The sequence below is a fragment of the Pseudocitrobacter cyperus genome (assembly GCF_039889165.1).
GTDB classification, from domain to species: Bacteria; Pseudomonadota; Gammaproteobacteria; order Enterobacterales; family Enterobacteriaceae; genus Pseudocitrobacter; species Pseudocitrobacter cyperus.
Genome location: NZ_JAYMYY010000003.1, coordinates 345,600 through 403,270, shown reverse-complemented (window position 1 = coordinate 403,270; position 57,671 = coordinate 345,600). Strand labels below are relative to the sequence as shown.

The 57,671-nt window shown below is 49.9% G+C and carries 44 protein-coding genes and 1 pseudogene (2 of these 45 cut by a window edge); 28 read left to right on the top strand and 17 right to left on the bottom strand.

Features of this window, described 5'->3' with window-relative positions; translation table 11 throughout:
- Together VSR74_RS13435 and VSR74_RS13430 are read left to right on the top strand one after the other, a co-directional pair.
- Nucleotides 1-609, top strand: a pseudogene (locus VSR74_RS13435) (recombinase family protein); its annotated part reaches 9 nt to the left of the window's first position; the annotation flags it as partial.
- Nucleotides 610-881: 272 nt separating this feature from the next.
- A complete protein-coding gene (locus VSR74_RS13430) occupies nt 882-1,508 on the top strand; it encodes a YagK/YfjJ domain-containing protein (RefSeq protein ID WP_099433356.1) in 627 nt (208 codons plus the stop codon).
- A gap of 40 nt (nt 1,509-1,548) precedes the next feature.
- Here VSR74_RS13430 and VSR74_RS13425 read toward each other — a convergent pair whose 3' ends face one another.
- The 5 genes from VSR74_RS13425 to VSR74_RS13405 all read right to left on the bottom strand — a co-directional run bounded on the left by VSR74_RS13425 (nt 1,549) and on the right by VSR74_RS13405 (nt 10,799).
- Entirely contained in the window at nt 1,549-2,463 is a 915-nt protein-coding gene (locus VSR74_RS13425) for a hypothetical protein (RefSeq protein ID WP_099433357.1), read from the bottom strand.
- Between the two features lie 43 nt (nt 2,464-2,506).
- On the bottom strand, nt 2,507-6,358 hold the full coding sequence (locus VSR74_RS13420; protein ID WP_347795186.1) for a hypothetical protein: 3,852 nt from the start codon (nt 6,356-6,358) through the stop codon (nt 2,507-2,509).
- Between the two features lie 170 nt (nt 6,359-6,528).
- A complete protein-coding gene (locus tag VSR74_RS13415) occupies nt 6,529-7,593 on the bottom strand; it encodes a DUF5677 domain-containing protein (RefSeq protein ID WP_099433359.1) in 1,065 nt (354 codons plus the stop codon).
- A gap of 61 nt (nt 7,594-7,654) precedes the next feature.
- On the bottom strand, nt 7,655-9,073 hold the full coding sequence (locus VSR74_RS13410) for a UvrD-helicase domain-containing protein (RefSeq protein WP_099433360.1): 1,419 nt from the start codon (nt 9,071-9,073) through the stop codon (nt 7,655-7,657).
- The gene (locus tag VSR74_RS13405) at nt 9,063-10,799 is read right to left on the bottom strand and encodes an AAA family ATPase (protein WP_099433361.1); all 1,737 of its coding nucleotides are present in this window, start codon (nt 10,797-10,799) and stop codon (nt 9,063-9,065) included. The genes VSR74_RS13410 and VSR74_RS13405 overlap by 11 nt, the downstream gene beginning before the upstream one ends.
- A gap of 389 nt (nt 10,800-11,188) precedes the next feature.
- On the opposite strand from VSR74_RS13405, the gene VSR74_RS13400 reads away from it, so the two are divergent.
- The 15 genes from VSR74_RS13400 to VSR74_RS13330 all read left to right on the top strand — a co-directional run bounded on the left by VSR74_RS13400 (nt 11,189) and on the right by VSR74_RS13330 (nt 23,541).
- Nucleotides 11,189-12,160 carry a radical SAM protein gene (locus tag VSR74_RS13400; RefSeq protein WP_347795185.1) on the top strand — a complete coding sequence of 324 codons (972 nt, stop codon included), beginning with the start codon at nt 11,189-11,191 and terminating at the stop codon, nt 12,158-12,160.
- The gene (locus VSR74_RS13395; RefSeq protein WP_042928425.1) at nt 12,157-12,564 is read left to right on the top strand and encodes a DUF6375 family protein; all 408 of its coding nucleotides are present in this window, start codon (nt 12,157-12,159) and stop codon (nt 12,562-12,564) included. The genes VSR74_RS13400 and VSR74_RS13395 overlap by 4 nt, the downstream gene beginning before the upstream one ends.
- A gap of 14 nt (nt 12,565-12,578) precedes the next feature.
- Complete coding sequence (locus tag VSR74_RS13390; protein ID WP_099433362.1) at nt 12,579-16,637, top strand: NACHT domain-containing protein; 4,059 nt, start codon at nt 12,579-12,581, stop codon at nt 16,635-16,637.
- Between the two features lie 411 nt (nt 16,638-17,048).
- A complete protein-coding gene (locus VSR74_RS13385; RefSeq protein ID WP_099433363.1) occupies nt 17,049-17,924 on the top strand; it encodes a GTPase family protein in 876 nt (291 codons plus the stop codon).
- A gap of 200 nt (nt 17,925-18,124) precedes the next feature.
- Nucleotides 18,125-18,829 carry a helix-turn-helix transcriptional regulator gene (locus VSR74_RS13380; protein WP_347795184.1) on the top strand — a complete coding sequence of 235 codons (705 nt, stop codon included), beginning with the start codon at nt 18,125-18,127 and terminating at the stop codon, nt 18,827-18,829.
- Nucleotides 18,829-19,398: a hypothetical protein gene (locus VSR74_RS13375; RefSeq protein ID WP_062729749.1), complete on the top strand. Its 570-nt coding sequence runs from the start codon at nt 18,829-18,831 to the stop codon at nt 19,396-19,398. Before VSR74_RS13380 ends, VSR74_RS13375 begins: the two co-directional genes overlap by 1 nt.
- 14 nt (nt 19,399-19,412) lie before the next feature.
- Entirely contained in the window at nt 19,413-19,865 is a 453-nt protein-coding gene (locus VSR74_RS13370) for a YfjS/YafY family lipoprotein (RefSeq protein ID WP_099433365.1), read from the top strand.
- Entirely contained in the window at nt 19,862-20,311 is a 450-nt protein-coding gene (locus VSR74_RS13365) for an IrmA family protein (RefSeq protein WP_347795183.1), read from the top strand. Before VSR74_RS13370 ends, VSR74_RS13365 begins: the two co-directional genes overlap by 4 nt.
- Before the next feature lie 71 nt (nt 20,312-20,382).
- On the top strand, nt 20,383-20,613 hold the full coding sequence (locus tag VSR74_RS13360; RefSeq protein ID WP_347795182.1) for a DUF905 domain-containing protein: 231 nt from the start codon (nt 20,383-20,385) through the stop codon (nt 20,611-20,613).
- A gap of 100 nt (nt 20,614-20,713) precedes the next feature.
- On the top strand, nt 20,714-21,535 hold the full coding sequence (locus VSR74_RS13355; protein WP_347795181.1) for a DUF932 domain-containing protein: 822 nt from the start codon (nt 20,714-20,716) through the stop codon (nt 21,533-21,535).
- 30 nt (nt 21,536-21,565) lie between these two features.
- The gene (locus VSR74_RS13350) at nt 21,566-22,009 is read left to right on the top strand and encodes an antirestriction protein (protein ID WP_347795180.1); all 444 of its coding nucleotides are present in this window, start codon (nt 21,566-21,568) and stop codon (nt 22,007-22,009) included.
- A 12-nt stretch (nt 22,010-22,021) separates the two neighbouring features.
- Entirely contained in the window at nt 22,022-22,564 is a 543-nt protein-coding gene (gene radC, locus VSR74_RS13345) for a RadC family protein (protein ID WP_347795179.1), read from the top strand.
- Nucleotides 22,561-22,782, top strand: coding sequence for a DUF987 domain-containing protein (locus VSR74_RS13340; RefSeq protein WP_014226747.1), 222 nt, complete (start codon nt 22,561-22,563; stop codon nt 22,780-22,782). The genes radC and VSR74_RS13340 overlap by 4 nt, the downstream gene beginning before the upstream one ends.
- 25 nt (nt 22,783-22,807) lie before the next feature.
- Nucleotides 22,808-23,173 carry a type IV toxin-antitoxin system YeeU family antitoxin gene (locus tag VSR74_RS13335; protein WP_099433369.1) on the top strand — a complete coding sequence of 122 codons (366 nt, stop codon included), beginning with the start codon at nt 22,808-22,810 and terminating at the stop codon, nt 23,171-23,173.
- A gap of 38 nt (nt 23,174-23,211) precedes the next feature.
- Complete coding sequence (locus tag VSR74_RS13330; protein WP_099433370.1) at nt 23,212-23,541, top strand: TA system toxin CbtA family protein; 330 nt, start codon at nt 23,212-23,214, stop codon at nt 23,539-23,541.
- A gap of 321 nt (nt 23,542-23,862) precedes the next feature.
- Here VSR74_RS13330 and VSR74_RS13325 read toward each other — a convergent pair whose 3' ends face one another.
- Nucleotides 23,863-24,249 (bottom strand): CHC2 zinc finger domain-containing protein, encoded by a 387-nt coding sequence (locus VSR74_RS13325; RefSeq protein ID WP_347795178.1) that lies wholly within the window; start codon nt 24,247-24,249, stop codon nt 23,863-23,865.
- 153 nt (nt 24,250-24,402) lie between these two features.
- On the opposite strand from VSR74_RS13325, the gene VSR74_RS13320 reads away from it, so the two are divergent.
- Both VSR74_RS13320 and VSR74_RS13315 read left to right on the top strand, forming a co-directional pair.
- The gene (locus tag VSR74_RS13320) at nt 24,403-24,789 is read left to right on the top strand and encodes a helix-turn-helix transcriptional regulator (protein ID WP_347795177.1); all 387 of its coding nucleotides are present in this window, start codon (nt 24,403-24,405) and stop codon (nt 24,787-24,789) included.
- A gap of 270 nt (nt 24,790-25,059) precedes the next feature.
- Nucleotides 25,060-25,608, top strand: coding sequence for an RNA 2'-phosphotransferase (locus VSR74_RS13315; RefSeq protein ID WP_347795176.1), 549 nt, complete (start codon nt 25,060-25,062; stop codon nt 25,606-25,608).
- Here VSR74_RS13315 and VSR74_RS13310 read toward each other — a convergent pair.
- Genes VSR74_RS13310 through VSR74_RS13300 form a run of 3 tightly spaced genes read right to left on the bottom strand, consistent with a single transcriptional unit; the run spans nt 25,592 to nt 38,960 of the window.
- Nucleotides 25,592-26,020 (bottom strand): hypothetical protein, encoded by a 429-nt coding sequence (locus VSR74_RS13310; protein ID WP_347795175.1) that lies wholly within the window; start codon nt 26,018-26,020, stop codon nt 25,592-25,594. The two genes, VSR74_RS13315 and VSR74_RS13310, sit on opposite strands and share 17 nt — an antisense overlap.
- A complete protein-coding gene (locus tag VSR74_RS13305) occupies nt 26,020-37,269 on the bottom strand; it encodes a hemagglutinin repeat-containing protein (RefSeq protein WP_347795174.1) in 11,250 nt (3,749 codons plus the stop codon). Before VSR74_RS13305 ends, VSR74_RS13310 begins: the two co-directional genes overlap by 1 nt.
- Before the next feature lie 11 nt (nt 37,270-37,280).
- A complete protein-coding gene (locus tag VSR74_RS13300; protein ID WP_347795173.1) occupies nt 37,281-38,960 on the bottom strand; it encodes a ShlB/FhaC/HecB family hemolysin secretion/activation protein in 1,680 nt (559 codons plus the stop codon).
- A 651-nt stretch (nt 38,961-39,611) separates the two neighbouring features.
- On the opposite strand from VSR74_RS13300, the gene VSR74_RS13295 reads away from it, so the two are divergent.
- From VSR74_RS13295 to VSR74_RS13270, 6 genes are read left to right on the top strand one after another with little or no spacing between them, the layout of a single operon-like run.
- Nucleotides 39,612-41,144 (top strand): amino acid adenylation domain-containing protein, encoded by a 1,533-nt coding sequence (locus VSR74_RS13295; protein WP_347795172.1) that lies wholly within the window; start codon nt 39,612-39,614, stop codon nt 41,142-41,144.
- Between the two features lie 3 nt (nt 41,145-41,147).
- Complete coding sequence (locus VSR74_RS13290) at nt 41,148-41,399, top strand: acyl carrier protein (RefSeq protein WP_347795171.1); 252 nt, start codon at nt 41,148-41,150, stop codon at nt 41,397-41,399.
- 25 nt (nt 41,400-41,424) lie between these two features.
- A complete protein-coding gene (locus VSR74_RS13285; protein ID WP_347795170.1) occupies nt 41,425-42,366 on the top strand; it encodes a chlorinating enzyme in 942 nt (313 codons plus the stop codon).
- Nucleotides 42,367-42,382: 16 nt separating this feature from the next.
- Nucleotides 42,383-43,063, top strand: coding sequence for a hypothetical protein (locus tag VSR74_RS13280; protein ID WP_347795169.1), 681 nt, complete (start codon nt 42,383-42,385; stop codon nt 43,061-43,063).
- A complete protein-coding gene (locus VSR74_RS13275; RefSeq protein WP_347795168.1) occupies nt 43,056-43,973 on the top strand; it encodes a DMT family transporter in 918 nt (305 codons plus the stop codon). The genes VSR74_RS13280 and VSR74_RS13275 overlap by 8 nt, the downstream gene beginning before the upstream one ends.
- Nucleotides 43,966-44,682, top strand: coding sequence for a thioesterase II family protein (locus tag VSR74_RS13270; RefSeq protein ID WP_347795167.1), 717 nt, complete (start codon nt 43,966-43,968; stop codon nt 44,680-44,682). Before VSR74_RS13275 ends, VSR74_RS13270 begins: the two co-directional genes overlap by 8 nt.
- 50 nt (nt 44,683-44,732) lie before the next feature.
- Here the strand turns inward: VSR74_RS13270 and VSR74_RS13265 are convergent, their stop codons facing one another.
- Complete coding sequence (locus VSR74_RS13265) at nt 44,733-45,305, bottom strand: helix-turn-helix domain-containing protein (protein ID WP_347795166.1); 573 nt, start codon at nt 45,303-45,305, stop codon at nt 44,733-44,735.
- A gap of 138 nt (nt 45,306-45,443) precedes the next feature.
- Here VSR74_RS13265 and VSR74_RS13260 point away from each other — a divergent pair, with 138 nt between their 5' ends.
- Together VSR74_RS13260 and VSR74_RS13255 are read left to right on the top strand one after the other, a co-directional pair.
- Nucleotides 45,444-46,040, top strand: coding sequence for a LysE family translocator (locus tag VSR74_RS13260; protein WP_347795165.1), 597 nt, complete (start codon nt 45,444-45,446; stop codon nt 46,038-46,040).
- A 22-nt stretch (nt 46,041-46,062) separates the two neighbouring features.
- Nucleotides 46,063-46,761: a 4'-phosphopantetheinyl transferase family protein gene (locus tag VSR74_RS13255; protein WP_347795164.1), complete on the top strand. Its 699-nt coding sequence runs from the start codon at nt 46,063-46,065 to the stop codon at nt 46,759-46,761.
- A gap of 148 nt (nt 46,762-46,909) precedes the next feature.
- Here the strand turns inward: VSR74_RS13255 and VSR74_RS13250 are convergent, their stop codons facing one another.
- The 3 genes from VSR74_RS13250 to VSR74_RS13240 all read right to left on the bottom strand — a co-directional run bounded on the left by VSR74_RS13250 (nt 46,910) and on the right by VSR74_RS13240 (nt 52,095).
- On the bottom strand, nt 46,910-49,915 hold the full coding sequence (locus tag VSR74_RS13250; protein WP_347795163.1) for an autotransporter outer membrane beta-barrel domain-containing protein: 3,006 nt from the start codon (nt 49,913-49,915) through the stop codon (nt 46,910-46,912).
- Nucleotides 49,916-50,464: 549 nt separating this feature from the next.
- The gene (locus VSR74_RS13245) at nt 50,465-50,809 is read right to left on the bottom strand and encodes a DUF1294 domain-containing protein (RefSeq protein ID WP_347795162.1); all 345 of its coding nucleotides are present in this window, start codon (nt 50,807-50,809) and stop codon (nt 50,465-50,467) included.
- Between the two features lie 308 nt (nt 50,810-51,117).
- Nucleotides 51,118-52,095 carry an MBL fold metallo-hydrolase gene (locus VSR74_RS13240; protein ID WP_347795161.1) on the bottom strand — a complete coding sequence of 326 codons (978 nt, stop codon included), beginning with the start codon at nt 52,093-52,095 and terminating at the stop codon, nt 51,118-51,120.
- A 227-nt stretch (nt 52,096-52,322) separates the two neighbouring features.
- On the opposite strand from VSR74_RS13240, the gene VSR74_RS13235 reads away from it, so the two are divergent.
- The gene (locus VSR74_RS13235; RefSeq protein ID WP_347795160.1) at nt 52,323-52,712 is read left to right on the top strand and encodes a hypothetical protein; all 390 of its coding nucleotides are present in this window, start codon (nt 52,323-52,325) and stop codon (nt 52,710-52,712) included.
- A gap of 52 nt (nt 52,713-52,764) precedes the next feature.
- On the opposite strand, the gene VSR74_RS13230 is transcribed toward VSR74_RS13235, so the two are convergent.
- The 4 genes from VSR74_RS13230 to VSR74_RS13215 all read right to left on the bottom strand — a co-directional run.
- Nucleotides 52,765-53,865: a fimbrial protein gene (locus VSR74_RS13230; RefSeq protein ID WP_347795159.1), complete on the bottom strand. Its 1,101-nt coding sequence runs from the start codon at nt 53,863-53,865 to the stop codon at nt 52,765-52,767.
- An 11-nt stretch (nt 53,866-53,876) separates the two neighbouring features.
- Nucleotides 53,877-56,396: a fimbria/pilus outer membrane usher protein gene (locus VSR74_RS13225; protein WP_411914257.1), complete on the bottom strand. Its 2,520-nt coding sequence runs from the start codon at nt 56,394-56,396 to the stop codon at nt 53,877-53,879.
- Nucleotides 56,396-57,061 carry a fimbrial biogenesis chaperone gene (locus VSR74_RS13220; protein ID WP_347795158.1) on the bottom strand — a complete coding sequence of 222 codons (666 nt, stop codon included), beginning with the start codon at nt 57,059-57,061 and terminating at the stop codon, nt 56,396-56,398. The genes VSR74_RS13225 and VSR74_RS13220 overlap by 1 nt, the downstream gene beginning before the upstream one ends.
- Nucleotides 57,062-57,132: 71 nt before the next feature.
- Nucleotides 57,133-57,671 carry the 3' portion of a fimbrial protein gene (locus VSR74_RS13215; protein ID WP_347795157.1) on the bottom strand. 46 nt of this gene lie beyond the right edge of the window, so 539 of the gene's 585 nt are visible here — the last part of the coding sequence; its start codon lies beyond the right edge, outside the window; it ends in the stop codon at nt 57,133-57,135.

Here is a 57,671-nt window from a genome sequence, read left to right as displayed (position 1 = left end):
TATCAATAATTAATTTCTGACACCGGAGTGCAGCATATGCGTTCTTTTTTATACTGCACCATATGCCCTGGCGAGCAGCAAGAGTTTGTGGCAGAGCATCACACTTTTATAGAGATATGCAAGGCCTTTCATATTCCACACGAACAAGTTGTGATTGAGCAGGTAGACACTGAGGAGGCAGTTACAAAACAACGTCTGCTTAGGCAATTAATTAACTATGAAATGAACCGACAGGACACGCTTGTCATTCTTGATTTAAGTTGCCTTGGGAGAACAGTGGCAGACTTACAGGAAACTTTATTTTTTTGCCTTCAAAAAGACATTTTCATCTATAGCTACCATCCTGATTCAAGGATAGAGCCATCTGCTGAAAGTTGCGTGTCCTTTTTGATTGCTCGTCAAAATACGATTGACATACATAATCTGAAATCAACCAAAAGCAGATATCGGCATGTTAAAAAACCATTAGGGAGAAAGGAGGGAAGTAAATACAGAAATGATATCACAAAGCTTAAATCAGCCGGATACAGTCAGGCAGAGACAGCTAAGAAATTGGGTATCAGCTTATCTACTGTTAAACGGCACTGGAATAACGGAATTATCGGTTAGTTTCAAAAATTAATTCCAGAGTAATTTATTAACAGCTATTACAGGCTGGGGCTACACTCATCTCAATTTTAGATGTTGGATAGGTATTATAATGGCTACATACTCTTACTACCTGTATTAACCAGTAAGAGTAACTATCAGATCGGTATGCCCGTACTAAGATCTGATACCAGTATATACCTTCATCACTGAGTAATGATAGCCCTGCCTGTGTGGCAATAACCAATGCGGTCTGACAAAGACCGTAGGACAAAACACATAGGAATACTAAGATGAAAACTTATATAGGCTCACATGGGGATCACGTTCTGGAGTATCAGGTCAAGATTATTAGATTGCTTAGTTGCTTGACTGACCGTTACCCCAGACTAACAGCGGTACGTGTGGATATCCATTATCCCAAGATAGTCGATAACGGTGACAATATCTGCTGCTTCCCTAACCTGGAACCAGGGGTGATATCCCGGATACGTGAATCCCTCAAGGCTAAGCTGGAGGCTGATCGTATTCGTAAGAAGCGGGAAGGCAAGCGCATTTATCGTTGCCCTTTATTTATTATGTGGGCTAAAGAGTATTCCGAATCGGGTAAATGCCACTACCACATTTGTCTGCTGTTCAACAAAGACGCTTACTACCACCTCGGAAATTACAATCAGGACGATAATCTGAGAGGGATGATCACCGGAGCCTGGTATAGCGCTCTGGGACTGAAACAGGATGATCACCTAGGTCTGGTCCATTTTCCTGATAACTGTAAGTACGCGCTGGACACAAATAGTGCTGACTTCCAGCAAAACTACCAGGCGCTGTTAACCCGACTGGACTACCTCACCAAAGTCGAAAGCAAAGTTTTTGGTGAGGGGGACCGTAACTTCGGCTGCAGCCAAATCGATCTGTAAGTCGGCATAGGCCTTCCCTGTATGGGAAGGCTTTCTCACCTCAGGGATAAGTGATATGTCCTACAATCGCGCAGATGAGTCGATAATCGCAAACGTAGAAGATTTCCGGATTTTCAGCATTTTGCTCGCCGATAAAGAAGACCCAAGCTTTATCTTTTAGTCCTTTTCCTTTGGCCTCTATCGCCTCTGTTCGAGCAGCCTCCAGCTCTTTACGAACCACGGTACGCTTGGCTTTTGACCAGTTAGTCCATTCGATGTGGATCTGGTAGCTTCGGGTTGGTTTAGGCTTACCTGCCTCATCTTTTCCCCATTCACCAGACAGCGGAATGATGAGTTTTTCATCATTTTCAGAAAATTTGTTCCAGAGTAGTGGTGCATAAAAGATCTTCGGCTCCGGGTAGGGTTGAACCTCTTTTCGGAGCTTTTTAAATGCCGTCATGTAGATTTGACCACTAATACCGGGAACGTTAAGCGACATTCCCCGGTCATGCGGGAAGCGAATGAAGGCACGGCAAATATTACGAATAGCATTCACTTGACGCCGGGATTGTCGTTCGGGTGAATTACCTTCACCAGATGCTGAGGATGCTGAACGCGTCGAACTGGACTTACTTTCACCACCAGCGATACCTGGTTCAACAACCGGGCGCTGTTCAATCAACTTTAATCCCGAGGGCATTAAACCTGGAGCACTGTCCAGTATGTTGCGGACACTCTCCTTCTGGCCCTGGCGAATTACTGTGCTTTCAGCATCAGCATCACATTCATGATGATGTTGAATATGGCGTTTCTTTTTAAAATAGGCTCTAACTTTTTTATCTTTTTCCCATGCAGCAGGATGCATGGTTATACCACATCCCCAGCATACGTAACCTTCAGTATCAACGCTATCAAGCAACCAAAGATCCTCTGCCTCTACAATCTCACGGGTACGTTTATCACGTGCAGATTCCATTACTTTCTCCTTATCACAGAACGTTTGTATAGGCTTCCAGCCTTTATTCAAACCGCTGTTCCCTTTCGCTATCTTCCCTTTGTTCACGTTCTTTTTGGTGTTCGACCCACTGACTCATTTTTTCACAAACTGTTTTGGCAGCCTCGGCGATATCTGGACGCTCGTGTTTACTCAGCGCACCGATGGCGCTTGATCTAGCTTGCATTATGTTCGCCAGGCTACCAGTCCAGGAGGATGGAGTGATTCGCTCAGCAAAAGACTCCAGCACAGCTAATGGCTCAGGAGAGGCCTCTAATAGTTCTATAGCAGCTTCGTGTAGGGTTAGTAGATTCTGTTCATCATTCTTTGACCAGAGAGTTACACCAGCCGCAATGGCAGCCCAAACACTGGGATCATTTCTGGCACGGCACCATTCAATCAAGACGCTAGTACTTACATCAGCAAGAGGAGAACGGCGTAAACCGCCACGTCGAATAAAGAACTGTCTTCCCTGCTGCTGTCTCTCGGTGCATTCAAAAATGCAATTGAGAAATGATTCAGGCATTAACGCAACAGTTGTTGCTATAGTCTTCTCGAATCCCAAAAAATATCCATAGTGTTCATCAATGACATTGAAAATTGCGTCCAACCACTCAATTTTTTTTGCCTCATTACCATCGAAACGCAATGCAGCATCGATAACTCGCTCCATGTAAAAATCAATTGTCCCTCTTTGGCCTTTGTCGCTGTTTTTAACCCGCTGGATTGCAGCAGCAAGACCAATCAACCGAAAGTCTGCGCCAAGCGTATCTGCCGATTTGTCTTTACCATGCAGTCTCATGGAGAGCGCATGCAAAATGACATTGTCTCCGCTTGCTTTACTCAGGAGTTGCTCAGCAAGCTCGAGAAGACGAATTCTCGGCAAACTGGCATATTGTTCTCGCCATAGAATAGGCTCATACATGAAAGGGCTAATGTCTGGATCATCCAAATGCTTTATGCAGCGATCCAAATCAGTTACCGTAAATGTCCCCCAAGGATGCAAGCCAACCAATACCTGTCGAAGTTCAGGATGTTGCGCACATTGGTCGAGAAACTTCTGTGCTAATGATGGATCGACAGAGTCAACTTCTTCGATGAACCCCCCAATAACTCCAAAGTCTTTGTTAGCATCTGGCTGTTTTTCAATTTGTTCAACAAGTCGCTGCCAGCCAATACGTAGATCATGCGCCCCTCGAGCAAGTCCTCGACCAAAGACAGCACGATAAGGCATTCCACCGATGGAGAACAGATCTGCTCCTAACTCCTCAAGTACATGATTTGATAAGGCAAAGTCCTGTCCCAATTGAAGTGCTTTAGCTTCAAGTCGTTTTCCGGCTGCGGTATATTTATCGGAGTCCTCATGATCAAAATCCGCATCCAGTGCCCAATAATCATGATTTGTACTCAACACGTATGTCTTTATTGTTGGAATTAACGCAATGGGCTCCAACTCCTTCTCTAAGGCAGCAAGATTATCCGGCAACGGCTCAACATCATCTCCATCGCCATGCTTGGTATAGTCAAAATAGATCGTTGAACGAACGGCTTTCCAACCTTCCCCCCAAGGACTTAAAGCATTTAATGTACGGGCAGCATCGACGAGTTTGTCTCGCATTGCTTCTTGAAACCAAATTCCCCTGAATTTGTCAGCCAGGATTGATCTTGCAGGCCTTTCAAGCTCAGGATCTCCGGATGCCGCTAATTGGATAATGACGTCAATAAAGGCGCTGCGCCATTCGACAAGTTCATCATAGTTGGGTTCGTATCCATAGTCTCTTGGTCGAGCTCCAAACTCACCAACCCCAAACCCTGACCACGGTGGGCCATCCAGGGCAGTTGACAGCATCTTTAAGCCCAAAGATTTACGCGTAATAATACTTGATGCAATGCATTCGTTCATTAAAGCAATACGCTGGCTTAGGGATGCATGAGTACCAGACAGATACGCCTGGAAAAACCTTGGAACCATGTTTCGAGCAGAATCCAAGTTATTATTATCGGCTTCGTCCTCTGCCATTTGAATAAGAAGCCTGACGCATCGTTCAAAGGCGTTCGGTTCGTATGCCATCATTTGTAAAAGACGCAGAATACTACGTCGCTGCGGATTGTAGTCCGGTTCCATACCTTTGAAATCAGATGACGAGAGTACGGCCTCAATTCTGTTGAGCAATGCTTCAGGTGCAACCGGTCCGATATACCCAAGTATTCGTAACGAAATATCATTCAACTCGGCTATTCTTCCTAACATCCCTTCAGGCTGAAGCCAGGCTTCTACAATTTCTTTCGCAACAGGATGGTCATGTAACAACCCCAAGCGATGCGAAAAAGACATTAATAAACGCTCACAACCCGGAGCTTCAAAAGTCGCCCTAAGTTGATCGACGGGAATACTGTCGAGTGCGGATGCTGCCAATCTGTTAGCAATGGCATGAGGTAAGATAGCTCTCCAGTGAGATCTTTTCTGAACGATATGACGTTCCATCAGCTTCGTAACGGCTTTAAATAACTGGGTTCTGGAATACCCAAAGAGCGCCCCTAATATTTCCAGTTCGTCGGTAGCAGCATCTGGACTAGATACCGAGAATGAATACACCATTGACAATATTTCAGCTTGCTCCCGTAAATTACCATCAGGATGATTACGCTGTTCAAACAAGCGATTAAACAACTGCGCATCAGAAAGTAGAGCCAAACTCTCGCCTTCCTCCCCTCTCTCAGCTATAGCCAAAGCAACTCTTGCATTCCCATCTGCAAACTCAGCTATACGACGGGCATTATTCTGACCAATAGAAGGGAAGCGACGGATAAGAAGTTGCTCTGCCACCTCTGGACCATCTGTCTCAATATGGATGACCTCAGTTGTCTGTGGTTTGTCATCCCTAATGTCGTACTCGATTGTGATGAGGCTTACTTCTTTTCCTGCGGCTGATACCTTGCTGGCAAGCGAAGCATGGAGTTCTGATGGACAATTATCAAGGATCATAATTGCTCGTCGGTCCTCAGCGATCAGCTTATCAAGCATTGCTGTAGCCGACGGTACTGGCTCAGAGCCAGTATCAACATAAATAGCTACTGTCCGGTCAAGCGCATCTGTTCCAACAGTTTCATCAAAGAGCGCCTGAACGATCCGAGTCTTCCCGACACCAGATAATCCTGTAATACGAACCGCCTTATTCGTCGAACGGATAAGTTCTCGCATTGGGCTAATTGCTTCATCAATTTTGAGTTTTTGCCCCTTTCCCGACGGTAAAGTAATGGTTACACCAGGGGCTGAGATTAAAGTGTCTGTAACACCTTGTGGCGGATTGCTCCAAGCTCCGTAGGGTTGCCAGCCGGAATACCCTTGCCCAAGCTTCCCTTTTACCCACAGCATGACTGATGGATGTTGGCGCAGCCATTGAATGAGTTTGGAACGGTCGTAGAAATCGAGATGAAGATTGCTTTTGTTAGGATCATCTTTTACTGCATCCCTCATCGCATTAAGACGATCTCTTTTTCCAGACGGAGAGCAATCATCACCCAGGCTGACAATGATGTAGCTGCCTTGTTTTCTGGCTTGTTCAGATATGATGGGTGAAAGCGTTTGGCCGGTGCCCATTTCCTTCTCAATTGTAGCCTTTGGCATTTTATGTTTCTTTGCCTGAAAGACCGTATTAGGCCTTACAAGAAAGCCTGGTTTCAGTTGATCAACTGGAACTTGAACATGGATATCAATCCCTCCGTCAGGGGCTGTAATTGAACCAGACCAATTTACACATGCTGGGCTATAGCCATGCATTGCCACTTCAGCTTCTGCTAGCCGAGCTATCAGCTCTTCCAGCTGGATATCGGAGAGCCGAAGTAATTCGTCCTTTTCAATGTCAAAGATTGCCACGCCTTCACCTTAGTAAAAAATTTTTGCCATTATTCATACTTTGAGTTCACCAAAAACCGAGTAACTTCTTTCCATTCTCCAAATATTCAGCTTTCATGCATCGTTCGTTTGGGTTGACATCATGTGAGTAAGATTAAAATACAACCGGCGTCATCTTCGTTTCCCGGATTTTATTCAAAATTATCAGCTTCGCCTTTCTTCATTAGGGCATCAGATGCGGCAACAACTTCTTCTTTCAACTTCTCATGCCACAACCAGAGCACGGAGCTATATAGCAAACGTTGATCGTTTGGTGAAACTGAGATTATCGCCTGAGTGGCCTGTATTAAGGACAAGCTGGTGCACTGAATCGGCTCTAACAGCCCTTCATTAGATGGTCCGCATAGCAAGAGATCTTTATTTGAAAGCGATGTGCCGAGCTTGAAGCCAATGCTGTCAATTCCTGCATGAATATACTGGTTGGCAAAGCCGTAGTGCGGTCGCAAAAAGTCCAGCTCGACAAATTCCTCAATATCACTAAAGCGAACCTTAGTTCTGGCACTGGGTTCTTTTCCTAAAGCTTTTGCGGCCCAACCTAATTCATTGCCGAAACCCGCTTCATACTTACCAACGATGTCATTTCTTTCGAGATCAACCCGACTTAAATCTTCTGGGGAGAAAGAAGTAAAACCCAACTCTTCACTATATTTATTATAGCGATTAGCAGCTTTTCGCCTCTGTATGCTCTGAAAATCCGTGAATCTTTTCGCCAGGTCTTCGTCGCCTTCTGCAATAAATATCAATATGGCCGTGGTTTCATGGAGCGTTCTCCAACGGGCCATTGCACCGTCTGCAAAGCCACCCTTTAGAAGATGAGATATCTCGCAGGAAACCTGGACAGCACGTGCGTGCAGTCGGGTGGTTATGTTCAGTTTTGCGGACCTTTCTCCAGAACCGGTGCGATACTCACTGTTTACCTCATTACTGATTTCAGTACAGCCATAAATTAATGCATCCAGCCGCTTTAAAGGGGACTCCCATGTTGTAAATAGTCTTCCTCTAAATGCATCTAAATTTTCGTAATGGTCCTTTAATACCTCCCCTTTAGCCTCATCCAAATACTCGAACATTTTCAACGCAACCAAATGCTCTATGTCTTCAGAATGCGTATCTAACAACTCAGCCATCTCTGCGGGAGACATATTGCCGCTACCAGCCACATTCTGTATCTGAGAAAGTACTTTTTTGTTTAGCAAGTTCAGTTCCTTAGAGAAGGTCAGCACTCCATCGATGTAGTAATGGGGATTTACGTCGACACTAGCGGGTCATCAATACGGGAGTAAACGAGCAGACAACCAGCTTCTTCGCTCCACGAGTGAAGGCTACGTAGAGATGTCGGGCATCCATTTCCTCAGGGGCGGTTATAACGGCCACTTCCGCCTCTAGCCCCTTCAGCAACAGAGTACTACCAATGGCACGTCGCGCGAGGGGCCTGCTCCCCTGCCGGTTTCGTTCGCGCTCCCGTACCGTAGCCTCGGTAAAGCTGCAACTGCCTCCCGCAGCTATTTGCATCGCGCGTAGACAGCAATACAACACATCCGGACGATAGACTCGGGCATTGTTTTGCCTGGTCAACGCGCGTAGAGCTTCAATGGCCAAGGGAAAGCTTGGTGCATTAATAAAAGCGAGTAGTGCGGCTTCTGCCTCAGTAGCTGGATTTTGTGCAGTCCCCCTTCGTAAGCTCACCAGTCGGCGTTGCAAGGCAGCAACGCCGACCTGCGTCATAACCTCCGCGGCAAACTCCACTAGACGGGTCAGTGCGTCGGCAGCTTGCAGGTTGAATGTCGTTCCAAACAGCGTGAGATCAGCAAGGTCGACGGGCTCCACTGCAGTCGCCCCTGGTGTCTGACTGGCCATTTGCCGGCGGCTACGAGGATTGCGGCTGTCACCAATCACCAACACGTCACCCTCCCGTGTAACAGCCTGAGTTAACGCAGCGGTGAGTCGCTGCTGAATGGCAGTAGCCGGCTGCAACTCGACCCAGACGACTTCCGGCGGGGCCTGGCGTAAATCAATGCCACCTCCTGCCATGAGTATTCGCCGACACTCCAGAAGCCACTGACCAAATTCGGGCTTGCCTGCGTTCATCCAACGCCAGGGCTGATTTAGCTCGCCGATAGCAGGAAAATGGGAAAGCACGTGGGTGTTCCAGTCCACCAGCTGATTACCGCGAAAACCGAAGATAGCTTGCATCGGGTCGCCAAGAACGCAGGTAGGAAGTACCTCGGAAAGTGCTGTAACCAGATCATGTTGCACTAAATTGCAGTCCTGATACTCATCGACAATCAGGTGGGCATAGCTTGCTGCAAGGACCTCATTGAGGTGCCCGCTTTTGAGTAAATGCCTAGCAGCCATACGTATTACTGGGTAGTCGGCTCCGGGATTCCGGAGCAGGAGGACTGCAGCGGCAATAGCACTTCGTTGCGGAAACATCGCCACCAACCGCATGGAAAAACCATCAATTGTGGCAATGTGGTAAGCCGAATCAGCAACTCCGGCTTTTTGCATGCGCAGACGCAGCGTTGTTACACCCGCGTTGGTATGAGTGAGGATGAGTACTGGCTTTGCCCCGGTATGTTGGGACAATGTATCAGCGATGAGTTGCGTCTTACCACAACCTGCAGGGGCTGTGATCGCGCCTCGACGAAAAGCAAATAAATTATACTCAGTCGGCATGGGGCCACCAGTAGAGGCGATTGATCAGGGTGACAAATTCTGGTTCTGATATTTGGCTATAGGGACCGAGAATATCTCGTGCCACATCCTCGAACTTGGTGACCGATTTAAACCAACCGTTTCGACGATTACGTGCTGCCAGTCCCAGTATCTGCCGCGTTGCAAGAGGATATGGCACACCTAGCTGTTGACGCTGCTGGCGGATTTGGGCGAGTGTCAGTCGTCCATTTGACTGAGTCTGGATATGCGCTGCCACTAGGTCTTCTTCCACAAGGTCTATGGCTCGCTGAAGCAGAGCATCCACACCCGCATCCGGCAGACTCAGAAACAGTTCGTCCTCCAAAGCACGTCCTTCTCGCCAAATGATGTACTCCCCACCAGCATCCACGTATGCCTGTACGGTCGCCGCAGTGGGCGGCTTATCCGCATCGACCATGACCAATACCCTATAGCCAAGCTGGCGCAATGCGAGCCCGCGTACAAAGCACCGGTCAGGCTCTCCGCCGCCGACATTCACATACGCAGTCCCAGCGGCTAGCATTGACGCTCCGTTTGCGTTCGTCCAGAAGTGGTCCAGACCACGGATTAGGCCAACTTCACTGGCGCCTTCGCAGACAATGATACTTCGGGCGAGAAAAGCTTCCGGATCAGCCCTGACGGTGCTTTGAATATCATCAGCGACACCTACCTGGAGAACCTGATGTGCACCATCCGGAGACTTGCGTACCACGAAGAGCTGATTGCCGTTAAGCTCGCGGACTGCGACCGGGGAATGGGTGGTTAGAAATACCTGAAGGGGTGGAGGACTTTCCTTCGCACCAAGGGAATTCAACAATCGGGTAAGGCGATGCGGCTCCAGTCCGTACTCTACTTCGTCGACTAAAGCGACAGATGCCTGTTGTGCTGCTGCACGCTGCATACCTGCGACGAGTAAACGAGATGAACCTGTACCCAGTGAGCGCAAGGGCACACCTGTCGCATCGTGCAGCACAATGGCACCGTCTCCGATGGATACCGCATGCGCGTCCAGTAATGCCTGAGTGCGGCCACCAACAGACACGCCAAGTTCATTGGCTTTCTGAGTCACGATTTGCAATGTTGCAGCCAGCTGTGCTCCGGCCTGACCGCCGAAACTGGTTCGGGCCTGGCGCGCTGCATTGGCCAATTCAGCGCCAAGGTTTGGACGTTCCTCGGTCAGGCGATTGAGTACCGAACCGCGTGTCCATGACAGGTTAGAACTGGCATAAGTCCCAAGCCGGGCTGGAGCTAACAGTAACCGATCCTTCCAGGCGATGCTGCGTTCCTGCCCTTGTGCCTGAGCGCGCTGTGATACCAGCGACCAAACAGGCTCCAGCTCGCTATCCACCATCAAACGTAAACAAAGAACCGTTTCCAGACCCTGTTCAGGTTCCTCGGTGACCAGCCCATTTGCACGGTTGAAGGCCTGTAAATAATTTCCGTACGAATCCAGGCGCATCAGGGCATCGGGCAACGAACCAAGCGTCAGCGTGATGCTGATGGGCTGGGTGACATCCAGCCCATAAAAATCAGTATCGGTGAAACTGATATTGCGGCGGGCACCAAGGCAAAGGTCAATCGCATCGAGAATCGTGGTCTTGCCACTGTCCCCTGGTCCAATCAGGCAGTTGAGGCCTGGTGACGGTTGCCAGTTCAATAAACGGATAGTTCGGAAATTTTGGATCTCGACTTTACAAATTCTCGTCACGGATATGCTCCTTAATTTTCATTATTCATCTGCATCGTGATCGCAAAAGACATCCATGAAGAAAATCTACAGCGCAAAAAATATATTACGCTCTCAATGAACAAGGAGCTAAACAGGGATACCTACCTTACTGTTTTATCTACTCGTTTCTTGATCTACCCCTCAATCTTTCGGTATATGCGAGGAACACACGGTCTGTATTTTGCTCGTTAAGTTTGCCGGCATTAGCTATAGAGGATTATGAGTTTCACTTAAGCCGGCCAGTTAGTTAAGAAACCCTAGTATTAGCCATACCAGCCTCTGGCATACAGCAGATAAGCGCATGACGCTGGAGGTCTGAGAGAGTGAAAAATGGACCTAACGCAATCCTTTTAAAGGGATATCTCGCTATGATGTTAATACTATTACTTTTGTGGATTTTAATCAGCGGGGAACTTGGTGTTATGAAGTTCAGAATCGGGCCAAATGGAGTACATTTCTTCGATCGAAATACAGGTCTGAATGTTCTTTTAGACGAGTTTTGCCCTCATCAGACAGTCTGGTCGAAGTCTCCTCGCCAAGTATCCGTTGCGCTTACCAATCTTTGTGACCTTCACTGCGCACATTGTTTTGCGCCTAAGCACAAGGCATTGCTACATGCTGACCAAGTGCTTACTTGGTTAAAAGAACTGGATACTGAAGGGTGCCTCGGTATCGGATTTGGTGGTGGAGAACCAACACTACATCCTGATTTCGTCGATATATGCAAACGGGCTGCTGGGGAAACTCATCTTGCAGTCACATTTACGACTCATGGTCACCGTCTGACCCAACCATTGGTTAAAAACCTCAAAGGTTCGATCCACTTTGCGCGCATTAGCGTTGACGGGATAGGTCATACCTACGAAGAACAGCGTGGAAGGCAGTTTTCAAGTTTACTCAGAGGCATTGAGTCGATCGCGAAATTGTCGCCCTTTGGGATCAATATCGTGATAAACGAGCGTACGATTTTTGAGCTTGATGCAGTGGCTGAACTGGCGCAACAGTTTGGAGCTAGTGAATTGCTGTTGTTACCTCAGCAAGCAACTAATGCAGTCGCAAGTATGGACGAATTGGTCGGCCGAGAGCTTCAAAACTGGGTCTCTAACTATAGAGGAAAGGTTCGACTTGCAATAAGTGAGGTGGGAGCGTCAGGGCTCCCCATATGCGACCCTCTTCCTAATGAGACAGGCCTTCAAGCCTACGCGCATATAGACGCTTCAGGGATATTACGCACGAGTTCTTATTCAACCACAGGTATGGATATTGAAGAAACTGGTGTTATGTCCGCGCTTAAACGGCTTAGAAATACCTTAGAGATTAAACAAGGGACACAAACATGAAAATTTGGAACGGATACGGATCTGAGCATTCGATGAACTTAGTTCTCATCGGAAAATTCAAGCAAGAGCAAGATGCAGTGAAGGTCGAGAAGGATATTAAAACGCTCAGTACTCAGGCTGAGAAAGATGAATGTTACTCGCTCCCTTTTGATGAGCCAGAGAATCAACGGTTTTCAGATGAAATGCTCTCATTACTATGCAGCTTAAAACTCCACACTTTAGGACCAACCGATCTTGGTCAATTGGTGTCAGATCATCATCTAGATCGTGAAGGCGATAGAATAACAATAACTACTGATGAGGCAGAGGTATCCGCGTTCGTAAAGCTGTTTGTCGAGGCTGGAGCAAAGGTCGAGATTTTCTCAGCGCATGACTATCCGTCCGATTCCAGCGATGCCAGTTGAAAGAGGATGCATTGATGCCTGAAGTCAATTGGAAAGTATTCAACGAACTGCCCGGTGCAGCAGATGTGAACTTCGAAAACCTTTGCCGCGCTCTGGTACGCCGACACTATGGTCGTTTCGGTCGCTTTAAGCAACTCGCAAATCAGCCAGGGGTGGAGTTTCACCTCGAGCTGACGGAGCCTTGTGATCTCGGTGCGCCACCAGGCTGGATTGGCTGGCAATGCAAGTGGTATGAGCTGGTGAATGGACAAGATTTGGGAGCTTCCCGCCGCAACAAGATCATCGAAGGTATCGAAAAGACGCGTAAGCATGTCCCAGGAGTGACCAATTGGAAGCTTTGGACTCATCACACGTTAACAAAAGGTGATCAAGAGTGGTTTTTCGCGCTAGAGCAAGACCGCTTCCCCGAATTAAAGTTAGAACTGCTCACTGCTACGGATATCGAAGATCTTTTGGTCGGACCGGGAGCGCTTTTACGAGAAACCTACTTTGGTGAATTGGTTCTAACCCCAGAGCTAATTGCTGAGCAGTATAAGATTGCCGCGGCTCCATTTAAGAACCGCTACCAGCCAGACGTTCATGTAGCTGTGGGGGCTGAGGAGAATATATTCAGGCATCTGTGCAGCCAAAACGCATGGGAATCTCTGGAAGAACTCTCAAACGCTTTAAAAAAGAATCATACGAGCATCGCTTCGGTTACTGAGCAACTCAAAACTGAGCTCAGGACTGAAGTTGAATTACTCCTGTCCCGGGTTATTGGGTTGACTGAGTTTATTGATGGTTTACACACGGCGCTCGGCAAAGGTGACTTTAACTCTGTACATCAAGCGTTGGTTTCAAATCCGCGTCAGCCGGTACGTTATGAAAGGCTACTTTCGAAATTGCGTGGAGCGCGCTTTGACGGGGCTCCGTTAACCGCTAATTTGGTTGCAGATATCCACGCGGTTTCGTCTGTTCTCCGCAGTCTGGAGCAATCGATTGGTGCCCGGGCGGTTGCTGTACTTGCGGCGGCAGGTGAAGGTAAATCTGAACTTGCAGTCAAGGTAACACAGCCAGAAGGGGAATTCCCAGGGGGGATCCTCCTATTGGGTAAGAATCTTCATTCAGGCCAGGGGCTTGATGATCTCGTATCTGCTTTCAAGATCTCTGGGAAGCCAGCAGAAAGTTTCGACCGCTTGATTGAGGCCGTAGATGCGGCAGGCCAGCGTGCAGGCAAACGCATACCTATTGTTATTGACGGTCTGAATGAGGCGGAAGATCCGAGAAATTGGAAGGATGAACTATCCCGAGCGGATGAGCTTCTAAAGAATTTCCCTTATGTCTTGTTAGTTGTCACTCTTCGCAATGAATTTGCCCCAATGTGTCTGCCCGAGGAGTTTCCCCAAGTTGAACATAACGGGTTTCAGGAAGATCCGAAGACAGCATTTGACAAGTACTTTGAGTACTACAAGATCGATGCTACCGATGCGGACCTACCAGTCGAACTCTTGCAGCACCCCTTAACACTGAGAATTTTTTGCGAAGTAGCAAATTCTCCTCGTCAGCATATTGTCGGAGTGGAAGCATTGCCCCGTTCGCTTGCAAGCCTTTTCGAAGCACACTTTAACAAGGTTGCCGCACGAGTCGCTGAGCTTTCACCGACGATTCATCGCATTTATCAAGATGACGTTCAGGATGCACTACTAACGATCGCGGGTCTTCTTTGGGATAACAATGCGAGAAGTGTAGATTTTCAAGCCACACGGACGGCAGTTCGGGATATGGGGTGGGATGACAGTATTATTCGTGCACTTGAGTCTGAAGGCATTCTCGTTCGGACTATTTCTCCAGAAGGTAGGCAAGGAGTTGGGTTTGCATACGACCTAATGGCCGGACATATGATGGCGCGCAACCTGCTTATGAAGCCTGAACTGGTGCAATGGCTACAAAGCAATGAAGGGAACGCAAAATTTAAATCTCATGGACCTGATTCGCATACCTTCGCTTATGACGTATTACGGGCTCTGGTTGATCTGTATCCGCAACACTCTGGTAGGCGGCAGCTTTGGCAAGACTTGTCGGATGATATACTCGTTATGAACGCTCTGTTATTGACGACGCAATCGGACCCAAGATATATCGGGCGGGCTACTGTTGAACGATTTGCTCAAGCTATGCAGGAGTCGAAGCGGTTTGCACAACTTGCCTTCGAGAGACTACGGAGCACTAGGGCTGCGCTGGCACATCCGTTTGATATGAGCTTTTTGCATGATGTGCTAATGGCTATGTCCAACACTCAGCGCGATCTTTTTTGGTCAGAGTGGATTCGTCAGAAATCTGAACAAGTCAAAGATGACTTAAAATTCTTGTCGACGAGATGGAAATCGGGTCATCTGGATGAGCGTGAACTTCGGAGAGTTCGCTGGGTGATGTGGACACTGACGACGACATCCAGAGCTTTGCGGGATATGGCTACCAAAGCCCTGTATGAATTTGCCATCAGGCAGCCAGAAGAGTTTTTCCGGTTGGCGATGGAGACAATTGTAGTTTCAGACCCATACGTCCCCGAGCGAGTGTTCGCCGCAGCCTACGGTGCAGTCCTGACCACTTGGTCGGATATAGATGCAGTAGAGTTACATGATGCGCTGCCACGGTTCGCTCGCGAGATTTACCAAACCATGTTTGCACCTGGTGCTACAGCTCCTACCTGGCATGCGTTATATCAGCAGTACTGCTTGGGAATCATTGCTATTGCAAGGATGGTAGATCCAAATTGTTTTTCAGAGGATGAAGCTGCTTATCTTCTTCCGCCATTTAGCCATCTGCCTAACGTATTTGAAAGCATTCATCAGTACGATCCAGAAAAGATTGAGCGAGCGGAGCGCGCAGCGATTCAAATGGACTTCGGTAACTATACGATTGGTAGACTTATTCCAGACAGAGCGAATTACGATGACAGCAATCCGGAGTACCAACAGGTATTGCGGGCCATTGTTTCTCGAATATTGATGCTTGGTTATGACCCTGAGCAGTTTGAAGCTGTTGATCGGCAAATGTACTCCGGTCCTCGTATGGGAGATGACAAGCATAAAATCGATCGATATGGCAAAAAGTACGGCTGGATAGCTTACTTCGAGATGTGGGGACTGCGATACGCGCAGGGCCTCCTTTCCGAAGACCGCAGCGCTCGTCCATCGGACGCAGATATCGACCCGACGTTCCCGCTAGACGCTGTGAGCATTGATTTGCCACTTCCAGCCTTGTTCAGCGAACAGTCGTCAGATGATGGTGATTGGATCATGAGAGGTCCGCAACCTGACTACCGTAGCATCCTTGAGATTACGGAGATTGATGGTCTGACGGGGCCATGGATCCTACTTGACGGTTTTGTTGAGCAAAATGCTACCTCGGATGACCGGCAGATTTTCACTTTCCTGCGAGGAGTATTCGTAGATAGCCAAGAAGTTGACAATCTATGTAGGTTGTTCACTGATCTTGAATACCCTGGCAACAGCGCCATCCCTGATGCTCCTGGCCACTATTACACCTATGCGGGTGAGATGCCTTTCTCGTCGATTCCGGGGCTGCTAGTCGCAAATGAACTAGAGGATAATAGCGATGAAAATTTGGTGTCCGCAGATAGATGGTCAGGCAATGGCGTTGCGGTAGATATCACTGTGCAGGACTACAACTGGGAGAGTTACCATAGCGTGGAGAACCAAAGCAGCGGTGCGAGCCTGCCCTCAAAGCAACTTTGTGAGGCTCTGAATCTCAGGTACCGTGCAAACAAATGGGATTTGCATGATGCTGCAGGGGTAGCGTCATTTTACCGCAAAATTGGCGAATATGATTCGGACGTCAGTGGCTCTGTCAGCTATCTACGTCGTGATCTACTTGACCGCTACTTGATACAATCCGGTAAGGTATTGGTATGGCTTATGTGGGGAGAGCGTGGTTTTCATTATCGGTCCAACAAGACGCGCAATTTGCACCAGTATTACGTGAATCACCAAGAGATTCACAAGCGTATTCATATCCATCAGATAGCTTCGAGTGCTAGTAACCCAAATATTACGGACGGAGTCGCTGTATGAGTTACGAGTTCAGAAATCTTTCATCCGCATACTTTTAGTACCTTATTCGGTATCTCATCTGAAAAGTAGAGGGCTTCACTTCGAAGCCTTCAGTCCGGGCCAGATAGAGGCATTAACGATAGACATGCTCATAATGACGGGAAAGTTATTCAACAAACGAAGCATAATCGAGGATCTTCGTTCAGCAAGATGATGTCGCTATTCAGTATGGGTATATGTTGAGGGATGAACTAGGAACGTCCATTTTTTATACAAAGCAATCTGTCAAGCAAGCATTCTAACATCGTCAAAATCGAAGCCATTGGTATTTGGCTAGCACTCCAAATAATTATAGACAGATATTATCTCCGCGAATCCCCCGCTTCCTTACCGGATAGCGGGGCTTTTTGTTTTTCACGTTGGGATCTTACTATGCAAAAATCTGACAGCCATCAGGCCTTTGAGCAACCGCTGGCTTTACTGCCATACACGCTTCGCAACCTCATCCTTGAACGTCTTCGTAGCCTGACGCAGTACGAACCTGTGATAGGGATTATGGGCAAAACAGGGGCTGGTAAGTCGTCACTCTGTAATGCTCTCTTTCAGGGAGAGGTAACACCTGTCAGTAATGTTGACTCTTGCACCCGTGATGTTCTGCGCTTTCGGCTCCGCAATGGCGATCACAGCCTAATGATTATTGATTTGCCAGGGGTGGGTGAAAGCGATCAAAGAGATAAAGAATACGCCGCCCTCTATCGTCACATCCTTCCCGAAGTGGATTTGGTACTCTGGGTTATCAAAGCCGATGATCGCGCTCTGTCGGTGGATGAGCATTTTTATCGAAAGATTATATTGGCCTACCAGCATAGGGTCATATTTGTAGTGAATCAGGCCGACAAGGCCGAACCCTGCCATCAGTGGAATACCACCAGCAATACCCCCTCTCATAGCCAGCAGTCGACAATTGAGGCCAAGCGGAGCGCTGTACAACAGATCTTCCTGCCGCACCATCCAGTCTGTGTTGTATCGGCCCGAACTGGTTGGGGGCTGGATGCGATGGTAGAGACGATGATGCGCAGCCTGCCTGACCGGGCCGCGAGCCCACTGACAACACAACTGCATGGAAGGCTCTGCACCGAGCCGGTAAAAAAGCAGGCACGCGAGCGCTTTGGTCATGCCGTGGATGAAATGATTGGCAATGTGGAGTCATCATCTTTTCTGCCAGCGCCTGTAAGGGCTGTGATTCGAACCGTTCGGGAAGCCGTGGTGTCCGTTGCCCGTGCCGTCTGGGATTGGATTTTCTTCTGACAAACCGCTTATGACGGACACACCCTGTCCTGCCTGCGCTCAATTAATGAGCGGTTAATCCACCATTAACGCGCAAGGGCGCATTGCAGCGGTAATCCTCGTACTGAAAAAATACGCTTTTCCATGTCCATACCCTGTCCGTCCCCTTCGTTACACTAATCACTTAATTTTCAGCCTGTTAACGGGATGGAGAAAATCTAATGTCCCAGACTGAGCGTCGCCATGAACGGCTGGCGGTTCGGCTGTCTCTCATTATCAGTCGCCTTGTTGCTGGCGAAACACTGGATATGGCTCTTCTTGCCGCAGAGTTTGGCGTGTCGATCCGTACTCTCCGCCGAGACTTTCGTGAGCGACTGATGTACCTGGACCTGGAATATCGCGATGGCACCTGTCGTCTGCTCTCAGGAAGCCATCAACGCGAACTGGCTGTACTGACTTTTGCTCGTCAGTCAGGCGTGGAGGCCTTGTTTCCTGATATGGATAATCACATGGTCAGCTCACTGCTGAGTGGACCTGGTGAGTCTCCGTGCCTCATATGGGCAGAGTCGGAGTCATTGTCGCCACCCAGGCCAGGCATATTTACACGCCTTGTCAGGGCCATATCAGAGCATCGCCGTGTGACGCTGCTGGCTGAAGGTTGTCGCTGTTCAGGGCTTGCACCATACCGCCTCGTACTCTGCGGCGGGCACTGGTATCTGACTGGCGAGCATCATCATCGCGTGGCAGTGTTTCCGCTGAACGATATCCATGCGGTTACCTTACACCCGGAACTGTTCGTGCCTGACCTTCAGATTCGCAACGTTCTCGCCGAACCGGAATTCCTCAGAGCTCTTCCCCATTTTCACGTTTTTCACTCACTGCTCGCCAGAACCGGCGACGGTCTTTTACCTCATAAGGAATCATGATGAAGAAATTACTGACCACAACGGCGCTGGCCGTCAGTCTCTGCGCTGGCGCTGTCTTTCCGGCGTCTGCCGAAACTGTCGTGGGTACCGTCAAATTCTGGCAGTACATGCAGGCGGATGGCTGGAAATCGGCCGATGGCATGGATAACGACACGCTGAACAACACGCTCTATCAGGCCAGTGTCATTGGCAATTATCCCTGGACCAGGCAATTCCTGCTGCGTCAGCGTGGTGGTGGTGCTTATTTTCTCGCCGACAAGAAAACGCATACCGTGCGCAAGCTGAATCTGAAACCTGCCAGCGGTTATTACTCCGACCTGACATCGGTCTATCAGGGCGAAGACCAGGGGAAAGGGTGTTACTTCACTATCATCGACACCCAGTATCAGCTGGAACTGGCTGACGAACCTCACAGCAACCAGGTGCTTGCTGCATTCCCGGAAAACTGTGTCAACAAACAGCAGCAGGCTGCCCTGGCGGCGAAGCGTTCTGCCTCAGAGCAGAAACTGCAGCAGTGGGTAGCCCAACAGAGTCTGGCAGAGTTGTGCCGACGCACCGGCAACTGCTGAAAGGAATCTGCGCCATGAAGAAATTGTATCGACCTGTTCTCACTGTTTTGATGGTTATCGGTACCATGGGGCTCTCTGGCTGCGACAGCAAGGAAGATGCGGGAGTGAAAGCGATAGCCCGGTTTAAGGATATTACCCCGCCACCATTCAGCAAGGTTGTCTCGCATAAATCCGATATTGCCCAGGAATGGGTAAAGAAGGATGCCTTCGGTACACCGCAATATACGGTGATGAAAACCCGCCAGTCGCCGGAAGGTTGTGAGTCAGGTAATTATTACTACATTGCTGACATGCAGCAGAAGACGGTGCAGCCGCTGATGGCAGCCCTATGCCTTGCGGACAATATCACCCTGAGCTTCAGGATTGAAACCGACAGCTACACGGGTGAGAAATCGGTGGTGTACTCACACGATGGTAAGGAAATGGGGAAGCTCTATCTGCCGGAGAATCAGGAGAAAAATCCATGAAGAAGCTGAAATGCGTTCTCTCAGTTTGCGCTCTGAGCCTTTGCCTGCTGTCACCGGCTCAGGCCGAAGAACAGCGTTACATCAGTATCCGTAATACCGACATGGTCTGGGTGCCGGGCAATATCTGCGTCTGGCAGTTTCGCCTGGACAACGGCGGAAGTGGTGAAGGGTTCGGGCCTTTGACACTCTCCCTGCGTCTGAAAGATAAAGGGGGAAACACGCTGGCGATGGGGAATATGGCGGTGGCTGCATTTGGCGACAGCGATGCCACCCGCACTCAGGAAGCTTCGCTGGAGAACGAATGCGTGGAAAACGTCAACTCGGTCGAAATCATGAAGGCAACGGAAGAGCGTAATGGTTATCAGATTGACCTGCCACTGTCCGTTTTCGACCCGCAGTATTACCGACCGATACAAGTCACGGTTGTCGGTGGTAGGGCATCTTAGCCGATTCGTTATCCGTTTGATTCAGCCCCTGTCGCACATGCCGCAGGGGCTTTTTGTTTTAAGGAGCCTGTATGGCTGAATTCACTGAATTGCCTGATGGGTCGTTTGCGCGCCAGCAGGCAGAGGCGGTTGCGTCTCAATATTTCAACGTTGCTATAGAGGACGACCAGAGTACACATTTCCGTCTGGTTATCCGTCATGAACGTTGCATGGTATGGCGAGCCTGGAACTTTGAGCAGGATGCTGGTTACTGGCTGAACCGGTATATCGCTCGTTATGGCATCCGCAAATTCCCTGCATAACCACCCACCAGCGCTTCACCGTTATAAACAAAGTCAGGCCACACCTCCCTCGGGAAGTGTGGCCTTTTGTATTTTTACTCGCTGCATTAAGGAGTTACCCATGCGATTAGCCAGCCGCTTTGGCCGTATAAACCAGATACGCCGTGACCGGCCTCTGACCCACGAAGAGCTGATGAGTCATGTTCCCAGCGTGTTCGGGAGTGACAAACATGAATCTCGTTCAGACCGTTATACCTACATCCCGACCATCACCATCCTCGAAAGCCTGCAGCGTGAAGGTTTTGAGCCGTTCTTTGCCTGCCAGACGAAGGTCCGGGACCAGAGCAAGCGGGAGCACACCAAGCATATGCTGCGTCTGCGTCGAGCCGGGCAACTTACCGGGCATCAGGTACCGGAAATAATTTTGCTCAACAGCCATGACGGCTCCTCGAGCTACCAGATGCTGCCGGGACTATTTCGCGGCGTCTGTACCAACGGCCTGGTCTGCGGCCAGTCATTCGGAGAAGTGCGGGTACCGCATAAAGGTAATGTCATCGAGAAGGTGATTGAAGGGGCTTACGAAGTGCTTGGGGTCTTTGACCGGGTGGATGAGAAACGAGATGCAATGCAGTCTCTGGCGCTACCTGTACCCGCCCGTCACGCACTGGCGAATGCTGCACTGAAGTATCGATTTGGTGAGGACCATCAGCCGGTCACGGTATCGCAGTTGCTGACTCCGCGTCGTCGGGAGGACTACAGCGATGACCTGTGGACCGTTTACCAGCGCGTGCAGGAGAACCTGATGAAAGGTGGTCTTCCAGGGCGAACCGCTCAGGGGAAAAGCAGCCGCACCCGTGCTGTTACTGGTATTGATGGCGATGTGAAGCTCAATCGCGCCCTGTGGGTGATGGCAGAAAATATGCTCGATTTTTTCGGGCGTTAAACAACCGTTCCGGCATAAGGAGATAGATTAATGGATACACAAAATCATCAGTTCGCTGAGCTGAAAGCAATTACTGCCTCAGTGGTCCCTGACGAGTTACGCATCGGCTTCTGGCCACAGCACTTTGGCACCATCCCGCAATGGATAACCCTTGAACCCCAAATCTTTGCCTGGATGGACCGGCTTTGTACCGATTATCACGGCGGTATCTGGAATTTTTTGACGCTCAGTAACGGTGGCGCTTTTATGGCCCCTGAGTCAGAGCAAGATGAGAAGTGGACATTGTTCAACAGTATGAACGGCAACGGCGCGGAATTTACTGGCGAAGCTGCAGGGATTGTCACCTGCCTGATAGCATACAGCCACCATGCCTGTCGTACCGAGTGTGACGCGATGACTGAGCACTATTATCGCTTACGTGACTTCGCGCTGAACCATCCAGAGTGCAGCGCCATTATGCATCTCATCGACTGAGGAGAACCGAGCATGAGTACCGCATTATCCCCGATGTCATCGCAGCCCGAACTCTTCCCGTTGACGGTTATGGCCCAGCATGGTTGCCTGCTCCCCGCGACGGCCGGATTGACACCCTATGCCCAACGCACCATCCGCCGCGCTATCAACCTGCTGGATAAATATCTGCACCAGCCCGGTATAGCCTTTACCTCGAGCACTGCAGCCCGTAACTGGCTCCGGTTACAGCTGGCCAGACAGGAGCGGGAGGTGTTTATGGTGCTCTATCTCGATAATCAGCATCGTTTACTGGAGAGTGAAACACTGTTCGCCGGTTCGGTAAACCATGTGCAGGTTCATTCCCGCGAGGTGGTGAAGTCGGCGCTTCGTTTCAATGCTGCAGCTGTCGTACTCGCGCATAACCATCCCTCCGGCGATCAGGAGCCCAGCAAAGCCGATCGCCAGATGACTGACAGGCTAAAGGAGGTACTGGAGCTGGTTGATGTGAAGACGCTCGATCATCTGGTTGTCGGCCAGGATGGCATTGTGTCGTTCGCTGAGCGAGGCTGGATATGAAAATCATCAGTAAGCGCCAGGCCATGGCTCTGTACCGACAGCATCCTGACTCCCGCCTGTTTCGCTTCTGTACCGGCAAATATAAATGGTCAGGCAGTATCTGCCATTATGCTGGCCGGGAAGTTCAGGACATACACGGCGTTCTGGCCGTGTTTGCTGAACGTCGTCAGGACCGCAATGGTCCCTATGTCATTCTTCGAAGTGTCACTCTCAATTAATCCTTCCCTTCAATCAGGAACAATAATGAACAATCACTCAGAATCCGGTACCAAGCCGGAGAATCCCGCCATCCAGCAGTGGGGACTGAAGCGCGATATAACACCGTGTTTTGGCGCACGTCTGGTTCAGGAGGGCAACCGTCTGCATTATCTGGCTGACCGTGCAGGATTCAGCGGGGCGTTCACCGACGATGTTGCAATGCGCCTCGATCAGGCATTTCCGCTTATGATGAAACAACTTGAGCTGATGCTGACCAGCGGCGAGCTTAACCCCCGCCATGCACATTGCGTCACGCTGTACCACAACGGCCTCACATGCGAAGCCGATACACTCGGCTCCTGTGGCTATGTCTACATTGCTATCTATCCTGAGCAGACTGAGCCGCAGTAACCCCCTGCTTATTCCCTTAACATCTCAGAGTAAACATTATGCAAACCATATCATCACACCCGACGCGGGCGACTCAGCCCTGCCTGTCACCCGTTGAAATCTGGCAGTTGCTGCTAACTCATCTGTTATCGCAGCACTATGGCCTGACGCTGAATGACACACCATTCAGTGATGAAACTACCATCCAGGAACATATTGATGCTGGAATATCACTCAGCGACGCGGTGAATTTTCTGGTAGAAAAATACGGGCTTGTCCGTATCGATCGGAAAGGATTTTCGTGGCAAGAGCAGACCCCGTATCTTTCCGTAGTGGATATTCTGCGAGCAAGGCGCTCTACCGGCTTGCTAAAAACTAACGTGAAATGAACGCTTACATACAGAGCAGACCAAAGGAAAGCAAAATGTTAATCTCACAGACGAAGAGACTTCTACTGTAACCTCCCCTCCCCTGCAAAAAACCTGACATTTTCTTTTAGGACCAACAATGGGACCAAAATGAAAATTGAACTGAATGTTATCAGCCATTAAACAATGAGTTACACAACCAATTCAGACTCCGCCAGCACCAAAATTCTCCATCGGTGATTACCAGAGTCATCCGATGAAGTCCTAAGAGCCCGCACGGCGCAAGCCCTGCGGGCTTTTTTGTGCCTTCAATTTGTCCCGGTACTGTTTTCAGGGTGAAGATCACTGGCCGTCGTCGTCCAGGTCGGCCAGCTTTTGACGTAGCGGCACGAGAGGCGTCACAGGCGCGGCGGCTACAGAAGAAGGGGCCAGCAACCCCGGCGATTTTCCCAGCGCACGCAGACGGTGCTGCCCGTCAAGGAAGGTCAGGTGCTTGGTCTTTATCAGCCAGTCCAGCACCGAGCCGTACGCCCCGCAGCCGAAGCAGTGGAACAGGTTCTTTGACGGCGTGATGGCGCAGGATGGGGGTTTCTCCCTGTGGAACGAACACAGGCAGACAAGGCTATCCTTACCCTGCGCTTTCAGCTTATCGCCCTGCGATGTCGCCACCTCAACCAGCGAGAGGCGTTGTTTGAGGTCGTCGATTTCCTGCTGCGGGATACAGGCCACAAGTCTTACTCTTGAAAAAAAACTGTCAATAGGGTTTGCATAAAAATAACTCGACAAGCATATACAATAGCTAGCAGTGTAAACAACAGTGCAATGTAAAACGGGATGTAGATTATGGTCATCATGTCACAGGTAATACGGATAAAACCCACGATGACCGCATCAATCAGCAGTGAGGAGCAGGTATTTATGACGGCGTTAGGCAACCGGATCAGCGCCCTGCGCAAGGGCGCCGGACTAACGCAGGTACAACTGGCCGCGGCGCTTAATGTTTCCCAGCAGGCCGTGCAGTCATGGGAAGCTGGCAGAAGGCGCATCCAGATCCCGATACTGCCCGCAGTGGCGAAGATCCTTTCGATTTCTCTGGAAGGGTTGCTGGGTGAGGAAGCGGTGAACACACCGCGCAAGCGCGGCCCGGCCTCTCGACTGGAACAACAGATCCAGTTGATCGGTCAGTTGCCGAAGAGTAAACAGAAACTGGTTTCGGAGATGCTTGACGCCGTGATTGCACAGGCGCAGCAGGCAGGAGCAGACAGTTAACAGGAAGATATTTTGAACGCGGGCTGAAGGTGTCTCACCACCGACACCCCACTGACCACAACCAACTACCAAGGAGTTGAGTTATGGCTAAACATGATTGTAAGTGAGAACAGCGCACAACAGAAGCTCAGGAGCCACAGACCCACTACTACCGGGTGGACTATCGGCCCAATCAGGGCCGACTGGTGATTGAGGCCGAGTTTAAGTTCTGAGGTGATTTAAACGACGATCCCGGCATATAAAACTGGGAGCTTTTCGAGACTAAAATAAATGGATAAACAACACGCAGAAGTAAGCAAATTTTTAAGTTACGTTTTACGTCACCAACCTGAAGCCATTGGTTTAACTCTGGATCATGAAGGATGGGCTGATATTGGTTTATTAATTATCTGTGCAACTAAAGACGGTAAACATCTTGACCAACATCTGATTAAATCGATTGTTGATAATAGTGATAAAAAACGATTCGCGATTTCAGAAGATGGGTTACGTATTCGAGCTGTTCAGGGACATTCCTCACAACAGGTTGGTATTGAATATCAAGAAAAAATCCCCCCTGAATTTCTATACCATGGAACTGCTACACGATTTTTATCGTCAATTAATGAACAAGGGTTAAATGCAAAATCTCGTCAATATGTTCATTTATCCGCAGATGAAGATACAGCAATTCAAGTCGGTTTGCGCCATGGCAAACCAGTTGTTCTAAAAATTAAAGCCCTGAACATGTATGAACAGGGCCTTAAATTCTATCAGGCTGATAATGGCGTTTGGTTAACTAAATTCGTTCCCCCATCCTTTTTTATTCAGATGGAATAATATATTCAGAACCTAAAGTCACATTGTTAGCGAAAATTTCCATTAAGAAATTTTCAGAAAGAAAGGCAATCTTATAGTGCTTTATCTGTCTTGAGCCACAAAAATGCTTGTTCCAGGCAAATGCAGCCTCAGAGTTAGGGTATTCAATCAAGGCTCCTATTGATGGAGCCTTGACGCTTTTATCGTAATCTATGTTGAGTATTGACACTCCGGGAAACGCAGTACGACAAAAAGCACATACCATATCAAATCGCAACTCACGACAATGTATAGTCTGATACTCATCTTCGGTATCATATTCTATTTTAATAATTAAATCCAACCCCTTAGATTCAACAGATACTGCATTCTCCCCATATGAAGGCAACCACTCATAGGGATCCAAAATAGAAACGGCAGCTCCTGACTTCATTATTTTCTCCCGCGAGGAATATCTGAACTACCAGTTTCTGGCAGTTTATTTCTTATTAATTGATCGGCAGCAAGATCATTGTAGGTTTTCCCATCCATTCCAGGTACTTTCACATTCGTTTGGTTGGTTCCATACCAGTCAGATTTAGGTATCCCTGCACGATCTAATGCTACAGATGTTCTTGTATTAAGTATTAATCTTGTGCCATTCATTTCCACATAATCAACAGACAGTTGACTTGGTTTGATAAGGCCACTACGAATCGCATTGGCTAAGTCATCCACGGTGTTTACTGGCTGGCCTGCCATTTGACTATATTTAGCTACCCCTTCAGCACTAAATGTTTCATTGGCCCTAATTTTTGATTGAGCAAAGTTAGCATTTGCGACGGAACCTTGCTCAGGAACGATACCTCTCCCTGTTGTTTCACTGACAGGCTTCACCGTCTGCCCTGGTTTCGGTAAACTCCCCGTACTCACTGCCAGTGCAGCATACACTGCATTTGTCATCCCGTCCGCAAACGTCTTTTGCAGACTAGCCGACAGCCAGCCACACTGACCATTACAGTTGTCGATGATGTCAGCGTACCACTTTGCCGAGTCCTCATAGGCACGGCCTGCGAGATCGTCCTGAACACGCAATGCCGTGTAAGCTTTTTCGTTCAGTTCTATCTGAGTACGCATCTGCGCCACGCAGGCGGTATCTCCCGCATCCCAGCATGATTTCAACTTCAGGATGTTGTCCGCAGACTCCTTGGCCATATCCTTACGAACACCCTGCTCACAGGATGGATTTCCGTTACAGCCTTTGAGTTGCTCGGTGAAGTCCTTCGGCCTTCCCTGACTCAAAAAGTTATTCTCAACCGCATTCTTCCCTGCCTGCGCCCCTGCCGCCGCGCCAGAGGCGCTATCACCAGTCAACCCACCTGCAATTCCCGCCGATACCGACGCCAGTGCGCTGACCGTTTGTTTCTGCTCTTCCGACAGCTCTGCTGGTTTCTGCCCCGGATAAAGAGCATTTGCTATTGCGGCTGCAACCAGCTCACCCGATGCGCCGCCCATCGCGCCGGCGGTAGCACTGTTCCCCTGCAAGGATGCGACCACGCCACCCAAAATTGCATGAGCCAGCGCTTTTGTCACATGGTCATTTTCATCAATTCCCATCCCGTGACCAATCAGGTTGGCCAGTTCCGGGGCCGATGCGCCCGCCAGTGCACCCGCTATGTTGCCACCCGCCAGGCCAGACAGCCCGGCCGTCACGCCCTGGATGGCCCGCTGGATATCACTCCCGGTACCGAACTGCTGCATCGCATTGTCATACGCCCGCTGCGACACCATCTCATCGGTTACGGTTTTATGCTCTGCCAGTAACTGTGCCCGGGCGTTATCCAGTGCGTCAGGGTCTTTTTGTGCCGCCAGCCCTGCCAGTTGCCCCTGTGTTCTGGCAATATCAGACGCCTGGCTGCCAATATCCTGCACCAGTTGAACTGCCTGCAGACGTTTCTGCTCTTTTTCCTTATCAAAGATCGGGCTGATGCTGTCGTTGGCGTGTTCCGTATCGCGGCTCAGGTTAGCCATATCCTGCTGCTGATTGGCGGTATCACGTATCGTAATCGTGCCATCGCTGACCGCCGCCTGGGTCGTCCCTTCTGCATGGCCGCTGTGGCTTAGCGCTGAAGCCATCCCCCCGGCCATGTTGCCGGTAAATTCCTTACCACCAAAATCACCGCCGCCACTAATACTGGCCCCTGCGTGACTGACCTTGTAATCAGCTTTATTACCGATATCACTAAAGCCCAGCGTGCCAGTATCGAGGCTGTTTTTATCCGCTGTCGCAGTGGACGCAATCACCGCGCCATCCAACTGTGTGTGGTTACCGACCGTAATATCGTAGCCACCCTTACCTGCGTATAACCCGGTCTGCTCCTGCACCGAGTCATAGGTGCTCTTCATCTTGTCCTGACTGGCGTTGATGTAGCCGGAGCCAGTCATTGAGCCAAAGGTGAAGCTACCACCTGCTGCAAGGCTGTTCTGTTTTGAATCGTAGGCATTGCTGTCCTGCTGACTGCTGAGCCAAAGATCACGGCCAACATCTGCCACAATTTTGTCACCGCTGACCTGCGCCCCGGAAAGTATCGTGTCACGGCCACTGCTCAGCGTCGTGGTGCCGCCGCTATCAAGCGTGGTTTCTGTCCATTCGGTACCATCGCCTTTTTCATTGCCGTGCGCGGAATTGCCGTTAGCAAAAACGCTAATTCCCCAGCCACCGCTACCCGCGCCGATCCCAACCCCAACGCCGCCACCGCTGCTGCTGTTGCTCCCGGTGGTTTTCTGGGTGTTGGCTGCGCCGCTCAGCAGAATATCGTTCTGCGCACTGAGAAGCGTATCGCCTCCGGCCTTCAGTTGGCTTCCGCCAATCAGAATGTCACCGCTGTTTACACCGCCCTTCTTGCCATTGGCAACAATAGAGAGATTATTCCCGGCATTCAAAGTACTGCCGGAAACCGTATCGCTTTCCTGGTGTTGTTCAGACTTGCTGTGCTGGCTGGTCAGCGATGCGCTGATGCCAATGGTGTTATTGTTCCCATCTGCCGTACCTTTGGCCGCATCCAGCGCCACGCCCTGACCAGCCTGATACCCCGACAACGCCGCTTTCGTCGTTTGCAGCGCCGCCAGTCGGCTATCACTCTCACTCTTCGCTTCTTTCGCGGCGCTGACGGCGTTGTTGATGGCACCACCAGCCGCACCGGAGAGCGCCACCGTCAGGCCACTGGATTTTTGCTCAAATTTCTCGTCGCGGGTGCGTTTATCATGGCCAGGCTCTATCACCACGCTGTCCCCGATAACCGACAAATCTTTCTGCGCGATAATATCAGCACCACCAATATGCGCCTGATTACCGGCTGAAATCGCCACGCTACCGCCCGTCGAGCCCACGGTACTGAAGCTCTCACTTTGAGTGGTACCTGCTTCACGCAGGTCATGTGTCGTTTTACTGCTGCCAATGGTAAAGCCGATACCGCCAGAGCCCATCAGGCCACTCTTCTTGGTCTCTTTAAAGCGCCACGATGTATCGCTGTTGGTTGCCGCCAAAATATCAACATTATTGCCGCCGTGCAGCGACACATCACCGTCCCCCACCACATTTGAGCCTTTCACCAGCAGGTTATTTCCCGCCGAAACGGTGACGTTATCACCGCTCAGCAACGTGCCGGCTTCACGGGTGGCGCTATCTTCCTCGATGGTATGCGTGGTCTTTTTACTGAGGAACCCTTTTTTGGTTTTGGTCTGTTCGAAGTAGTGGTAATCGCTTTCCGTTGCGGTAGTCAGGTTAATATCCCGCCCGGCGCCCACAGCGATATCACCCTGCGCGGTGACCTGCGCTGCCTGTGCATTGACGTCCTGCCCGGCAACGATAGTGGTGTCTCCGCCGCTGGCAATTTCCGTCCCCTGCTGACGTACCGACTCATCGATAACGGTTTTTTTCTTCTCATGCGTACTGCTGCCGCTGACTGTCGCTTCGGCCAGCAGGTTCACATCGCGTCCGGCTTGCAGGGTAACGTCGTTTTCTGCGGCGAGGCCTGCGGCCTGAGAGTTAATATCCTGACCCGCTTTCAGGATCAGGTTACCACCAGCGGAAAGCGTGGTACGTTCAAGCCCGGAGCTGTGCGACTCACTGTTCCCATTACAACTGTCCTGGTGGGTATCTGCTGCATTCAGATTGAGGTCGTTACCTGAGGCAAGGGCCACGTTGCTGCCTGCATCAACGCTGCTCGCCGTCAGGTCAAGGTTGTTTCCGGCATTAATACCCAGGTTGCCGCCCGCGCTTATCGAGCTGCCCTGCCAACTTACTGAATCATGGCCCGTCTGCGTCTGCCAGGCAGTGGAACGACTGAAAGAATCGTTAATCTGATTCGCATTCACCGCCACATCACCCCACGCACTCATCAGCAGATCGCCGCCGGATGAAAGGTTTGACCCGGCCATGGTGATGTTATTACCGGCAGCGAGCGACAGAGAGTCCAGGGCGTTAATCGCTGCGGTATTCCCAAGCCGGGTATCTTTAAAGCTCGCAATATCAACCTGTTCCACCAGCGTCAGGTTATTAATATTGCCGTCCAGGCTTTCCAGCGCGACAGTCTTGCCGCTAATCGTGGAACTGATGTTATTGATATCACCAATTGCATTCAGGTCGAGGTGACCGCCTGCCTGCATCAGACCATTATTGAGATTATTAATACTGTTCTGGCTGTCGAGAACCAGGTTGTTATTTGCCAGCAGCGTGCTGCCAGAGTTAGTAATATTACCGCCCGTAAGCTGGACATTATTGCCAGAAATAACACTACCGTTATTCACCGTGACGTCTTTCGGCGACAGATAGAGTTTCGGTATCATGACGGCTTCACCGTTGATGACTGCGGTTTCCCACCACAGCATACTGTGCTCAAGTGAAGCCACCTGCTCTGCTGTCAGAGCCACACCAAATTTCAGCCCCAGCGACTGCTGCGCACTGGCGGCGTTATCCATCAGGTAACGCATTTGATCAAGTTCGGAACCTATGCCGTTAATGTAGCGGCTCCCCGTCTGGTTCAACATGGCGTTACTGACATAGCGCGTATCAAATGCGGCATCACCCAGAAAACGGTAATCATAGTCCGGGTTAAGATTAAGACGGCCAAGCATATAGGATGACCCGAGGAACTGGTTTTGATCCGTATATGCGCTGTTGGTTTCACGCGGTACATCGCCAGGTTTAATACCCAATAAAGCGTTCAAATCAGCAAACAGATTGGGATCAAGCTCCCCAAGGCCATTAAGTTTCGGATTGACGTTGATAAGGTATGGGCTTGACGGATCGTCGGAAACGACAAAGTAACCGTTCTGCCCTGAGGGCAGCGGATACGCGCTGGTATCAACCGCTTTGCCTTGATTTTGCCCGGAGACGTCCACCCCATTTACACCAGGATTAACCGTGCCTGTCAGTTGGCCGAGGTTGGTATTGCCTTTTTGCGTGCCTGAGATATTGCTCAGTGCGGCGTCGGATACCTCCCCATTATCGAGCGCCCCACCGCCATTAATCTGCTGTAGAGCGTTTTGTAGCTGGTCATTCCACTGTGGAGAATTAACGTTGACTGTACCGCTATCCATCAGCGTCTGTTTTTGGATGCTATTACCAATTGACTGCTGACTTATTGAATTCAGCGTCGGTGCAGAGAGAGTGTTGCTGACGCGCCCGGCATTAGCGATCGCGGTTTCGTTTCCTATAGCATCCGTAAAGTTTGCCGTTACATTACCACCAGCCTGAATCACCGCACGGAACAGTTCGCCATTTTCAGTCTCAGTAACAATGCCATCCAGAACATAAGGCACATTACTTTCGTAAGTCGTATAACGATGTGTCGGTGAATAAGTACCTGAAGATGAGGATGGGGAACCACCCGTTATCACACGTTCATACTTATAAACGGCGTATTCAGTAAAGGTACCACTCTGGTAGCTTTGATTATTGAGTGTCTGCCCTGTCAGGTTGATATCATTATTCGCCAGGATCACGCTCGCCTGGTTGTTGAGTTGACCCGCAACAATATGAATATCTTTACCGGAGGCAATACGTCCACTGCCCCCCTCTGCACTCACAATCTGTGCAGTCTGGCTCAGTGCAAATTTACGCGTTTCATACCCTTCAACCGGGCGATAATAGAAGTGGGTATCTTCATACAGGAAGCAGGGTTTACCTCCGCAGGAACCCGCCCCATCATGGGTATAAGTGCTGTATTTATCCTGGATTAATGTATCAAGACCCAGGACAGCCACCGGAATATCAACATCCGATTGCCCAATCCAGTCGTAGTTTGAGGAGAGATCCGTCGGCTGCGTTGTTGACTGCAAACCAGCACGTTCATTGCGCAGTGCCGCCGTCTTAATGGTGATGTCACCGTTTTGCGTCTCAATAGTGCCGGAGGTATTCACAACTTCAACGTTAGCATTGCCTGCCGCGTCTTTTTGCATCCACAGATGATTACCGGCCAGAATATCGCCGCGCAGATTGGTGATACTGCTGGCATAAAGCGCGATGTTATTTGCGGCATACAGTAACGCAGTATTGATAATTGCGCCTGGCGCATTAAGCGTCAATGAACCTAAGGTGCCGGTGAAGCCATCGACCGTAATATTGCCTAAACTGGTCAGCGCAATATCACCGCCACCTTGCAGCGTTCCCGCCGCATTCAGCAGTACATTGCGAGCGCTGAATGAACTCGCCTCGCGACCCGTCGTTATCTGCCCGTTATTACTGAGTTGCCCGCCAGCGTGCAGATTAACCGCCTGCCCCTGCATAACGCCCTGGTTATCAATAGCCCCATCACTGGTAATAGAAAGCGTTTTCCCTGCAGCAAGCGTATTTTCGGCGGTAAAGGCATTAACCAGCTTCAGCGTTACATTTCCCAGCGCAATCACCTGGCCGAGAGGATTCAGCCCCGTACTCTGAACCGATAAATCACCGCCGCTTAATAACTTGCCTGCGGCACTCTGGTTAACCTGATCGGCATTAACAAGAAGTTGTGACGTTCCCATTAACGTGCCGTTATTGTTCAACTGGTCGTAGTTGACTGTAAGCTGGCCTGCCTGGGTTGTGCCCTTATTCGTAAAACTGCTGCCTGTCAGCGTTGCGATATCCGCAAGCCAGTTCCCGTCATTACTGGCCTTTGCAGCATTAACGATAAGATTCGTCGCCTGCAGCCAGCCCGTCCCGGCGTAGCCTGGGGTGGTGAGCGTCAGCCCCGTACCGGCAAGCAGTTTACCCTCATTATGCAGTCGGGCTGTGGCATTAAGGCGGCTGTCACTGCCGCTCTGAATGAGTCCATCATTGAAAAGAGAGGATGCATTTACCGTCATCGCCTCGCGGCTGACAATTTCTCCGTCAGTATTGTTAGTTAAATCGCCGCTAAGTGTCAGCGTGGTGCCATTATCGCCCTGCAACCTTCCACTGTTGGTTAGCCCCCCGGAAGTCACAGCAAGCGCCGCGCCCTGAATTTTACCGCTGTTGGCCACGGACGCTGCGTTCAGTTCCAGCACGCCACCGCTTAACAGACTACCAGCGCGCTCCTGACTGACGGCCCCACTCATCGCTAATGTCAGACCGTTTACACCGCTGATTGCCCCACCGTTATCAAACGTGGCCCCCTGCAACGTAAGATTTTTGGCCGCCCACTGCCCCTGGTTAGTTAACGAGAGAGCCTGTAGAGCCGCATTACCGAGCGCCGTAATTTTGCTTCCGGCCGAGGAGGTTAAATTATCGGCGAGCGTCAGTTGCAGCGTATCAGCGCTCTGAATTGCACCGCTATTATTCAGCGACTGGGCACTGAGTAACACCGATTGCCCCTGCCATATTCCGGCATTGCTAACGTCTGCGGACGTCACTGTCAGCGCGCCCTTCGTCAGCAGTGAGCCACCCGCTGCGTTAATCAGTTCCTGTTGCGATGACGCCATCGCTATCCGAGCCGTCAAATTCTCCCGTGCTTCGAGCGTCAGGCTTTGCAGGCCGGTCAGTGCTCCCTGGTTGCGGATACTATTCTGGTGCGCCGCCAGCGTATTTCCCTGAACTGTCCCACTGTTCGTCAATTGCTGGCCATCCAGCGTAATACCGCTTTCACTCAGGATCTTACCGCTGTTATCAAATTGCGGTGCAGCCAGCCTCATTGTTCCCTGACTCATCAGATCGCCCGGCGTAGTGAGCGTATTACTGACCTCAGCCGTCAGAGTACCAAGGCTAATGAGTGAGCCCTTATGCTGCCAGTCATTTGCGACAACGGTGACGTTCTGCCCCTGCAAGGTGCCTTGTGTTGTCATATTTCCTGCATTGAGGGCAAGCATCCCGCCGCTCAATGTGCGGGATGCAGAACCGGTAGCAAGGGTATCGCCAGTCAGTGTTAACCCCTTCATCCCCTGCCACAGGCCGGTATTATTGAGCGCCCCGGCAGTGAGCGAAAGCGTATCGCCCGCAATACGTCCGGCACTGCTCAGGTTATCGGCTACCAGCGATAAAGCACCACCGCTTTGAATCTGCCCCTGGTTTATAAGCTGCCCGGTCAGCGCCCCTTGCATGCCGCTCAGGCCATTAAGTACGCCGCTGTTGTTCAGCGTCTTTGCCGTTAACGCAACCGTATCGCCCTGCATCACACCCGCGTTATCCACCTGGCTTGCGTCCATCGTCAGCGCTTTGCCCGCTAACCATCGGCCTGCCGGGTTCGTTGTGAGGATATCCGCAGTGACTGACGCCTTATCACTCCCCTGAACCAGGCCACCGTTACGAATGGATGTCCCGCTCAGCGTCATATTTTGAGCGACCAGAGAGCCATCATTTTCCAGCGTGGCTGTACTGACTAACGCATCGTGCTTCGCCAGTATCTGCCCCTGGTTGTTTAACGCATCACGCATTTGCAGATTTACACTGTCTGCCTGAATATCGCCCACGTTAAACAAGTTCGCGCCTTCCAGGGTAAAGCCGTTGTTAACCAGCAACAGGCCGTGGTTTTCCAGCTTGTCGAGATTCAGAACCAGCCCCGCCCCACTCACTATCTGGCCCGTCTGACCATTCAGCACATTCCGGGAAGTGAGCTGTAATGTACTATTTCCCTGCACAATACCGTTGTTGGTCAGTTCCGGCGTGCCGATGATGAGCGATTTTGCCGCAAGGGTATGGTCGTTAAACAACCGGGACGCAGTCAGTTCAAACAGATTCTGGCTAAGTAATTTCCCCTGATTATCAAGCCGCCCGCTTGCCGCAATCGTCAGGTCGTTTTGTGCCTGAATATTGCCACTATTTTGCAGGTTGTCAGCGGTGATCGTCGCCGAAGCGCCTTCCACCTGGCCGTTATTGTCAAACTGCCTGGCATTAATCAGCAGCCCCTCGCCCCCAGTCACCTGACCACCGGCAAGGTTACTGAAATGGCTACCGTTCCAGGCGAGAGTCTGGCTTGCCTGCAAAATCCCGCTATTGTTCAGATCACCTTGCAGTTCAAGGAGCTTCGCTGCCAGCATCCCCTGGTTATCAATACGCGTGGCCGTCAGCTCCATTTTTTGCTGACTTAACACTTTCCCCTGGCTGGAGAAGAGATCGTGAACCGTAGCCGTTACGCCCGATTCACCTAACGCGTTTCCGCTATTAACCCATTCATTTGTCTGCAGCGTCAGGGTATCTCCCTGTAACAACCCCGCATTATTAAACGTCTGGCTGGTGAGATTTAACGCCCCGACGGAGAGCATATTTCCGCGGTTATTCACGGACTGGCTGCTCAACAGCATGTTATTCGCCGCCAGTAAACCAGCGTTATCCAGATGCTGACCGGAGATGGATAGGGCATTTGCCGCCAGTAAACAACCCGCAGCGTCGTTTTTCACCGTCGCATAATCGTTTTGCATGCTGATGCCGTTGATCTCACCGGCATTCACCAGGCTGCTACCGCCAAGACGTAAATCGCCATCCGTCGTGATCAACCCGCGGTTAGTGAGGCTGGGAATATCCAGCGTCAGCGCAGCAATACTGTAGAGCGAACCGCCGCTGAAATTAGTAAATTCCCCCGTATGTAAATTCAGCGCCGCATTGCCCTGCATCAGGCCGCCATTGGCGATCCGCCGGCTGGTAAGATTCAGGCTGTCAGCCACCAGCGTGCCGTTATTGGCGATATTGTCTGGCGCATTGAGAGAGACAGTTCGGGCATTCGATTTACCGTCATGGGTAAGGGTATTCGCTGCCACAGTAAATTGATTATTCGCGGCGTGGGTTCCGCTAAGGGAGGCCGTTTCTGCCGTCAGAGTCAGATCATTTCCACTCTGTACCTGCGCGCTGGCTGTAGTCGTCACCGATTGAGCGTTGATACCCAGTGAATCCGCTGCATTGAGTCGCCCTGTAACATGGACATCCTGATCGGCGACAATCGCCAGTGATTTCCCCTGCAATACCCCGCTGTTACTCAGGCTGCTTCCCTTAATGGTCGCCGTCCCCTCAGCACTCCACTGCCCGCTGTTGCTCAACGATTTTCCGACAACATTAAGCTGTTTTCCGGCAATAACACTCCCCTGAGTAGCAATGCTTTCACTGCTGGTGAGCGCAATATTTCCAGCGGCATCCGCCTGGGCGACGCTGTTCTGTGTGAGCGTTTGCGCATTGGCTGTCAGATCCTGGCCTGCTGTAAGCTTGCCGCCGTTCTGCGTGAGTCGCCCATTAGCACTTAACTGTATATTTTTATCACTGACCAGCGTTGCGTTATTCAGGGCGATAGCGTCCTGGCCGCTGACAGATACGTTCCCGCCCGCCTTATGATCGCCACTTAACGCAACAGCCTGCCCTTTCGCCGTCATCGTCCCACTCGCCAGGCTGTTGTTTATCGTCAATTTTCCGTTTGCATCCAGGACAATATCGCCCTGTCGCGCATTCAGGTTTCCCAGGTTAACGCCCAGCCCTTTCTCGCTGGAAACCAGGTGAATACGGTTGGCATACATGCCCCCCAGTGCGCCCGTATCGACGGCTACTTTCGGCGCATCGCCTGCGCCTTTCAGCGCAGTGATTTCACCGCTGGCCGATACCCGATTGGCTCCGGCGGTGATCGTTAAATCTTTCGCATGCAGCGCGGCGTTAATTTCTGTGGCCCGGGCGATAATCGATACGGCGTCGCTCTGGCTGCCATCCAGCCCTTGCCCTTCAATGGTGATGCTACCTTTTGTGACATCGAGCGACTGGAGTTTACCGTTCGCGTCAAGTACCGGCTTCCCGGTGGTCAGCGTAGCATTCGGCGTGTTGATAAATCCGCAGCCGTTACAGGTGATGCCATAGGGGTTCGCTACGATCACGTTAGCCGCTTTCCCCGCCACTTCGGTGTAGCCCTGAAGCTGCGAGCGGTTCGTGCCGGTCACTTCGTTGATAATGCCTTTGGCTTCCTGCCCGGGTTTCAGGTTGGGGTTATTCTGGATAAGGCCGCCAAGCTGGGTCTGGTTCAGCTTGCCGGTGGCGTTATTGAGGATCAGCCCCTCTTTGCCGACGTTGTAATCGTTATATTTGTTGTGCGAAATGCCGGACTGATTTGGTGTGGCAATATTCACAACGGGCACGCCGTTACCCGCTTTATCCATCTGTGTATTACCGGACGGGGTGATGGTGGCCGCAATGGCCGGAAGCATGGGCTGCGTAATCAGCAGCAGGCTTAACAGCCCACTCAGTACACGTTGAGAAAAACGAACCCTATCCTTTTCCATCACTCTGCCCCTTAAAGTGCCACTGAAATACGGTAATAAATATTGAGATGATCCGGCGCCAGCCAGCCCGGATACGCCAGCGGTGTGCCGATGGTGAACTGGCTGGAGAACCAGCGTCCGGCGCTGGTCAGCCCGACAGCGCCCCCCCATAACGTGCCTGCGGCATACTGGTCACTGGCATCTTTTTTCAGCCAGCCGCCGTCCAGCGCCGCCATCGTGCCGATTTGTCCCAGAACGGGCATCGCGAACAGGGTGTAATTGATTTCGTTACGCCAGTAGCCGCCGTTATCGCCAGAGATGTACTGTTCTTTAAAACCGCGTACAGAGCTTTCACCACCAATGCTCAGGCGTTCGCTGCCATAAAGCCGGTCTGGCGACCACTGCCAGTAGACGCTGGAAAGCCACCACAGCTTGTCCGTCAGCCCACGCTGCCAACTGGCGTTAACGCTCCATTTGCGAAACTGCGCTTTCGGCTGGTCGGGGTAAAGGTGATCGTCAGTGGCGTTAAACCACGGCATCCCGCGGCTGAAGGTAGGGTTGAATGTGGCCACGCCGCCTAAAATTTTCTGGGTATGATTGAGGCCAAAAAGCAGGCTGGTGAACTCCTGACTGCTGCTTTCCAGTTTTACGCCGTCGAGAAAATTACGATTTACGCGGTGGTTCAGGCCGAGCGAAACGCCGGTTTTCAGGTCGCCATTGCGAAACAAAACGTGAGAATAGTTAAAACGGTGTGTTTCCGTGTCGCCCGTGGAGCGCCAGTTGTAGCCTCCGTTATCAATGACGTTAATGACGTTAAGGTAGTCGTTCCAGGTGTAGGTGTAGTCAAACAGACCGTAGCCATAGGGAAGGCTGACGCCCGCCGCAAGGTTCTTTGCATCGCGCGAATGAGAAAATGCGCTACTGCGTCCGCCGCTGATAAACCATTTATCTGCCAACCCCAGAAGATTGTTACCCACCAGCGAGCCGGTAATCTGCCCGACACCAGTGCTTTTCTGCCCGCTATTATCAAAGCTGACCGAGGCCTGAAGCGGAAACTCCGGCTTGGCGGTGAGATTGACGATGGATTCGCCTGGCCGATCGCCCGGCAGGATCTCGATCTGAACTGGTGTAGTACGCACGCGATTAATTTGCTCCATCCCCTGCTCAATATCGCGCAGGTTCAGAGGCTTCCCTTCCAGTCCAGGAAAGGTCATCTTCAGCGTCCGTTCCGGCACACCTTCAAGACGGATTTGTTGTAATCGTCCTTCCAGTACAGCAATGTGCAGCTCGCCACGGGAGAGATCCTGTTCCGTCAGATACGCCCGGCTGGTGATATAGCCACGCTGAATGTACCAGTCGGAAATCTGATTCGTGAGCTGCGTGATTTGCGCAATATTAAGACAACGCCCCTGCCAGGGCTGGGTGAGCTTTTGCTGGTCGCGCGCCGGAATGAGCGTGGCACCCTGAAGAGTGATGTTTGAGAGCGTAAAACAGGGGCCGCCCGCCCGTTCCGGCTCGGTGGAGGGCGCGACGCGCGGTAGCGGCGTGGCGCGCTGAAGCTCATCACGCTGCTGCTGGCTCTGATCCAGAAGCTGCTGTTGTTGTTGTTGAACCGCGTTCCTGTCTGCGGGCGATAAAGGTGCTGCCGCGCCGGAAAAGGCCACACCCGTCAAAAGGAGCGCGACAGGTGAGTGCCGTGAAAAGAGTCCCATCCACCATTATCCTAATCATCAATGTTATTTTTTATAAAACCACTCAATCAAAGTGGACATTGCCTCCCGTGTAACATTTTGTCAACAAATGTAGATATTGTTTTTTTATATTTCAAAGTGAATCATTTTATGACGTGGTTATTTTTTGTTATTTATCATGCTGATGAATACGTATTATTGCCACACAACAAAAAGTGGAAAACATAAAGGGTTTATCTGAGACGGCAACATCCGGCCATTAACCTGTTCGACTGCCGGCCCCTCACCTTCAGCGGGAGTAAAATCTGGCCGTTTCGCTACATTCGCCTGTCACCATGAACCTCCAACCACCAGGATCAAGCCTGGGCTATCTTTAGTATCAGCTCTTTTCCACTCAAACTAAGTACTTCCTCCCGCATTCACATCGCCTTGGCATTTATATATCCATGATTCACATGCAGATAGCTGTGAGCAAGCGAACACTGATTCAATCGCCTTAGAACACAAGTTAAAACGAACAACCTGTTCACATCATCACGATGTCATTACAGGGATAAAATTTATTTGTTTTTATTTTATAAGATGTTACAAGAAAAACACAATTAACAATAAAAAAACATTTGTTCGTTTTCTTGCCTTATTGTACTTTTATTCCGAACAGGAGGGTATTGTATGAGAATCATTGATTCACGGGCACACGATGCACTAACTCAGATTGCGCTTTTTTGGGCAGTATCCTGGAAATGTCCACAGAGGGTTGCGGTTAAAGATCCCAACCATGAGATCAGCTATGACGAGCTTAGAAACTGGATGCTCAGGATTGTACAGGCCCTGAAGGACGAAGGTGTTCACGCAGGTGACCGGGTTGCAATAGAGCTGCCACCAGGCGCCGAGTTAATCGCCTCTATTTTGGCGATTCAGTTCATGGGTGCAGCTTATGTACCGCTAGACCGGAATGCGCCACTCGCGCGCAATAGTCTGATACTGAATGATTCTCAGCCTCGCATGATTATCAATGAGAGCGGTCATTCAAACTTTGGTAACTTTCAGGCAAAAAGCATATACCAGATGTTATCGGTATCTGTTATTGCCGATTCATTACTGAATGAGGCCGTTCCGGAAGGAACAGCATATATTATCTATACTTCGGGCACGACAGGTAACCCGAAAGGTGTCCCGATCACCCATAATAATTTGCGTGCTCTCTTTCGTGCAACGGAACCTGTGTTTAAGTTCAACGAAGATGATACCACTGTGCTTTTTCATTCCTATGCATTTGATTTTTCAGTATGGGAAATGTGGTCAGTTTTAGCTTATGGTGGAAAGCTTGTCATTCCAGATAATGAAACACGTTTGACCCCAGATAAACTGGCACAGCTCGTTCACGATCAAAAAATTACTTTACTTAATCAGACGCCTGGTGCTTTTTCCATTAATGCCCCTCGGCTCTGTCAATTCCCTAAGGGGTCATTGGCTTTACGATTTGTTGTTTTTGGTGGCGAAAGACTTAATTTTCAGATGCTCAAACAATGGCAGCAGCATTTTGGGCTGATGTCTCCTTTACTGGTCAATATGTACGGCATTACCGAAACGACTGTTCATTCAAGTTGGCATATTATCAGTGATGATGATCTGGAACGTACAGAGTCGATCATTGGTGAATTATTACCTGGATTCGATTACATCATTCGGCCTCTTGATGAGAGTAATCAGCAATCAGGTTATGGAGAATTACTTCTCTGTGGCCCGCAAGTCACTCCGGGTTACCTGAACCAGAATAATGATACCAATGGTAAATTTATTTTGGCTAAAAAAAATAACATTACCGAACGTTATTATTGTACTGGGGATCTTGTTCAATATGATCTCACAGGTAAATTAGTTTATATGGGGCGTTGCGATCAACAGGTAAAAATAAATGGTTATCGTATCGAAATTGGTGAGATCGAATCTGTGCTGGCAAAGCTTGAATCGATTATCGACATTTCCGTCATAACGTCTCATTCAGAAACACTTGGCCATCATCTGGTTTGTTGTTTTGCATCAACTGACAATAAAGCAGATGTTATTGAACAGCTACATAAATTGGCGAAGGAGTTATTACCAATTTATATGCGACCTATTCGCTATCGCGGTTTTGATGCTATACCGAAAACCATTAATGGAAAAATCGACAAACAACACCTGAAACTTTCTGTGGAGTAAATTATGAACGCAGTTGATTTAGATGATGTCAATAAAGAACAGGTAAAAGTACTAGCATTACAACAGTATATTGCATGGCTGCAAGGTATTTTAGAAAAACCAGTAAGCGCTGAAGATAATTTCCTTGATATTGGCGGGCATTCCATGATTGCCATTGCACTTAATGAACGTGTGCGAAATGAATTTAATTTAACGTTGTCCATGGAGCGTCTATATAACAGCACGCTTAGCGAAACATTTTACAGCATTAAATAAAACCAATTACTCACTGGAGATTACCATGTCAAACAAAATTCATTTGTCTGAAGAGCAAATTGCCAGCTTCCATAAAAATGGTTACATCGGCCCAATTACTGTTTATTCTCCAGAAGAAATGGCGGAAATTTGGAGTGCGGTTCGTCGGCAATTACCAGATCGTTCTAATGCTGCTTACCCATCAGACTCTTACGGTGCGGCGACAAATATATCCAATTACGATCGTCATCTTGACATCAATAAACTTAGCCAGCATGTCACTAATCCCAAAATTGTGGCACCGGTATCAGATATTCTTGGCGATGACGTTCTATGCTGGCGTACAGAGTTCTTCCCTAAATACCCTGGTGATGAAGGTACTGATTGGCATCAGGCCGATACATTTGCTAACGCCAGTGGAAAACCGCAAATTCTTTGGCCAGGAGAAACTGAAGATCAGTTTGGCAAAGGAACCTTAACGGTCTGGACTGCCTTTACCGATTCAACCATTGAGAATGGTTGTCTGGAAATTATGCCTGGCACCCATCATAAAATGAATTATGATGAAAATAAATCAATGCAATATCAAAGCGATATTATTAATAATGTTGAAAAGGAAGGTAAGAGCCGTGGATTCTTTGGTTATGATTATCGTGACCTGCAAATAGATCCGGACTGGCATCCTGATGAAAAACAGGCCGTCCCGTTGGAGATGAAAGCCGGCCAATGCGTCATCTTTTGGTCAACGTTGATGCATGCTTCCTATCCTAATATCTCTGATAAGATGTATCGGATGGGCTTCGCTACCCGCTACGCACCCAGTTTTGTTGATATTTATCCCAATACCGATCATGTGCATGAGTACGGCGGTAATATCCCATTGGATAAATTTGGCTGCGTGATCGTTGCTGGCCAAAGTCGTAATGCTAATAACCGTATAGCAACCCATAATTTGCTCGGAAATCCATTTACTCCTCTTTCTGTATAAACTAAGGATTATCGCTATGCAACAAAACCAGTGTTATCTGGAGGACACTTATCGCTTTGATATATTAAGCGATGTCATTGCTACCGGCGCAGATGAAGGAGGGCAATGGATTGCCCTGCAGGATAATATTTTTCATCCGCAGGGAGGCGGGCAGCCTGCCGATCTTGGGTGGGTTAATGACATCCCGGTGGTGGTAAAAAAACAGGAATCAGGTTTAGTGGTTCTTTATCCGCAGGCTCCTTTTTCGCCGCCGGTAGAAACAAAAGTTTCATCAGTTGTATCCGCAGATGCTCGCGCTTACCATGCAGCACTGCATACTGCCGGGCATTTACTGAACTGGGAAATGCGTCAGTTCGGGTGGATGGCTGTCCGCGGGCATCATTTCCCCGGTGAGTCGCGGGTGGAATTTAGCGCCATTGATGCTTCAGCTATTCCAGCCGATCGGCTGGATGCGGCTGAAATTGAGCGCATTATTTGCCAGCGTCTGCAAAAGGGTGCGGAAATCCGTAGTTGGTTCGAGGGTTCCACCCGGCTATGCCAGATTAACCAATCAGAGGCGATGCCTTGTGCCGGGACGCACACAGATGATTTGGCAAAAATTAGCTCATTTAGCATTAAGGCGATAAAGTTTAAAAAGGGTACGCTACGTATCAGCTATGATGCCGGGCATGTCCCGCTAGAGGAATGTCATGTCTAATTATTCCATTCTGGCGCCACGCAGCCGACTCTGGATAATTGATCTGGGATTATTAACCGTTGCCCTCTCATGGGGGGCAAGTTATTCCTTGATGCAGCTTATTATCCATGCAGGGGTAACTGTCCCCTTGTTTTTAATGCTGAGGTTCGCTCTGGCTGTTCCCTTCATGTTTGTTGGCACGCGTGTCAGATTAAACAGCTTCACTCGTGGTGAAGTGATTAATGGGATCGTATTTGGTGTGCTTCTTTATGCTATCCTGACATTTGAAACGTTTGGCGTTAAACACACCTCTGCTGCGAATGCAGGTTTCTTGATTGCATTATCAGTGGTATTAGTTCCCTTTTTTGAACGTTTTATCGGCAAGAGAAAACAAAGTAAATTCATCTATTTTACCTGTTTTATGTCTCTTGCCGGTGGCGGCATGTTGAGCCTTACGGCCAATGGTAATATTGAGTTCAATCAAGGCGATATACTTATCTTGTCGGCGGCATTGATTCGCGGTTTTCAGATATTTATGTTCGGTCGGCAGACCGCGGGTAAAGATTACTCGCTAATCAATATCACATTGATTGAATTACTGGTTGTCGCAGCCCTCGGCCTGGTTACTATTATGTTGACCGAACCTACAGCGCTGCAATATATTCCAGAAATATCGCTTTCGACATGGGGTTTGATTCTCTTTCTGAGTCTGTTGGCAACGGCATTTGCATTCCTGATGCAATTATATGCCGCTAAAATAACCAGTCCAACGCGCGTCGGGTTAATCTTGTCTCTCGAACCAGCCTTTGCCGCGATGTTTGCTATCACCATTATGGGGGAAACCCTTGGCTTGCTGCAGGCAACAGGAGGCGGGATCATTATATGTGCGGCTCTGTTGGGGCGTATTGCTGAAGGAAAACGCTATGAATGAACAGCCACATATCGCTATGTTTCATCATGCCGGTGGTAACGCCGCCGCTCTTAATGTGCTGGAAAAGCGTTTTTCAAATTTTCATGTGAGTAAGTTTGAAATGCCTGGCCGTGGACGCCGTCGTCAGGAGGCGTTACTAACGGATATCAATCAGGTGATGAAGGACTTTTGCCCACAATTGCCACGCCATTGTCCGATAATTTTTATGGGCCATAGTCTCGGCGCCTATATCGCATATGTGATGGCCAAAAAATACCGTTTCTATGATGCCAGACAGAAAAGTATGCTTGTGGTGATTGGGAACGAGCCAATCCATTGTCGTAAATATTACGATTTTACTGAATCCAGTGAAATATCAAAAGATTCATTACTTAATTTTGCTAATCATCTCGGGCAATTACCTGACTGGCTGCAGCAAGAACCGGTTTTGCTGGAGCAGTTTTTGCAGGTGCTATCTGCTGATTTGCAGATTGCTAATTCTATCAGCAAAGAAGACAGCGCTGCACTTGATGATATTCCAGTATTAGCCGTTTACGGAAAAGAAGACCCATTATTTCATTCCCCACCGGAACGATGGAAAGAATGTACCCTCCAGCCATTCAGGCTGGAAGGGATCTCTGGGGGACATTTTATTTCCGAAACACAGGCTCATGAGATTAGCGAGCTAACAATGTATTTTATACAGGAGAACAAGCTCTTTAATATCTAAATAGCATGGGCAGGAAAGAGATAACACAATAATACCGCTAACCTGCAGAATTAACCCTGGGTACTGTAAGACATGATAACCGTCGCACTTACCGCATCATCTGCACAAATATAAGCATGTTTAACATCACCTGAGAAGGCATAAAAATCTCCAGGTTGAAGAATAATACTTTCATTGTCAGATATTTTCAGAAGTAATGTGCCAAGGTGGACAATGATATGTTCATGCGTTCCGGATACATGAGCCGGGCTGCTGATTACCACACCCGGTTTCATTTGTAAATGCCATATTTCAGTGATGTTTCCCTGGCCTATGCGAAACTTCATTACCTGGGAATAATCACCTTTGTAGTCAGCATTTTTTTCAATATAGGGATAGCGCTCGTTATTATTACCGAGCAGATCGCCTAATGTAAGCCTTAGCGCGCTGGCGATAGAATCCAGTGTATCTACACGAGGATTAGAGCCGCCCGATTCCAGCGTGGACAGCGTAGCTTTGGAGACGCCGGAAAGTTTGGCTAGCTCATTAAGTGAAAGATTTCGAGCTATTCGTAGCTGTTTTACGTTATTACCAATGTTGGTGTACGTTTTTTTTAAGCGATCGCTCTGTTGTGCATTACTCATCTTTTAATCTTCACTGTCGGGATAAAATTAGTAGCATATTAACATTTAAGGAAGAAAATAGCTTTAAAAGTGACACATGAATTTAAACGCGGGTTATCAGTCTGATTTTTCTCATTTGTTAATGTATCAGAGGTTGAAATGTTACTGAATGACTGCATTAAAATTATGGTTTCTGGCATGTTGTTGCTTGTAATGCCCGGCCCAACCAATACTCTCCTCCTTTTCTCAGGATACACCTGCGGTATCAGGCCAAGTATAAAAATGATCATTGCCGAATGGGGAGGATACTTTTGTGCAATCACCTTTTGGGGCGTTATTGTAAGTGTTTTAGCTCAACATGGCACGTTTTTACTCGGTATTATTAAATTATTATCAGCATTCTATGTCGCCTGGCTGGCCGTTAAAGTCTGGGGCTTTTCATTACAAACTCAACCAGCGAACATTGAAATGAAAACCATATTTATTACCACGTTGTTTAACCCTAAATCATTCGTCTTTGCGACATATATCATTCCTTCAATTGCTTTCAGAGAGCTTCAGGCTTTCACTGCCGCCATGCTGAGTGTTTTTGTCGCGCTATTGCCTCTCTCTTTTATATGGGTTGCCTGTGGGAAGGGGATTGCCAGGCAAGGCCTGCAGCAATCACGATTATGGCCGATGTTTTTTTATCGCGGATTGTCGCTGGCGATGGCGAGCTTCGCTGCTTCAATGGTTTACCATTCCATCGCTATCTGATGTGTAAATCCGCGGAGTAACCATGAAAATTTGCTGGTATCAAACACAACAGATAATGAAAGGCTTACCCGATTACATCCATTTCACCGTATTGCGTTTCGCCTGGGACGGCGCGCTGGACGATGAGTTTCGAATTTATGATGTACCGCTTCCGCGCAGGTTGGTGAACGCGTCAGAACAGCGTCGGGCTGAATATCTTGCTGGGCGGATTGGCGCTCAAAAATTACTGCAGAATTTCGATATCTCGCTACGGGCGCCGCTGATGGCGGATAATCGAGCCCCCTCCTGGCCTTCTTCCTATCGTGGGGCAATTTCTCACGATCGCAATTTTGCTTCAGCCGCCGTTATCAAAATGCACCATGGCCAGGTCGGAATAGATATTGAATCACTATCACCGAAAATAGCTCTTGATACAATAAGCCAGCGTATTGCCTCTGCCAGAGAAATTGATACATTGGCCAACTCCCGTGATTTATCTTCTGACCACATTCTGCCGCTGCTTTTTTCGGCTAAAGAAAGTGCCTATAAGGCTTTCCCGCCCGAGTTTCAACCGCACCTGGATTTTCACAGTGTTGAACTGCACGAGATTGATCCCCACTTGCAGCAGTTTACTTTCAGCCTGACGCACACACTTAATCATGAATATGAGGCGGGGTTTCGCTTTAAGGGCTGGTATGCGTTTCTGGGAAACCGGGTTCTGACCCTGGTTCATTTGCATTGACTGATATCGCTGATTCCAGGTGGAAGTTATCCCCCGCTTAATAAATTCAAGCTGCCTTCAATTTGTCTCGCAAAATCTGACGATAATGAAAACAATAAATACGGCATCATGAGTCCCATGACGCCGTAAAACACATTACCTGCAGAGGTTAAAACTGATATTTAATCCCCAATGTTCCCCGGCTTTCACTGTACTTGTTTTGCCCGATCTGATGCCCGGCATCGATCCACAGCGCCAGCCGATCGCTCATTTGCCCTTCAACCCCTACACGCGCTTCAAGCTGATTTTGACTGCCCTGTATGGTGTTCTTTTCGCCATTCATCCTTACGCCAAACGCTCGTGTGTTATGTATCCAGTTGGATTCAACGTAAAACTTAACCTTGTCGGATATCCCTTTTTCTGGTTTTCCCTTCATCAGGGCGCGAACGCCCAGTTGGGTCATCACATTTCCGTCGCCTGTACTGCTGACTCGGGTTCCCTGCTCTTCAGTCAAATCGTCGGCTTTGACGTTCATCAACACAGCCTGCCCCCGTGGTTCCAGCCAATAGCTGAAGTTTTCCGAACTGCCGACTGGCAGGGCATAACCTGCCTCCAGCGAGGCCGTAATGCCGCGCGAACGGTATTTTTCAGTGCGCATCTGATGGCCGGAAACTTCATTGTCAAACCAGTTATAGAGCATCCAACTGTCGACCCACGCCCCCTCCCGCGTCTCTTCGTTGGCAAACCAGGTCGCGTAGAGCCCCGCGCTATAACCATTAACCTTCCCACGGGAGGTATATCCGGTGATTTGAGAGCGGGAATGGCTATTACTTCTGCTGTAGCCTGTCATCAGGCCAAAACGCAGGCTGTCCTGCCCGGTTGTGCTCCAGCGTCCGACATCTCCCCCTATCAGCAGCGTGTAATTATTGCTACGACTAATAAGCTGGCCGCCAGCCTCCTCGAAACGATTGTGTGAAGCGCTGTTGCGCATCCACATTGTCGTGCTGTGGCGCTCACCAGTGACGGGATCTGCCCATGTGTGCTCACCCTGACGATCGTGCAGACGCGTCATAAAAAGCGTGTTGGCGGCAGCAATGTTGGCGATATAGCTGCCACTCTCAGGACGGTAGACCTTTGCGTAATCATAGCGGCTGTCGCTTGTATTGCTGTTTCCCGTTCCCTCTTCGGCAGGTTGAGCGGGCGTGTCATCGTTGACGACATTGTTAGTCTCATCGCCTGCACCAGCATCTTCCGGTGTCGCCGGAACAGCCGGGGTATCGCCTGCTTCCTCTGCCGTTTCCGGAGCAACCGGGGTATCGCCTGCTTCTTCCGCCGTTTCCGGAGCAGTCGGCGTATCGCCTGCGTCTTCCGGCGGCGACGGATTGGCCGGAGTATCGCCGGTAGCGGACTCGTTTTCGTCCGTTTCCGTCTCAGAGGCGGGCGCCTCAGTTTCTCCAGTTGTGATATCGTCCACGCTGTTGCTCAGATACCAGTTTTGTCCTTTTTGCACCAGGGCATAGTCATACAGTCCGATACCAACCCGGCGATCCAGAGCAAACTGTCCATCTGAAGCACCTGCGATGGTGATCAATTCGATCCCCCTATCAGTATGCTCGCCATGGCCGTAGATATTATTGAACTTTACGTTGGTTGCACCACTGCTATCCCCGGTAACGATCATCTTGTCCCCCGGCGAATCGCTATCACCGTTTAGCGTGACGTTCATCAGCAATGTGCCTCCGTCGCCGTTGTAATCGCCGTCTACCGTCAGGGTTTTAAACTCCGATGAAGATTCGTTCAAAAAGTTAATTTGTCCACCGCTCAGCGCCAGACTGGAGAGCGTTGAATTACCGGTCATATCCCAGACACTGTTTGACCCATTCAACGAGAGATTAACGGTACCGCCATTCAGCGTTGAGAGCGTGCTGTAAAGATATGAATTATCCGCAGTAACTAATTCAATCGCGCCATCATCGGCGATGATATTTCCCCAGGCAGTTAACTTCTGATCTTTCATGGTAATCTGGCCGTTCTCTTGCGCCAGAAATGCGGTCGCGATATCAGCATTACGCAGATCGCCTAAGGTCACGTCGCCATTCAGATTGATGGTGCTGTTGCCTTCCGCGCCAATATAAATAGCGGAAGCAGGTTTTACGGATGCGCTGTCGATAGCGGCTGTAAAAGCGCCGTCGACCTGGATATGTGAAGCGGTATCGCCGAGGCTATTCTGTGCCACAAGAAAACGGTCTGTGTCGGTAACGGCGGCATTGCTATACAGCGTTATCCAGCTATCGCTCAGATGCACAGCAGCACCGTCATTCGCAACGATCCCTGTCGCGCCCTGTTCGCCATCCTGATAGCGATATAACGTTATAGCGGTTCCCCCCTGTAAATCGATATTAGCCTGCTCGCCGCTGGCAGAAACCGCAGTTAATATGCCATTCCCCGATACCGTGAGATCGGTATAGCCGCTCGCCTGTATAACGCCATTATCTGCCACCAGCCCGTTAATTACCGAATTAATACCTTCGCTGTCGATAACGATGGAAGATTCATTGAAGGCGATATTCTGCCCGCTAGCCTCAATGCCGGTCGCGTTCTCACTGGCGGCAACATTAAGCCCGATATTTTCCAACTGTAAATTAATATCCTGACTGGTATTACAGGCTATACCCGCGGCACATTCAGCCATTATCCCTACGACATCACCGGTAAAATTATTCAGTGTCAGGCGAGTGAGCCCGGAGAAATCAAGAAAAGTACCACTGGCGTTATCATTTGGGGCGATGGTATTAATGCCATACATTTTTCCCATTGCACCGGCGTAATTGCCTTCAGTACCAATAATATCAATATCGCTGGCAATGACCCTACCACCGCCTTCGACAGTAATGATGTTTGCGCTATTTGCCGAATTAATCGTGGAATCCTGCCCAAGATTGATAGTAGATCCTTGAGTATAGATGATATATTTTGCCAGGGCTGAGGAGATCTTACTGCTGTCAACCGTGACACTTCCATTAACAGTGATGTTACCATTTGCGGTTTTAATTGTTGACGCCGGAGCAATAACCGACTGGTTAAATGACCATATAGCCGAGACGTTTTCTTTATCTGCAATTTCAATATCGGCTGAAAATACTGAGAAAGGTAATAAAGAACAAGATACCATCATTGCAAGAGGTTTTTTTCGAAATCTAACGTAGTGCATATTTTTATCCATATGACATGCAATACCATTCCTGCGTTTAGAAAACACACAAATGTAATCACATTGAGGCTAATACTTTCGTTAGAGCTTTATTAAACTCACCCGATTGCTCACTGCCTTGGCTATAAATAAAACCGTAATAAACAGTCCATATATAATTTAAAGCAGTGATTAACAAGCATAGCGTTTAAGACATTGTACGCAAGTTTCGTTATCGTAAATTTTCTTTAATTATCATAAAGATACAGAACCAGGCGCAAAAGTTAACTAAACAAACGACGAGTTACATATTCATTTGTACCAGTTTATTAACAGGAGCTCCGTATGATGAGAACTAAGACGTTTATATTAGCATCTTCATGGGTGCTATAAAATATTGCATAGGTAATGTCTTACAGATAAATATGAGGTGTGCCAGGGATAGTAAATATCCCTGGCAGGCTAAGCAGAATACGCCGGAGTTAACTCATCGGAGCTAAAATCATACGATGGAGGGCAGCCAAATCTCTCGCCTCAGACATTCAAATACCCTATCCAATATCCTCCCCCCACCAGCACCATCACATTCACAACAACACTCGCCAAAAACCATTTTCTGAACGGCTGCTTCTGCGTCTTATGCCTGAACAAGTGTTGAGCCACTAAGCCGCCAGGCCATCCCCCCACCAGACCAAATACCAGCAACGTTCTTTCCGGTACGCGCTGCCAGCTTCTCCGGGCGGCAAGCTTATCCGCGCCGTAGATCAGAAAAGTGACAATATTAACCAGTAAAAACCATCCTAAAAAAGGGTGCAAAAAACCAAAGCTGGCACACAATGAGAGTGCCAGCAAACCGTAACAAACCTTATTTAACATCACTTATTATTCACTCTGACCATAACGTTTTTCATCACCCCCGCAGGGCGAACTCCGGGTGGAGTTTATCCTTTTTATCCCCCCCTCACCTGCTTAATCTGCTCCCGTAACCATACAGTCGCCGGGGCGCTCTGCTGGCGCGGGTGCCAGAACAGGCCAATCGTCATAAGCGGCATCGGTAGCCGCGGTGTAAAGAGATGGCAAAACGTGGCAGCGCTTCGCCAAAGAGCCTCACCAGACGAGCCGACATCACAGGCTGGCCGATCCCTGGACGGCTCGCCGCATGAGTGATGTTCCGTTGGTGGGTAGCGCTAATTTCCGGCGCGATTCGTGTACGTCACTGGCACCCAGCGGTAGCTGTCCTGACCCTGCGCCGCCACATGGCCGAAGCCCGGGAAAGGCAAATGCGGTGCTGCGATGAGATCGCGCTCTTTAACAAAAGTGGCAAAAGCATCACGTCTGACCTTCGCGGCAAGATCCTGATTCACATCATATTCAATCGTGATATTTGGCTGCGGGAACTGCACGGCGGCCACATGGATAATATCACCGACAAAAACAATCTTCTCACCGCCGCTGGTAAGCGTGTAAAACGCAGACCCCGGCGTGTGACCAGGATGCACCGTAGCGCTGATCCCCGGCAGCACTTCCGTCGTGCCGGAGAAAGGTTTTACTTTCCCGGCATCGAGATAGGGCTTCAGCGTTTTTTGCGCCACTTCGAAGTAGTTAGCCCCGTAACCCGTTTTGCGCTGATTGTCGTTATTAAAGAAGAAATCGACATCCGGTTTGCCCACGTAAACCGTAGCGTTAGTAAATACGCGCTTCCCCTCTTTCACCATACCGCCTGCATGGTCAGAGTGGGCGTGAGTCAGCAAAATATCGGTGATATCCTGCGGATGGATACCTTCCGTCGCCAGGCTTTCAATCAGCCGCCCGCCTTTTCCCGGCCCGAAGAGTTCCCCCGCGCCGGTATCCACCAGCACCCGATGCCCCGGCAACTCAATCAGAAAAGCATTAATAGACGCCTCAACCGGATTCGCCTGGAAATTGTCATCCAGCAATGCGTCGGTTTTAGCCACCGTGGTACGCCGCAAAAGCTTGTGCAAATCCTGCGCGACGCTGCCATCCGTAAACGACGTGACGCGTACACTTCCCACCTGAATATGGTATCCCCCTGCCTGCTGAGCCAGGACATGCTGCGGCACGGGCGTTTGCGCCAGAACGGCAGGCGCGGCCTGAAGAGTCGTGAGGATCAGAAGGGATTGAACGACATTTTTAGCAGTTAACATGATAATTCTCCTCTCAGAAAATCTGAGTGTAGTTCGTCTACCGGAGAGGCAGGATCATCAACAGTTGGATATCATCTATCCGCGTCGTGAATAGGTTATTTTTAACTGTAAAAATGACGCTTATCAGAACATGTTGATCCAAATACAGTTTATTCCTAATGCATCTGCCGTTTCGCTCTGCCATGCTGAATACAGCTCATACAGCCATAACGATAAATGAGGATATTATGAAAAAAACAATGATCGCTTTATCTGCACTGCTTCTGGCTTCTCCTGTTTTTGCCGCCACGACTCACGCAACTGACGATACCGTTGCCGCAGCGCACGAGAACGCCAATACCGCTAAAGAAAAGCTGCATGAAACGCAGCATCAAGGCGAAGAGCTGAAGCTGAAGTCCCAGCATGCCGCTGAAGGCAAGACCGATAGTGTGAGCAGCAAAGTCAGCGAAGGTTCGCAGAAAGCCTGGAATAAGACCAAAGAGGGCACTGAGAAAGGCTGGAATGCCACTAAAGAAGGCACCGAAAAAGGCTGGAACGCAACCAAAGAAGGCGCTGAAAAAGGTTGGGATAAGACCAAAGAAGGCGCAGAGTCGTTGAAAAAGAAAGTGACTGAGTAATTACTCGTCCGGGAAAAAGGCCGCTATGCGGCCTTTTTTGTTGCCGGGGCAGTTAGTTATACACCAGCGCAAAAGTGACAATACTGTTTGCCTCGCCTGCCGTGACGCTGCCTTCCGTTTGCACGTATTGCGCCGAAAAGTTCACATTCTCCGCGCTCCCCGCGCTGGATGCTGTGACATGTTTCAACACCGGCAGGTTAGTGGCTTCATTGATTTTTACAGATGTTCCGGCTGATGGAGCCGACGCATCGTTGTTGCCATAGCTCAGTTTAACGCCGACCCCCGTTGCCCCATTGCCGCTCTTCGTCAGCGCCAGCGTGTCCGTTGAGTCGCCGGTCACTACGCCAAAGAACCCCACTTTGACATCGCTCGGTGCCGTGCAATAAACCGGAATATTAAACGAATGCGCCGCCCCCGCCGTTAGCCCTTTGCCTTTAAATTCTGCCCGATTCACTGACCCCATATTCACCTGAATGCTGGAAGTGCTGACCTGACAACTGCCGACGGCACCAATATCGACATTCAGCGCCGCCAGGTCGATCGATACCGGGTTGCTCTTCACGCTGGCCGTTGTATCGCTTCGCGATTCGATATAAAGCTCACCAAAATGCGACTGCGCTTCAACATTGGTATGATTCCCCCCGACCAAATTGACCTCGCCCGTTTTATAGAACGTGATATACATCTTAACGATGAGTTCACGTTCGCTGAGCATATCAGGCAGTTCATCGCTGTCACACACAGTGACCGACTCGCCCCCCGCTGGCGCGGTACTGTCGCCAATATAGCGAACCGGGCCGCCGTTACACTGAAAGCCCGCCGAGTAACCTACGCCTGCAAGCTTAGAGGCAAATACGTGATGCCCATTGATGATCGTTCCCGCTCCATCGGTATTTATTTGCTGAAACACTATCCGTTTCCAGCTTGCCTTTGGTGCCTGTAAGTCGCAGGTGAAATGCACACCATCGCCATTGGCCATTATCTGGCTGGTCATTTGGGTATTAACAGGCAAAGTTGGGAGATAGCTCAGGTTCCCCGTATTCAGGGTCATCTGCCCGACGGTCGCCATACAGGATTCCGCCCGAGAAGCATGGCTGTAAAAACCCGCGATCAGCAGGATGAAAAAAAATATCGCACGGTCACAATGGCGCATATCGCCCTCTTTTACAGGCAAAGGCCGGTGACTGTTTTCACCGGGTTCTGCTGTTGGTTATCGGAAATATGAAAATGCAGGGTGCATTTATGCGTGACGTTATCCGCATCCCAGCGAACATCCAGCATCCCCTCTTCGGGCACTCCGCTCAGATAGACCTGCCCCAGGTCTGCGACGATACCGCTTGCCGGCGTGGCATCATCTGCGCTCTCCTTGCGTAGCTGCGCGCTCGCGCCAAAAGGCAGTGGCCCATGGTTATCTTTCAGGGTAAACAGAACGCGGTTGCCAATGTGGGTCTGGTAGCTGGCCATCACAACAGAGCCGCCGCCAGGGATAACCGTCTGCCCCTGGATATCGACATCGGTATCATCCTTCATCGACTCCGTATCGAGGGTAATGTAGTTTTTGCGATACGCAGTCAGCGTGGGAACCACCGCATAGCCCCGCCAGTCCGTATGTACGTTAGTCCCGTTCTGAATCGCGACATCCGACGCGCCCGGCGCCCGAACAACGGCAAAACTGTCGCCTGTCGTCTGACCGAGCGTGATCCCGTGTGGATGCGCGACAATCGACCCTGAAGCGCCCCAGGTAAGCTGATTACTCTGTTTATCGTGACGGTAGCCCAACTGCGTGCTGCCATATCCGCCGTGATAATCCAGAGCAACGCTGCTGTTCGCGCCCTGGCCGTTGTTGCCATAACCTTGCTGAAGGGTGTAGTAGAGATTCGGATTCTCCGGCACAGAGCCGTACAAAGAGACCTGCTGTGAGGTATAGCCGCTATTATCCGACGTCGTGTTATAGCTAACAGAACTGCCGGGCAACCACTGGCCGAGCGGCACATTGAGATTAAACGACAGGGAACGGTCAGATTTGTTATGGCTGGAGGATTTGGTGTAGTAATAGCCCACGCCCCACGAGACCCCCTTCCAGGTGTTATAAAACCCGAAATGTACCGTCTCATCATGACGCTCCGTGCGCCAGTATCTCTGTGAGTATGCGGATGCCGTCAGGCTACTGCTGCTTCCGAAAGGCTGCGACACCGAAATTTCTTCACGGCTACGTTTGTTATCCACCAGACCATTTTCACCCTCCAGTTCATTCGCTTCACTGAAGTCGTAGAACCCGCTGGAGGAGTAACGATAGCTGGCGAGGTTAAAGGTGGTTCCCGTCAGATCCACATCTTTCTGGTACTGCACGCGAATCGAGTGACCAGCGTAATGCTTGCCCGATGGCGTGCGGGTATTCGCCCAGGTCACATCAGCCCCGACCGAGCCTAAATCGCCAAAGCCGTGCCCCACACCGGCGGCCCAGGATTGATAATCCTGCGCCAACTGACTGCCGCCGTAGAGGGTGAAGTTCGCGGGTAATCCATAAAAAAGCGTCGACTGAATAAACTGCGGCGAACGCGTGCCCTCGACGCCGGAATGGTAATGCCCGGCGCTGATGCTGTACTTCGCTCGCCCTTCGCGCAGCATGAAAGGAATGGCGGAGTAAGGCTGCGTGAATTTACGTTCGGAGCCATCACTCTCTTTGATAGTGACTTCAAGATCGCCGCTTTGCGCCGTGGGATAGAGATCTTTCAGAGCAAACGCCCCCGGCGCGACATAGGTTTCGTAAATCACGTAGCCATGCTGGGTGACGGTGACTTTGGCGTTACTATGGGCCATGCCGCGAATAATAGGCGCAAAACCACGCATGCTGTCCGGCAGCATTTCATCGTCAGAAAAAAGCTGCACGCCGCGAAACTGCACACTGTCAAAAACATCACCGGAGGTGTAAGTATCGCCTATGCGCAGCAGACTTTTCAGCGACTTTACATCCCGCTGCAAATAAGTGCTCTGCGAGCGCCAGTGACTGGTTTTATCGTACTGCATGGATGAGACGTTACGCAGACGCCATGCACCAACATTGATGCCGCTGCGTAAGTTTAAATAGTTAGAATTATGCTCGCTGTCATCATACTGCGTTTGCGACCCACTCAGGTTGTAGTTCACAAACGCAGCAGGTACACCATCATCCCAGCGAGCCGGATCCACATACCCCCGACTCTGAAGATTCATCGCGGCCTGTGGAATACTGATATCAAGGCGCTGTTCGCTGAAGTCAAACTTACTGCTGGCATCAGGAATAAAGCGCGCCACCTGAGAAAACGCCTCGCCCTCATGAAGGGTATTGAACGCGGAAAAGGCGCTGACATTGACGCCGTACTCCGCCAGTTGCGCAGCCGTTAACAGCGGCTGCAACGTGCCGTTGTCATCGACAAAAGTGACATTGCCCTGCCCGACCTGCTGGCTATTAAGCCAGATAGTCACCGGATAAGTACCCGGTTGCTGGCCGCCATTCTTCTCAAAATAGTGCAGGTCAGCCGTCTTCTGCTGCGGATCGGTTACTTCCAGCGCCGCCGGATCAAAATAGTCATCAGCCAGTGCCAGTCGATGATGGCAAAGCAGAAACAGTACGGTCGGCATCGTCGCCAACAGCAGAGCTTTAGCGACTGGCGTGTGCTGATGCGCAGGCGGAGTCTGGCACATTACTGCTGGGTGGCGTCAGTGATGCCGCCGAAATCGTTGATTGCACGCCACTTCACCGTACCTGCGCCACTAACAGGCCAGGAGTGTGATGAAAACGGCGCAACCATCCCAGGCTCTTTCACCTCTTTGCCACCCACGGTCAGAGAAAACAGCGAGATAAAGTAGGGGGTAGGGTTTTTCGCCGTCAGGCGATTACCTTCGGCATGAAACTGTAACTTCTGCCATGCGTCAGAAGGGTCAACGCTCAGGTTATTCGGACGATAAAAAATCTTAAACTTAGACTTAATATTAACTTGTAACTTGTTCACATCGCCTTTTTGCGATGGTAAAATACTCTTAATATTCAGCCAATATACCGATTCACGATCGTGCGGTAATTCCATCCCGGTAAAGCTAATGCGGAGCATATTTCTCTTTTCAGGATCAAGACGGAATAGTGGCGGCGTGACAATAAAGGGAACTGGCCGTTTATCATTATCAGCAAAATTTTCCACCCAGGATTGCACCAGATAAGGCGTATGGGTGTCGGCATTAGTTACCGAAATAGAAGCTTCACGTTTCCCTTCCTGATATACCACGCGAGTTCCACCCGCGACGACGCCAGCCTGTGCAATGGTCGAAACCAGTAAAAAATAAATAGCAACACTCGTGGTTAAACGTGTCATAAATAGCAATCATTAGTTAAAAGAAACGAAGGAAAAACACTGAGCAGGAGAGGCTCCCGCTCAGAGAGAACTTAGTTGTAGACCATTTCGAAATTAGCAACGCCGTCAGCTTTACCAGCCTTAACTTTATCGGCTGTCGCACGGTAGTTAGCATAGAAGGTCAAATCAGCCGATCCATCAGCACCATCGGCACCGGCATCGATCGGATACTCTTTAGACACAACACCCAGGGGAACTTCGGTGGATTCATCTGCTTCAATCAACTGGATCCCAACGCCGGTCGCGCCGCCAGTCACCGCCAGCAGATCGCTCTCAGCGGAATCTTTCTGACCATCAAACAGCACGGATACTTTGCTGACGGATTGTGGGCAATCTTTAACTTTAATATGGAAAGGCGTTTTTGTGGTTTCGGTACCAGTGGCTTTAAAGTAGCTGCTCGCCCACTTGCCCAGATCGACGTTCTGATTCGTGCTTTCGCTGACGATATCACAGGCAGCATCGGTGATTTCACCGCTGAAATTAACCTGCCCACCAGCCCCCTGAGCGCCGTCACCGGAGCCCAAAACTGTACTCATGCCATCAGCATTCGCGGAAAATGCGGTACCTGATG

What these genes read in the sequence shown, in the direction of transcription:
- VSR74_RS13265 (WP_347795166.1), bottom strand. Translation starts at nt 45,305, where the DNA reads ATGAGTAATGCACAACAGAGCGATCGCTTAAAAAAAACGTACACCAAC.
- VSR74_RS13300 (WP_347795173.1), bottom strand. Translation starts at nt 38,960, where the DNA reads ATGGGACTCTTTTCACGGCACTCACCTGTCGCGCTCCTTTTGACGGGT.
- VSR74_RS13370 (WP_099433365.1), top strand. Translation starts at nt 19,413, where the DNA reads ATGAAGAAATTGTATCGACCTGTTCTCACTGTTTTGATGGTTATCGGT.
- VSR74_RS13320 (WP_347795177.1), top strand. Translation starts at nt 24,403, where the DNA reads ATGACCGCATCAATCAGCAGTGAGGAGCAGGTATTTATGACGGCGTTA.
- VSR74_RS13380 (WP_347795184.1), top strand. Translation starts at nt 18,125, where the DNA reads ATGTCCCAGACTGAGCGTCGCCATGAACGGCTGGCGGTTCGGCTGTCT.
- VSR74_RS13400 (WP_347795185.1), top strand. Translation starts at nt 11,189, where the DNA reads ATGATGTTAATACTATTACTTTTGTGGATTTTAATCAGCGGGGAACTT.
- VSR74_RS13295 (WP_347795172.1), top strand. Translation starts at nt 39,612, where the DNA reads ATGAGAATCATTGATTCACGGGCACACGATGCACTAACTCAGATTGCG.
- VSR74_RS13355 (WP_347795181.1), top strand. Translation starts at nt 20,714, where the DNA reads ATGCGATTAGCCAGCCGCTTTGGCCGTATAAACCAGATACGCCGTGAC.
- VSR74_RS13365 (WP_347795183.1), top strand. Translation starts at nt 19,862, where the DNA reads ATGAAGAAGCTGAAATGCGTTCTCTCAGTTTGCGCTCTGAGCCTTTGC.
- VSR74_RS13360 (WP_347795182.1), top strand. Translation starts at nt 20,383, where the DNA reads ATGGCTGAATTCACTGAATTGCCTGATGGGTCGTTTGCGCGCCAGCAG.
- VSR74_RS13280 (WP_347795169.1), top strand. Translation starts at nt 42,383, where the DNA reads ATGCAACAAAACCAGTGTTATCTGGAGGACACTTATCGCTTTGATATA.
- VSR74_RS13230 (WP_347795159.1), bottom strand. Translation starts at nt 53,865, where the DNA reads ATGCGCCATTGTGACCGTGCGATATTTTTTTTCATCCTGCTGATCGCG.
- VSR74_RS13335 (WP_099433369.1), top strand. Translation starts at nt 22,808, where the DNA reads ATGAACAATCACTCAGAATCCGGTACCAAGCCGGAGAATCCCGCCATC.
- VSR74_RS13425 (WP_099433357.1), bottom strand. Translation starts at nt 2,463, where the DNA reads ATGGAATCTGCACGTGATAAACGTACCCGTGAGATTGTAGAGGCAGAG.
- VSR74_RS13275 (WP_347795168.1), top strand. Translation starts at nt 43,056, where the DNA reads ATGTCTAATTATTCCATTCTGGCGCCACGCAGCCGACTCTGGATAATT.
- VSR74_RS13305 (WP_347795174.1), bottom strand. Translation starts at nt 37,269, where the DNA reads ATGGAAAAGGATAGGGTTCGTTTTTCTCAACGTGTACTGAGTGGGCTG.
- VSR74_RS13255 (WP_347795164.1), top strand. Translation starts at nt 46,063, where the DNA reads ATGAAAATTTGCTGGTATCAAACACAACAGATAATGAAAGGCTTACCC.
- VSR74_RS13410 (WP_099433360.1), bottom strand. Translation starts at nt 9,073, where the DNA reads ATGCCGACTGAGTATAATTTATTTGCTTTTCGTCGAGGCGCGATCACA.
- VSR74_RS13390 (WP_099433362.1), top strand. Translation starts at nt 12,579, where the DNA reads ATGCCTGAAGTCAATTGGAAAGTATTCAACGAACTGCCCGGTGCAGCA.
- VSR74_RS13330 (WP_099433370.1), top strand. Translation starts at nt 23,212, where the DNA reads ATGCAAACCATATCATCACACCCGACGCGGGCGACTCAGCCCTGCCTG.
- VSR74_RS13235 (WP_347795160.1), top strand. Translation starts at nt 52,323, where the DNA reads ATGAAAAAAACAATGATCGCTTTATCTGCACTGCTTCTGGCTTCTCCT.
- VSR74_RS13395 (WP_042928425.1), top strand. Translation starts at nt 12,157, where the DNA reads ATGAAAATTTGGAACGGATACGGATCTGAGCATTCGATGAACTTAGTT.
- VSR74_RS13350 (WP_347795180.1), top strand. Translation starts at nt 21,566, where the DNA reads ATGGATACACAAAATCATCAGTTCGCTGAGCTGAAAGCAATTACTGCC.
- VSR74_RS13270 (WP_347795167.1), top strand. Translation starts at nt 43,966, where the DNA reads ATGAATGAACAGCCACATATCGCTATGTTTCATCATGCCGGTGGTAAC.
- VSR74_RS13250 (WP_347795163.1), bottom strand. Translation starts at nt 49,915, where the DNA reads ATGATGGTATCTTGTTCTTTATTACCTTTCTCAGTATTTTCAGCCGAT.
- VSR74_RS13385 (WP_099433363.1), top strand. Translation starts at nt 17,049, where the DNA reads ATGCAAAAATCTGACAGCCATCAGGCCTTTGAGCAACCGCTGGCTTTA.
- VSR74_RS13260 (WP_347795165.1), top strand. Translation starts at nt 45,444, where the DNA reads ATGTTACTGAATGACTGCATTAAAATTATGGTTTCTGGCATGTTGTTG.
- VSR74_RS13240 (WP_347795161.1), bottom strand. Translation starts at nt 52,095, where the DNA reads ATGTTAACTGCTAAAAATGTCGTTCAATCCCTTCTGATCCTCACGACT.
- VSR74_RS13315 (WP_347795176.1), top strand. Translation starts at nt 25,060, where the DNA reads ATGGATAAACAACACGCAGAAGTAAGCAAATTTTTAAGTTACGTTTTA.
- VSR74_RS13220 (WP_347795158.1), bottom strand. Translation starts at nt 57,061, where the DNA reads ATGACACGTTTAACCACGAGTGTTGCTATTTATTTTTTACTGGTTTCG.
- VSR74_RS13285 (WP_347795170.1), top strand. Translation starts at nt 41,425, where the DNA reads ATGTCAAACAAAATTCATTTGTCTGAAGAGCAAATTGCCAGCTTCCAT.
- VSR74_RS13340 (WP_014226747.1), top strand. Translation starts at nt 22,561, where the DNA reads ATGAAAATCATCAGTAAGCGCCAGGCCATGGCTCTGTACCGACAGCAT.
- VSR74_RS13430 (WP_099433356.1), top strand. Translation starts at nt 882, where the DNA reads ATGAAAACTTATATAGGCTCACATGGGGATCACGTTCTGGAGTATCAG.
- VSR74_RS13375 (WP_062729749.1), top strand. Translation starts at nt 18,829, where the DNA reads ATGAAGAAATTACTGACCACAACGGCGCTGGCCGTCAGTCTCTGCGCT.
- VSR74_RS13225 (WP_411914257.1), bottom strand. Translation starts at nt 56,396, where the DNA reads ATGTGCCAGACTCCGCCTGCGCATCAGCACACGCCAGTCGCTAAAGCT.
- radC (WP_347795179.1), top strand. Translation starts at nt 22,022, where the DNA reads ATGAGTACCGCATTATCCCCGATGTCATCGCAGCCCGAACTCTTCCCG.
- VSR74_RS13310 (WP_347795175.1), bottom strand. Translation starts at nt 26,020, where the DNA reads ATGAAGTCAGGAGCTGCCGTTTCTATTTTGGATCCCTATGAGTGGTTG.
- VSR74_RS13290 (WP_347795171.1), top strand. Translation starts at nt 41,148, where the DNA reads ATGAACGCAGTTGATTTAGATGATGTCAATAAAGAACAGGTAAAAGTA.